Source organism: Sphingomonas sp. CD22, assembly GCF_034556155.1.
GTDB lineage: Bacteria > Pseudomonadota > Alphaproteobacteria > Sphingomonadales > Sphingomonadaceae > Sphingomonas.
In genome coordinates, this window is sequence record NZ_JAYDYX010000005.1 from 1 (window position 1) to 55,464 (window position 55,464).

Annotated in this window: 55 protein-coding genes, 1 tRNA gene and 1 other RNA gene (1 of these 57 only partly in view); 15 read left to right on the forward strand and 42 right to left on the reverse strand. The window is 69.4% G+C overall.

Annotated features, from left to right (window positions below):
• Positions 1-173: 173 nt before the first annotated feature.
• The 21 genes from SFC76_RS10755 to SFC76_RS10855 form a co-directional block, all read right to left on the reverse strand.
• A complete protein-coding gene (locus SFC76_RS10755) occupies positions 174-1,226 on the reverse strand; it encodes a Glu/Leu/Phe/Val dehydrogenase family protein (RefSeq protein WP_322849474.1) in 1,053 nt (350 codons plus the stop codon).
• A gap of 100 nt (positions 1,227-1,326) precedes the next feature.
• Positions 1,327-1,403 (reverse strand) — tRNA-His (locus SFC76_RS10760).
• Between the two features lie 49 nt (positions 1,404-1,452).
• Entirely contained in the window at positions 1,453-2,166 is a 714-nt protein-coding gene (gspN, locus tag SFC76_RS10765; RefSeq protein ID WP_322849475.1) for a type II secretion system protein N, read from the reverse strand.
• The gene (gene gspM / locus SFC76_RS10770; protein WP_322849476.1) at positions 2,163-2,633 is read right to left on the reverse strand and encodes a type II secretion system protein GspM; all 471 of its coding nucleotides are present in this window, start codon (positions 2,631-2,633) and stop codon (positions 2,163-2,165) included. Before gspM ends, gspN begins: the two co-directional genes overlap by 4 nt.
• On the reverse strand, positions 2,630-3,706 hold the full coding sequence (gene gspL, locus SFC76_RS10775) for a type II secretion system protein GspL (protein ID WP_322849477.1): 1,077 nt from the start codon (positions 3,704-3,706) through the stop codon (positions 2,630-2,632). Before gspL ends, gspM begins: the two co-directional genes overlap by 4 nt.
• Entirely contained in the window at positions 3,703-4,686 is a 984-nt protein-coding gene (gspK, locus tag SFC76_RS10780) for a type II secretion system minor pseudopilin GspK (RefSeq protein ID WP_322849478.1), read from the reverse strand. Before gspK ends, gspL begins: the two co-directional genes overlap by 4 nt.
• A complete protein-coding gene (gspJ, locus tag SFC76_RS10785) occupies positions 4,676-5,371 on the reverse strand; it encodes a type II secretion system minor pseudopilin GspJ (protein WP_322849479.1) in 696 nt (231 codons plus the stop codon). Before gspJ ends, gspK begins: the two co-directional genes overlap by 11 nt.
• The gene (gspI, locus tag SFC76_RS10790) at positions 5,368-5,733 is read right to left on the reverse strand and encodes a type II secretion system minor pseudopilin GspI (protein ID WP_322849480.1); all 366 of its coding nucleotides are present in this window, start codon (positions 5,731-5,733) and stop codon (positions 5,368-5,370) included. Before gspI ends, gspJ begins: the two co-directional genes overlap by 4 nt.
• A complete protein-coding gene (locus SFC76_RS10795; protein ID WP_322849481.1) occupies positions 5,733-6,215 on the reverse strand; it encodes a GspH/FimT family pseudopilin in 483 nt (160 codons plus the stop codon). The genes gspI and SFC76_RS10795 overlap by 1 nt, the downstream gene beginning before the upstream one ends.
• A gap of 2 nt (positions 6,216-6,217) precedes the next feature.
• Entirely contained in the window at positions 6,218-6,658 is a 441-nt protein-coding gene (gene gspG, locus SFC76_RS10800) for a type II secretion system major pseudopilin GspG (RefSeq protein ID WP_322849482.1), read from the reverse strand.
• A gap of 8 nt (positions 6,659-6,666) precedes the next feature.
• Complete coding sequence (gspF, locus tag SFC76_RS10805; RefSeq protein WP_322849483.1) at positions 6,667-7,890, reverse strand: type II secretion system inner membrane protein GspF; 1,224 nt, start codon at positions 7,888-7,890, stop codon at positions 6,667-6,669.
• Positions 7,891-8,033: 143 nt separating this feature from the next.
• Positions 8,034-9,617, reverse strand: coding sequence for a GspE/PulE family protein (locus tag SFC76_RS10810; protein ID WP_322849484.1), 1,584 nt, complete (start codon positions 9,615-9,617; stop codon positions 8,034-8,036).
• 352 nt (positions 9,618-9,969) lie between these two features.
• Positions 9,970-12,195 (reverse strand): type II secretion system secretin GspD, encoded by a 2,226-nt coding sequence (gene gspD, locus SFC76_RS10815; RefSeq protein WP_416222415.1) that lies wholly within the window; start codon positions 12,193-12,195, stop codon positions 9,970-9,972.
• A gap of 14 nt (positions 12,196-12,209) precedes the next feature.
• The gene (locus SFC76_RS10820; RefSeq protein WP_322849486.1) at positions 12,210-13,052 is read right to left on the reverse strand and encodes a type II secretion system protein N; all 843 of its coding nucleotides are present in this window, start codon (positions 13,050-13,052) and stop codon (positions 12,210-12,212) included.
• Positions 13,053-13,117: 65 nt separating this feature from the next.
• Positions 13,118-13,720: an ATP-binding cassette domain-containing protein gene (locus SFC76_RS10825; RefSeq protein WP_322849487.1), complete on the reverse strand. Its 603-nt coding sequence runs from the start codon at positions 13,718-13,720 to the stop codon at positions 13,118-13,120.
• Entirely contained in the window at positions 13,710-14,399 is a 690-nt protein-coding gene (modB, locus tag SFC76_RS10830; RefSeq protein ID WP_322849488.1) for a molybdate ABC transporter permease subunit, read from the reverse strand. The genes SFC76_RS10825 and modB overlap by 11 nt, the downstream gene beginning before the upstream one ends.
• Complete coding sequence (gene modA, locus SFC76_RS10835) at positions 14,399-15,148, reverse strand: molybdate ABC transporter substrate-binding protein (protein WP_322849489.1); 750 nt, start codon at positions 15,146-15,148, stop codon at positions 14,399-14,401. The genes modB and modA overlap by 1 nt, the downstream gene beginning before the upstream one ends.
• 68 nt (positions 15,149-15,216) lie before the next feature.
• Positions 15,217-15,531 carry a hypothetical protein gene (locus SFC76_RS10840; protein WP_322849490.1) on the reverse strand — a complete coding sequence of 105 codons (315 nt, stop codon included), beginning with the start codon at positions 15,529-15,531 and terminating at the stop codon, positions 15,217-15,219.
• Positions 15,532-15,797: 266 nt separating this feature from the next.
• Positions 15,798-19,166, reverse strand: a complete 3,369-nt coding sequence (locus SFC76_RS10845; RefSeq protein ID WP_322849491.1) for a glycosyltransferase — start codon at positions 19,164-19,166, stop codon at positions 15,798-15,800.
• A gap of 285 nt (positions 19,167-19,451) precedes the next feature.
• Positions 19,452-20,438 carry a quinone oxidoreductase gene (locus SFC76_RS10850; protein ID WP_322849492.1) on the reverse strand — a complete coding sequence of 329 codons (987 nt, stop codon included), beginning with the start codon at positions 20,436-20,438 and terminating at the stop codon, positions 19,452-19,454.
• A 56-nt stretch (positions 20,439-20,494) separates the two neighbouring features.
• Positions 20,495-21,166, reverse strand: a complete 672-nt coding sequence (locus tag SFC76_RS10855; RefSeq protein ID WP_322849493.1) for a spermidine synthase — start codon at positions 21,164-21,166, stop codon at positions 20,495-20,497.
• 165 nt (positions 21,167-21,331) lie between these two features.
• Here SFC76_RS10855 and SFC76_RS10860 point away from each other — a divergent pair, with 165 nt between their 5' ends.
• On the forward strand, positions 21,332-21,682 hold the full coding sequence (locus SFC76_RS10860) for a DUF6481 family protein (protein ID WP_322849494.1): 351 nt from the start codon (positions 21,332-21,334) through the stop codon (positions 21,680-21,682).
• 159 nt (positions 21,683-21,841) lie between these two features.
• On the opposite strand, the gene SFC76_RS10865 is transcribed toward SFC76_RS10860, so the two are convergent.
• Both SFC76_RS10865 and SFC76_RS10870 read right to left on the reverse strand, forming a co-directional pair.
• Positions 21,842-25,960 carry a translocation/assembly module TamB domain-containing protein gene (locus tag SFC76_RS10865; RefSeq protein ID WP_416222412.1) on the reverse strand — a complete coding sequence of 1,373 codons (4,119 nt, stop codon included), beginning with the start codon at positions 25,958-25,960 and terminating at the stop codon, positions 21,842-21,844.
• Positions 25,957-27,888 carry an autotransporter assembly complex protein TamA gene (locus SFC76_RS10870; RefSeq protein WP_322849495.1) on the reverse strand — a complete coding sequence of 644 codons (1,932 nt, stop codon included), beginning with the start codon at positions 27,886-27,888 and terminating at the stop codon, positions 25,957-25,959. The genes SFC76_RS10865 and SFC76_RS10870 overlap by 4 nt, the downstream gene beginning before the upstream one ends.
• Positions 27,889-28,076: 188 nt before the next feature.
• On the opposite strand from SFC76_RS10870, the gene SFC76_RS10875 reads away from it, so the two are divergent.
• Positions 28,077-28,838: a ThuA domain-containing protein gene (locus tag SFC76_RS10875; RefSeq protein WP_322849496.1), complete on the forward strand. Its 762-nt coding sequence runs from the start codon at positions 28,077-28,079 to the stop codon at positions 28,836-28,838.
• 22 nt (positions 28,839-28,860) lie between these two features.
• Here the strand turns inward: SFC76_RS10875 and SFC76_RS10880 are convergent, their stop codons facing one another.
• Positions 28,861-29,091, reverse strand: a complete 231-nt coding sequence (locus SFC76_RS10880; RefSeq protein WP_322849497.1) for a hypothetical protein — start codon at positions 29,089-29,091, stop codon at positions 28,861-28,863.
• 145 nt (positions 29,092-29,236) lie between these two features.
• Between SFC76_RS10880 and SFC76_RS10885 the strand changes: the two genes are divergently transcribed.
• Entirely contained in the window at positions 29,237-29,407 is a 171-nt protein-coding gene (locus SFC76_RS10885; RefSeq protein WP_171009451.1) for a hypothetical protein, read from the forward strand.
• On the opposite strand, the gene SFC76_RS10890 is transcribed toward SFC76_RS10885, so the two are convergent.
• Positions 29,408-30,025: a LexA family transcriptional regulator gene (locus SFC76_RS10890; protein WP_322849498.1), complete on the reverse strand. Its 618-nt coding sequence runs from the start codon at positions 30,023-30,025 to the stop codon at positions 29,408-29,410. It lies immediately after the preceding gene.
• A gap of 91 nt (positions 30,026-30,116) precedes the next feature.
• Between SFC76_RS10890 and SFC76_RS10895 the strand changes: the two genes are divergently transcribed.
• The 6 genes from SFC76_RS10895 to SFC76_RS10920 all read left to right on the forward strand — a co-directional run bounded on the left by SFC76_RS10895 (position 30,117) and on the right by SFC76_RS10920 (position 36,172).
• Positions 30,117-30,293: a hypothetical protein gene (locus SFC76_RS10895; protein ID WP_322849499.1), complete on the forward strand. Its 177-nt coding sequence runs from the start codon at positions 30,117-30,119 to the stop codon at positions 30,291-30,293.
• A complete protein-coding gene (locus tag SFC76_RS10900; RefSeq protein ID WP_322849500.1) occupies positions 30,290-30,601 on the forward strand; it encodes a hypothetical protein in 312 nt (103 codons plus the stop codon). The genes SFC76_RS10895 and SFC76_RS10900 overlap by 4 nt, the downstream gene beginning before the upstream one ends.
• Before the next feature lie 9 nt (positions 30,602-30,610).
• Positions 30,611-31,393 (forward strand): tryptophan 2,3-dioxygenase, encoded by a 783-nt coding sequence (locus tag SFC76_RS10905; protein ID WP_322849501.1) that lies wholly within the window; start codon positions 30,611-30,613, stop codon positions 31,391-31,393.
• A 126-nt stretch (positions 31,394-31,519) separates the two neighbouring features.
• Positions 31,520-33,637: a TonB-dependent receptor gene (locus tag SFC76_RS10910; RefSeq protein ID WP_322849502.1), complete on the forward strand. Its 2,118-nt coding sequence runs from the start codon at positions 31,520-31,522 to the stop codon at positions 33,635-33,637.
• 183 nt (positions 33,638-33,820) lie between these two features.
• Positions 33,821-35,005, forward strand: coding sequence for an acyl-CoA dehydrogenase (locus tag SFC76_RS10915; protein WP_322849503.1), 1,185 nt, complete (start codon positions 33,821-33,823; stop codon positions 35,003-35,005).
• A 27-nt stretch (positions 35,006-35,032) separates the two neighbouring features.
• Positions 35,033-36,172, forward strand: coding sequence for a CaiB/BaiF CoA-transferase family protein (locus tag SFC76_RS10920; RefSeq protein WP_322849504.1), 1,140 nt, complete (start codon positions 35,033-35,035; stop codon positions 36,170-36,172).
• Here the strand turns inward: SFC76_RS10920 and SFC76_RS10925 are convergent.
• The gene (locus SFC76_RS10925; RefSeq protein ID WP_322849505.1) at positions 36,157-36,957 is read right to left on the reverse strand and encodes a class III extradiol ring-cleavage dioxygenase; all 801 of its coding nucleotides are present in this window, start codon (positions 36,955-36,957) and stop codon (positions 36,157-36,159) included. The two genes, SFC76_RS10920 and SFC76_RS10925, sit on opposite strands and share 16 nt — an antisense overlap.
• A 75-nt stretch (positions 36,958-37,032) precedes the next feature.
• Here SFC76_RS10925 and SFC76_RS10930 point away from each other — a divergent pair, with 75 nt between their 5' ends.
• The 3 genes from SFC76_RS10930 to SFC76_RS10940 all read left to right on the forward strand — a co-directional run bounded on the left by SFC76_RS10930 (position 37,033) and on the right by SFC76_RS10940 (position 39,257).
• On the forward strand, positions 37,033-37,605 hold the full coding sequence (locus SFC76_RS10930) for a (2Fe-2S)-binding protein (RefSeq protein ID WP_322849506.1): 573 nt from the start codon (positions 37,033-37,035) through the stop codon (positions 37,603-37,605).
• A 91-nt stretch (positions 37,606-37,696) separates the two neighbouring features.
• The gene (locus SFC76_RS10935) at positions 37,697-38,509 is read left to right on the forward strand and encodes an RcnB family protein (RefSeq protein ID WP_322849507.1); all 813 of its coding nucleotides are present in this window, start codon (positions 37,697-37,699) and stop codon (positions 38,507-38,509) included.
• Between the two features lie 64 nt (positions 38,510-38,573).
• Positions 38,574-39,257: a 2OG-Fe(II) oxygenase gene (locus tag SFC76_RS10940; protein WP_322849508.1), complete on the forward strand. Its 684-nt coding sequence runs from the start codon at positions 38,574-38,576 to the stop codon at positions 39,255-39,257.
• A 10-nt stretch (positions 39,258-39,267) separates the two neighbouring features.
• Here SFC76_RS10940 and ffs read toward each other — a convergent pair.
• From ffs to pyrH, 12 genes are all read right to left on the reverse strand, one after another.
• Positions 39,268-39,365: signal recognition particle sRNA small type (ffs, locus tag SFC76_RS10945), an RNA gene on the reverse strand.
• A gap of 46 nt (positions 39,366-39,411) precedes the next feature.
• Complete coding sequence (locus tag SFC76_RS10950; protein WP_322849509.1) at positions 39,412-39,732, reverse strand: PilZ domain-containing protein; 321 nt, start codon at positions 39,730-39,732, stop codon at positions 39,412-39,414.
• Positions 39,733-39,779: 47 nt separating this feature from the next.
• Positions 39,780-40,013: a 50S ribosomal protein L31 gene (gene rpmE, locus SFC76_RS10955; RefSeq protein WP_037535430.1), complete on the reverse strand. Its 234-nt coding sequence runs from the start codon at positions 40,011-40,013 to the stop codon at positions 39,780-39,782.
• Between the two features lie 94 nt (positions 40,014-40,107).
• On the reverse strand, positions 40,108-40,557 hold the full coding sequence (fabZ, locus tag SFC76_RS10960) for a 3-hydroxyacyl-ACP dehydratase FabZ (protein WP_322849778.1): 450 nt from the start codon (positions 40,555-40,557) through the stop codon (positions 40,108-40,110).
• A 43-nt stretch (positions 40,558-40,600) separates the two neighbouring features.
• Entirely contained in the window at positions 40,601-41,338 is a 738-nt protein-coding gene (locus SFC76_RS10965) for an OmpH family outer membrane protein (RefSeq protein WP_322849510.1), read from the reverse strand.
• A complete protein-coding gene (bamA, locus tag SFC76_RS10970) occupies positions 41,338-44,196 on the reverse strand; it encodes an outer membrane protein assembly factor BamA (RefSeq protein WP_322849511.1) in 2,859 nt (952 codons plus the stop codon). The genes SFC76_RS10965 and bamA overlap by 1 nt, the downstream gene beginning before the upstream one ends.
• Positions 44,197-44,276: 80 nt before the next feature.
• The gene (gene rseP / locus SFC76_RS10975; RefSeq protein WP_322849512.1) at positions 44,277-45,410 is read right to left on the reverse strand and encodes an RIP metalloprotease RseP; all 1,134 of its coding nucleotides are present in this window, start codon (positions 45,408-45,410) and stop codon (positions 44,277-44,279) included.
• Between the two features lie 13 nt (positions 45,411-45,423).
• Positions 45,424-46,599, reverse strand: a complete 1,176-nt coding sequence (locus tag SFC76_RS10980; protein WP_322849513.1) for a 1-deoxy-D-xylulose-5-phosphate reductoisomerase — start codon at positions 46,597-46,599, stop codon at positions 45,424-45,426.
• A 1-nt stretch (position 46,600) separates the two neighbouring features.
• On the reverse strand, positions 46,601-47,392 hold the full coding sequence (locus tag SFC76_RS10985) for a phosphatidate cytidylyltransferase (RefSeq protein WP_322849514.1): 792 nt from the start codon (positions 47,390-47,392) through the stop codon (positions 46,601-46,603).
• Positions 47,389-48,138: an isoprenyl transferase gene (locus SFC76_RS10990; protein ID WP_322849515.1), complete on the reverse strand. Its 750-nt coding sequence runs from the start codon at positions 48,136-48,138 to the stop codon at positions 47,389-47,391. Before SFC76_RS10990 ends, SFC76_RS10985 begins: the two co-directional genes overlap by 4 nt.
• Positions 48,135-48,692 carry a ribosome recycling factor gene (gene frr, locus SFC76_RS10995; RefSeq protein ID WP_322849516.1) on the reverse strand — a complete coding sequence of 186 codons (558 nt, stop codon included), beginning with the start codon at positions 48,690-48,692 and terminating at the stop codon, positions 48,135-48,137. The genes SFC76_RS10990 and frr overlap by 4 nt, the downstream gene beginning before the upstream one ends.
• 3 nt (positions 48,693-48,695) lie before the next feature.
• Positions 48,696-49,427: a UMP kinase gene (gene pyrH / locus SFC76_RS11000; protein WP_322849517.1), complete on the reverse strand. Its 732-nt coding sequence runs from the start codon at positions 49,425-49,427 to the stop codon at positions 48,696-48,698.
• Between the two features lie 366 nt (positions 49,428-49,793).
• Between pyrH and SFC76_RS11005 the strand changes: the two genes are divergently transcribed.
• Positions 49,794-50,972: a carbohydrate porin gene (locus tag SFC76_RS11005; protein ID WP_322849518.1), complete on the forward strand. Its 1,179-nt coding sequence runs from the start codon at positions 49,794-49,796 to the stop codon at positions 50,970-50,972.
• A gap of 133 nt (positions 50,973-51,105) precedes the next feature.
• Here the strand turns inward: SFC76_RS11005 and tsf are convergent, their stop codons facing one another.
• On the reverse strand, positions 51,106-52,041 hold the full coding sequence (tsf, locus tag SFC76_RS11010) for a translation elongation factor Ts (protein ID WP_322849519.1): 936 nt from the start codon (positions 52,039-52,041) through the stop codon (positions 51,106-51,108).
• Between the two features lie 85 nt (positions 52,042-52,126).
• On the reverse strand, positions 52,127-52,960 hold the full coding sequence (gene rpsB, locus SFC76_RS11015) for a 30S ribosomal protein S2 (protein ID WP_322849520.1): 834 nt from the start codon (positions 52,958-52,960) through the stop codon (positions 52,127-52,129).
• A 332-nt stretch (positions 52,961-53,292) separates the two neighbouring features.
• On the opposite strand from rpsB, the gene SFC76_RS11020 reads away from it, so the two are divergent.
• Positions 53,293-53,529 carry a hypothetical protein gene (locus SFC76_RS11020; RefSeq protein WP_322849521.1) on the forward strand — a complete coding sequence of 79 codons (237 nt, stop codon included), beginning with the start codon at positions 53,293-53,295 and terminating at the stop codon, positions 53,527-53,529.
• Here the strand turns inward: SFC76_RS11020 and SFC76_RS11025 are convergent.
• Together SFC76_RS11025 and SFC76_RS11030 are read right to left on the reverse strand one after the other, a co-directional pair.
• Positions 53,468-54,304 (reverse strand): phosphatidylcholine/phosphatidylserine synthase, encoded by an 837-nt coding sequence (locus tag SFC76_RS11025; protein WP_322849522.1) that lies wholly within the window; start codon positions 54,302-54,304, stop codon positions 53,468-53,470. The genes SFC76_RS11020 and SFC76_RS11025 overlap by 62 nt on opposite strands.
• 11 nt (positions 54,305-54,315) lie before the next feature.
• Positions 54,316-55,047 carry a phosphatidylserine decarboxylase gene (locus SFC76_RS11030; protein ID WP_322849523.1) on the reverse strand — a complete coding sequence of 244 codons (732 nt, stop codon included), beginning with the start codon at positions 55,045-55,047 and terminating at the stop codon, positions 54,316-54,318.
• 147 nt (positions 55,048-55,194) lie between these two features.
• Here SFC76_RS11030 and SFC76_RS11035 point away from each other — a divergent pair, with 147 nt between their 5' ends.
• Positions 55,195-55,464 carry the start of an NADP-dependent isocitrate dehydrogenase gene (locus SFC76_RS11035; protein ID WP_322849524.1) on the forward strand. It continues 951 nt past the right edge of the window, so 270 of the gene's 1,221 nt are visible here — the first part of the coding sequence; its start codon is at positions 55,195-55,197; the stop codon falls past the right edge of the window.

Here is a 55,464-nt window from a genome sequence, read left to right on the forward strand (position 1 = left end):
CCCGCCAGGGGGAGGTGGCGCGGCGAAGCCGTGACGGAGGGGGAGGACACGGAACAGACGTGTCGCTTACCTCCCCCTCCGTCATGCCTGCGGCATGCCACCTCCCCCTGGCGGGGGAGGATTTCTCTACGATGATGAATGTCGATCCGGCCTCGAACCGGAGAGGAATCACCTCACCCGCGGCCGATCAGCCGCTGTGCGATAGTGTCGGCGACTTCCGCGGCGGGGCGCCCGGTGCGCTCGCTCTCGTCCCAGACCTCGTCGAGGCGGGCGGGGATCTTGGCGATGCGCGCCATCACCTCGGCTTCGTCGCCCTGGCCGAGATATTCGAGGCCGACGTTGATGATACCGCCGGCGTTGATGACGTAATCGGGCGCGTAGAGGATGCCGCGATCGTGGAGGCGGTCGTAATCCTCGCGCGTCGCGAGCTGGTTGTTGGCGCCGCCGGCGACGACCTTGGCGACCAGCGTCGGGATCGTCGCCTCGGTGAGGATCGCACCCAGAGCGTTGGGGCTGAAGATGTCCGCCTCGACGCCGAGGATCGCGCCGGCCGCCACCGTCTCGGCGCCGAGTTCGGCGCCAAGCGCCTTGGCGCGCTCGGCATCGACGTCGGCGAGCGTCAGGCGCGCACCGTCCTTGGCCAGCAAATTGGCGAGGCCACCGCCGACCGAGCCGACGCCCTGGATGGCGACGTGTACGCCCTTCATGTCGTCGGTGCCGAGGCCGCGCTTGGCCGCCGCCTTGACGCCGAGATAGACGCCGTGCGCGGTGTACGGGCCAGGGTCGCCGCCCGCCGCGCCGCTGGCCACGGGCAGACCGCTGACGAATTTGGTCTCGCCGGCGATGACCTTCATCCGCGCCTCGGACATACCGACGTCTTCCGCGGTGACGTATTTCCCACCGAGCGATTCGACCGCGCGGCCGAACGCCTTGAGCCGGTCCTCGCCGATCACCGCACCCGGCGCATCGGCGAGGATGACGCCCTTGCCGCCGCCGAGCGCGAGCCCGGCCATGGCGTTCTTGAAGCTCATGCCGCGCGACAGGCGCAGCGCGTCGGTCACCGCAAGGTCGCCCGAGGCGTAATGCCAGAAGCGGGCGCCGCCGGCGGCCGGCCCGAGATGCGTGGAGTGGACCGCGATGATGGCACGAAGACCGGACGCCCGATCAGTGAAGGCGTGCACGCCCTCATGAGAATCGAAATCGGGAAGATCCCATACCGAGGTCATAGCTCACTCCGCTGGCAGAAAATTGCGACAACTCGCAATATTGTTTCTCGACACCTTTGGCTAGTCCCGAACTGGACCCAAGCGGGGAGAAGGTGGAGAATGGGGCGACCGACGGGACTTGAACCCGCAACTTCCGGCATCACAAGCCGACGCTCTAACCAATTGAACTACGGTCGCCGCGAACGCATGCGCCCCTAGCGGGGCCGAACGCCCCGCGTCAAGGCCATCAGAAGCTTCCTTCCACCGAAAGTCGATATCCGCCCGCGCCGGCGACGAAGCCGGAGGCCGCCAGCCGCTGGGCCGCGGCGGGGTCGGTGGGATTGATGCGTAGCGCCGCGGTGTAGCGGCCCTGCCCCGTGATGCGCAGCTCGATCCCCTCGGTGCCGGCCTGGCTGACGAGCGGCAACAGCAAGGCACCGCCGTCGCAGCGTGCCGCACCGGAGAGTTCGGCGGGCAAGGCGATGCCGGCCGCCTCGCCGATCAGCCGGGCGCGCACGCGGCCCTCCGCCTTGTCGCAGACGCCGTCGGCGAAATGGACGGTGACGCCTTCCAGCGCCAGTTGGTTGACCGGCAGCGGCGCGAAGGCGGCGCCGGTCGGCAGCGTCGCGGTCATGTCGTCGATGCCCTGGCCGTGGCGGCTCATCGTGATCGCGCCGTGGATCAGGCCGGGATCGCCATCGACGACGACGCGGGCGCGACCGATCAGCAGCGCGAAGGGCGACAGGCTGGCATCGAGCGATCCAAGAGCGAGAGCGCCGAAGCGCGCCTCGTTGAGCCGCCCGTCCCAGACGCTGCCGGTGACGGTGCGCGCCGAAAAGCCCTGTTCGCCGAGGCCGATCGCGCCGAGCACGAGGCGTAACGGCAAAAAGACCAGCAGGGCGAGCAGCATCAGCGCGCCGAACAACGCGGCCGGGCCGGTGCGGAGCCGGATGCGCCTCATGCCGCGCGCGCCCGGACGACGAGGTCGGCGGCGACGCTGCCGTCCTGATTGTCGCGCCACGTCGCCGACTCGACGAGGATGCCGTTCGCTTCGAGGCCACCGAGCCAGCGGCCGAGCGCGGCGGGCTTGGCCGCCTGGATCGTCGCATGGACGCGGCCGCCGCCGGAATCATCGACGGTGGCGAGCGCGAGGCCGGCGGCGTCGGCGCGCAGCCGCAGCGTGTCGGCGAGCGAGCCGCTGAGCGGTACGCGCCGGCCGGCGGAGCGGAGCAGATCGACCTCGTCCTGCGTCCCGGCGAAGCGGACGACCGCGTCGGCATAGCGTTCGCGCGCGCTCGACAGGCCGTCGCGGACGGGCAGGATGATCCCGCCCCAGATGATCGTCACGACGAGCAAGGCGAGCATGGCGAGAATCATCCGCCGTTCGCGCAGCGATCGCCCGACGAACCAGTTGCGCAGGCCGCTCATCGCCGGGTCACCGTCATCTCGCCCGTCACCCTTCCGTTGGCGGATTGGAACGTCCCCGCGGTGACGGTGAAGCCCGCCGCCTCAAGTGTCCGCTTGAGATCGGTCGGCAGCGATTCGCGCGCCGCGCCGACGCCGATGCGGACGCTGCCGTTCGATTGGAAATCGAGCGATGTCAGTTCGGTACCCGGCGTCGCTCGCACCGCGTCGTAGATCGCGGCGACCGTTGTGGTGAAGCCGAGCCCCGGCCCGCGCACCGCCGACAGGCGTTCGGCGAGCTGGCGGTCGACATCGGTCACCGTCTCGCCGCGGGCAAGGCCGGTGCGGCCGAGCGCCTCGGCGCGGCTTTCCAGCGCGTCGGCACCGAAACTATATTTGGCGATGCGGACGAGATCGATGCCGAGCGTGACCAGCAGGATCGCGGCGCCGAGCAATGCGAGCCGGCGGACGAGCGCCCAGTCGATGCCGATACGGCGGCGACGGCGGGCGAAGGCGCCCTGCCGCAGATCGAGCGCGGGTGCCGCGGTGGCGGCGTCGAGCGCGATGTCGATCGCCTCGCGGTCGAGCGTCTGCTGCGGCGTGTCGCCGATGACGAGATCGGTAAGCGGCGCCTCGTCGGCGAAGCCGGTCGTGCGGCTGCGCACCAGCGCCGCGCCGGCGATCGTCGCGCGGACATAGCCCTCGTCGGGACGCGGCAGCAGCAAGGGCGCGGGGATCATCGCGAGCGGGTCGATCCCCTGCGCGGTGAGATCGGTGAGCCATTGCGCCATCTGCGCCATCGCGACGACGGCGATGGGGCGTTCGCCCTCGCCCTCGTCACCGACCGCGACGTGCAATTCGGCGAGCGGCGTCGCGCTCGCCTCCGCGACGAGCAGCCGGGCGGCGGCGATCGCCTGCGCGGGCGAACGGACGGGCAGCTCGGCCCAGTGGAGCGCGACCGCGTCGGCGGGAACGATCGCGATGACGGGGTCGTCGCCCGCCGGTGGCAGGCCCTCGCCGTCGCGGAGGATGCCGTCGGCGCGGCGGAGCCAGCGATAGCCGCGGTCACCGGAGGGGAGGAACAGGAGCGTCGTCATGATTCGTCGCCCCATTGCCGCGCAACGAGCCGCGCGGGAAGCCGGCTTGCGTCGATCAGCGCCCTTTCCTGCAATTGCGTGCCGCCGTTGCTGACGTCGATGGCGAGCGCGAACCACGTCGAGGTGACCGCGAGGCCGCCGTTGCCGCCGTCGGGCGAGGCGCCATTGCCGGCGAGATTGAGAAAGGTGCTGGCGTCCTTGAAGCCCTGCGGCGGGCGGCGGAGCAGCATGCCGCGGATCGCATCGGCCGACAGGTTGCCGGGAAACATCATCGCGATCAGCGGCGCCTGTTCGGGAAGGAGCGTGTTGATGTTGATCGGCGCCGGCTCAGCCTTCGGCAGGGTGCAGATCCACGGGCGGAGCTGCGCGTAGATTTCGGGCGTGACGCCGTCGACCGCGCGCAGCTCGCTGGGGTCGGCCATCAGCGTGCCGGCGGTGCGATACGGGGTGGCGCGGGCGAGATAGACGGGGTCCTCGGCGCCATTGCCCTGCTGGTCCTGATCGGTGTCGATCCAGTCGGCGGCGGCGGCGGCGATCCGCTCGGCGGACTGCGCGGGGACGTTGAGCGAACGCATCAGCCGAACGAACTGGATGCGCTGGGTTATCGCCTGTGTCGACGTGTAGACGCCGGGGCCGAGGCGGGTGACGAGGCCGTTGAGGTTGAAGCAATTGCCGCCGTCGCGCACCCGCGCCACCGCGAGGCCGCCGCCGGGCAGCGGCAGGCCGAACGGGCGGTTGCTCCAGCCGCCGGCCAGCGTGACGCGGTCGCGGCTGGTGCCGAGCATGTCGGTGACCTTGGTGGTGGCGAGCGCCTCGGCAGCGCGGGCATAGCCGCGCGCCTGTTCGCCGGCGAGCGCATTGCCGGCGAGCCGCGTCGTCAGCCGCAGCCGTTCGAGCGCGGTGCCGGCGAGCACCGCGATCATCGCGACGAGCAGGAGGACGGTGAGCAGCGCGGCGCCGCGCTCGCGGTCAGCGGCCATTGCGTTGTCCGGGGGGCGTACCGGTGGCAGCAGGGGTCGGCGAGCCACCCGGATTGGGGAAGCCGCCCGGTACCGGGCTCGCGCTGCTGCCCGCGCCGACGAGCAGCATCAGGCGGAAGGCGGTGCCGTCGGTGCGACGGACGGTGATCTCCGCGGCCTGCGGCAGCGCGGCACCTTGCGTGCCGTCCCAGCGGTCGCTCCACGCGCCCTTGTAGCGATAGCGCGCACCGACGCCGGCGACCTTGTCGAGCAGCGTCACCGCGGGCAGCGGCGCGGCACCGTCGAGCATCGGATAGGCGACGCGCAGCAGGGTATTGCCGTCGAGCTGATAGGCGACCTTCTGCGCGCTCGCCCGCGGCGCGGCGTCGACGTTGGCCCAGCCGGTGCGGACGAAGCGGATGCGGCCGTCACCCTCGCCGGTGAAGGCGGGGAGCAGCGTGCCGCCCTCGTCCCGCGCGGGGCGGTCGACCGCTTGGCCGAGATCGCCGGCGAGCAGCGACGCGGTGCGGTTGAGCGCGGCGATATCGTCGAAGCGCTTGCCGGTGGCGGTCTGCGCACGGACGCTGAAGGTGAGGATCGCGACGCCGGCGGCGGCGATGAGGCCGAAGATCATCAGCGCGATCATCACCTCGACGAGGGTGAAGCCCGCTTGCGCGGTCGGGCGGGACGGCAGCCTGGCGATCACGACGGCTGGTCCGGCGGGCGGATCGCGGTGGTGCGGCCGACGATCTGGCCGGTGCGGTTGGTCACCGTGACGTCGATGCGGACGATCGCGGCGTTGCCGGTGCCGCGCACCTGCCGCACCCAGGTCCAGCTGCGGCCGCCGTTGACCTCGCTGCCGGTGGTGCGGCCGGCGACGGGCGGCTGCGCCTCGGTCACCGCGTCGTTGGCGACGTTGCGCGCGACGAGGCCGGCGACGAGGCTCTCGTCGAGCGTATGCGCGCCGCGGATCGTCGCGGTCTCCAGCCGCAGCAGCGCGAGCACGGCGAGGCTGAACACCGCGAGCGCGACCATGATCTCGATGAGCGTGAAGCCGCGCGTCCGCATCAGCTCGCCACCCGGACCGAGCCGTCGGCGGCCATGTCGATCACCGCGCGCGCGCCGCTGCGGGTGAGCGTGATCTGCGCGGGGCGGTCGGCGAGGCCGGTGGGGTCGAAGATGATGCGAAGGCGGCCGCTCGCCTCGCCGGTGGCGGCGACGGTGCCCGGCGTCCAGCGTTCGACGCGCAGCGGCTTCTCCGCCATCGCCACCCACTGTCCGGCGCCGCGGCGGTCGAAGCCATAGCCGCCGGCGGTGACCCAGATGCTGACCGGCCGGGCATCGACGATCGCGGCGTCGTGCGCGGCGCGGGCGCGCAAGGCGAAGCGCGCCGCCTCGTCCGCCACCCGGCCGCGGGGATCGGGCATGTTCCACACCGCCACGGCCGCCGCGAGGCCGATGATGGTCACCACCACCATCAGCTCCACAAGCGTGAAGCCCTTTTGGGCGTAACGCCCACAAGGACACAGGCCGTTGCGGCGCGGGGCCATGGTTATTGCCAGCTGGTGATGTCGGCGTTGACGCCCTCGCCGCCGTCCTTGCCGTCGGCGCCGAGGCTCCAGACGTCGGCCTCGCCGTGCTGGCCGGGCGAGGCGTAGAGATAGGGGCGGCCCCAGGGATCGGGCGGCAGCTTCTTGATATAGCCGCCGCGCTGATATTCGGCGGCGTTGACGCCGGCGGGGGCGGTGACCAGCGCCTGCAGGCCCTGCGACGTGGTCGGGTAGCTGTTCATCTGGAGCCGGTACATCTCCAGCGCGCCTTCGATCGTGCTGATGTCCGATTTGGCCTTGGTGATCTTGCCCTTGTCGCCGGCGGGCAGGACGTTGAACGTCACGATCGCGGCGAGCAGGCCGATGATGACGATGACCACCATCAGCTCGACGAGCGTGAAGCCTTCGTCGTTGCGATGGCGCTTCTTGGGTTCGGTAGGCATGTGGGTCCTCATTGGCCGGCCAGCGTATTGAGCTGGAGGATGGGCAGCAGGATGGATAGCACGATCGTCGCGACGACGCCGCCCATCACGACGATGATCGCGGGTTCGAGCAGCGACAGAGCGGTGGCGGTGAAGCGGTCGAACTCGCGCTCGAGATAGTCGGCGGCGCGCTCCAGCATCTCGTCGAGCCGCCCCGCCGCCTCGCCCGACGCCGCCAGATAGGTGAGCAGCGGCGGGAAGACGTTGGCGCGGCGCATCGCCGCCGACAGGCTGCCGCCGCCGCGGATCGCGTCGACGATCTCGTCGGAGGCGGCGCGCAGGCGGCGGTTGTGGATCGTCGAGGCGGTGAGCGCGAGCCCTTCGAGCAGCGGCAGGCGGCTGGCGATCATCGTGCTCAGGGTGCGCGACATGCGCGCGGCGTGGAGGTCGCGGAACAGCCGGCCGAGCAGCGGCAGGCGCAGCAAGGCGGTGTCGAAGGCGAGGCGCAACGCGGGGTCGCGCAGCGCATACCACGTGCCCACCACCACCAACGCCACGCATAAAGCGATCAGCCACCAATAGCCGACGAGGAAGTCGGACAGGCCGATGACGATCCGGGTGAGCAGCGGCAATTGCTGTCCGACCGTATCGAATTGCTCGACGACCTGGGGCACGACGAACATCATCAGCGCGGTAACGACGCCCATCGCGACGACCGCGAGGATGGTCGGATAGGCGAGCGCGGTGATGAGCTTGCCGCGGATCTCCGCCTGCCGTTCGAGCAGCGCGGCGAGCCGGTCGAGGATCGTCGGCAGGCTGCCCGAGCTTTCGCCCGCCGACACCATCGCGCGATAGAGCGGCGGGAAGCTCTTGCCCTCGCGCGCCATCGAATCGGCGAGGCGGCGGCCTTCGACGACACCGGCGTGGACGTGCGCGACGATCGTGCGGACGCTGTCCTGTTCGGTCTGGCGGGTGATGGTGCGCAGCGATTCCTCGAGCGGCGAGACGCGGTTGAGCGTCGCGAGCTGGCGGGTGAAGAGCGTGAGCTGCTTGACGCTCATCTTCTTCGAACCGAATTTGATGCCGAACAGCGGGCGGCTGGTCGCGGCGGGCGGCGCGCCGGGGTCGAGGCGGACGACGTAGAGCTTGCGGCGATCGAGCTGCGCGCGGGCGGCGTCGAGCGACGGCGCGGCGACGTGGCCGCGCTGCTCCTGGCCGCGGGTGTCGATGGCGAGATAGTCGAAGTCAGCCATGCAATCCTCCCCGGCACGGGGAGGGGGACCAGCCGCAGGCTGGTGGAGGGGGGGCGCCACGCAGCGCAGCGGTCGGGGAAGCCCCCCTCCACCACCGCTGCGCGGCGGTCCCCCTCCCCGTGCCGGGGAGGATTTGCGGCGCGCTACGCATCGTCCACCACCACGTCGGTCGCATCCCTGCGCGACACGCGCACCGCCTCTTCCGGCGTCGTCAGCCCGCGGCGGACCAGCGTCTCCGCCGCCTGCGCGAGGCTGGGCGTGCGGGCGAAGGCGTGGGCGGCGATCGCGGTTTCGTCGGCGCCGTCGTTGATGAAGCGGCGGATCGTGTCGTCGACGCGCACCGCCTCGAACACGCCGATGCGACCCTTGAAGCCGGTGTGGTTGCAGGCGGGGCAGCCGACCGATTCGTAGACGATCGCCTCGGGCTCGATGCCGAGCAGCCCGGCGACGCCGCTGGCGCCGGATACCGGGCGGCGGCAGACCTGGCACAAGCGGCGCACCAGCCGCTGCGCGATCACCGCGCGCAGCGTCGAGGCGAGCAGGAACGGTTCGACCTTCATGTCGCGCATGCGGGTGATCGCGCCGATCGCGTCGTTGGTGTGGACGGTCGAGAGCACGAGATGGCCGGTCAGCGACGCCTGCACCGCGATCTCCGCGGTTTCGCGGTCGCGGATTTCGCCGACCATGACGACGTCGGGGTCCTGCCGCAGGATCGCGCGCAGGCCGGCGGCGAAGGTCAGCCCGACCTTGGGATTGACCTGCGTCTGGCCGACGCCCTCGACGGCATATTCGACCGGGTCCTCGACGGTGAGGATGTTGCGGCTGCCGTCGTTGAGCAGCCGCAGCGCGCCGTAGAGCGAGGTGGTCTTGCCCGAACCGGTCGGGCCGGTGACGAGGATGATGCCGTTGGGCTCGGCGAGCGCGCCGCGCAGCAGCGTGTACATCCGCTCGTCCATGCCGAGCGCGTCGAGGTCGATGCCGGCATTGTCCTTGTCGAGGATACGCAGCACGACGCGCTCGCCGGCGCGGCTGGGCAGGGTCGAGACGCGGACGTCGAGCAATTTGCCGCCGAGGGTGAGGCCCATGCGGCCGTCCTGCGGCACGCGCCGCTCGGCGATGTCGAGCCGCGCCATGACCTTGATGCGGCTGACCACGACGGGGGCGACGTGCGGCGGCATGCGCAGCGTCTCGCGCAGCACGCCGTCGATGCGCATGCGGACGATGAGGCCCGTCTCGTACGGCTCGATATGGATGTCGGAGACGCCGTTGCGCGCGGCGTCGGCGATGATGCCGTTGATCAGGCGGATCGCCGGCGCGTCGTCGGCGGTGTCGAGCAGGTCCTCGGCGGTGGGCAGCCCCTCGGCAAGGCTGTCGAGCTCGTCGCCCATGCCGACCGCGGCGAGCGCATTGGCCTGGCCGTCCATCGCATAATGGTCGGAGAGCAGACGGTCGAACTGCGGCGCCTCGACGATCGACACGTCGAACGGACGGGCGAGATAGCGGCGGATTTCGAGCAGGGTCTTGGGATTGGCGCCCGCGCGTAGCGCGACGGTGAGGTGCGTGTCGGCCTCGGTATGGGTGACGACGACGCCGTGCTTGCGCGCGAAGGCATAGGGGATGGCGAGCATCGGGAGCGGCTCGGCCGGCGCGGGGGGCTCGGGGAGGACGAGGGTTTCGGGGGCGGTGTCGAGCGGGGCGTCGAGGGCGTCGCCGGTGCGGATGATCATAAGCGGGCTCCCCATGGGTTCGTCATGCCCGCGGCGGCGGGGACGACGGCTTTGCGGGATGTGGGTTCGCCCTCGCGTTTCGTCATCCCGGCGGGGGCCGGGATGCGTGGGTGCGAAACGCCGAGGGTGTGCGCCGACGCCGGTTGCGCCGTGTCCGTGGGTCCCGGCGTTCGCCGGGTCGACGAAGGGGTGGGGATGACAGTGTTGGGGGATGGGGATTCGCCCTCCCCGCTCGTCATCCCGGCGGAGGCCGGGACCCATGGGCGCGGGACGCCGAGGGTGCGTGCCGACGCCGGTTGCGCCTTGTCCATGGGTCCCGGCCTCCGCCGGGATGACGCGCTGGCGGCGCGCCTCACCGGTCCCTCGGGCGAATGACCTTCGTCGTGTTGTGCTGGATGGGGACGGCGATGCGGGGGTCTTCGATGTTGCCGGGGATCGGGGCCGAGGGGATCGGCGGGGCGGCGCCCATGTAATCGCGGACGAGCTGGTCGATCGACGGTTCCTCGCCCGGCGATTGCAGGCCCTGTTGCAGGCGGATGTAGCCGTAGCGCTGCTCGGCGACCTTGCGGCTGTCGGCGGCGTTGCGCAGGATCGTCGGGCGGATGAAGATCATCAGATTGGTCTTGTTGCGCGACTTGGCCTTCGACTTGAAGAGGTTGCCGAGCAACGGAATGTCGCCGAGCAGCGGGATCTTCTCGATCGTGCGGCGCTCCTCGTCGCTGAGCAGGCCGCCCATGACCGCGATCTGACCCTCGTCGACGGTCAGCGTCGTCTCGATCTCGCGCTTGTTGAGGATGAGATCGCTGTTGTCGCTCGACACCGGGCCGGCGATCGAGCTGACCTCGAGGCGCAGGTTGAGCTTGACCGTGCCGCTCGAATTGACCTGCGGGCGCGCGGTCAGCTCGATGCCGACATTCTCGCGCTGCGTGGTGCGGAAGGTGTTGTCGAAATTGTTCGACAGCGCCTGTCCGGTGGTGATCGGGATCTCCTGGCCGACGAGGCTGTGCGCTTCCTGATTGTCGACGGTGACGAGATGCGGGACCTGGAGCAGGTTGGAGGTGGTGTCGCTCTTCACCGCGTTGATGATCGCGCCGAACAAGACGTCGCCGATCTTGCCGCCGAAACCGCCGAAGCCGCCGGTCGAGCTGAGGATCGAGTTGAGCGCCGATTGCGTCGCCGTGTCCGACGCGGTGTTGTTGGTCACGGTGGTGACGACGCCGTTGGCGATCGTCGTCGTGGTGTTGTTCGACAATTCACGCGCGCCGATCGCGCCGGCGATCTGGAGGATGTTGGGCGCGCTGTTCGAGAAGGTCGAAGCGGCGAAGGCGCCGCCCGAGGGGTTGGCGAGCACGAACTGCGCGCCGAGCCGGTTGACCGTCGCGTCGGACACTTCGGCGACGATGCCTTCGATCAGCACCTGTTCGCGGCGCGTGTCGAGCTGGCGGACGACATCGGCCAATTGGCGCTGGATGTCGGCGGGCGCGGCGATGACGATCGCATTGGCACCCTGGAAGCGGGTGACGACCGCGGCGGTGCGGCCGCCCTCGGTCGAGATCGCCGGCCGACCGTTGGCGGCGGTATTGGCGCCGCCACCGACGCTCGCCTGCTGGGCGGGGGCCTGGTTGAACTGGCGCTGTTGGCTCTGGCCGCCGCCGCCGCCGCCGGTGCTGCTGCCGAAGCCGGTCTGGGTGCGCGAGAGCTGCGTCTCCTGCACCGCATCGGGGGTTTGGCCGACGAGCTGCTGGAGCACGGGGAGAAGCTGCGCGGCATCGGCGTTCTCGAGGAAGACGACGCGGATCTCGGTGCCGTTCTTCGCCTTCTGGTCGAGGTCCTGCGCGACCTGGACGAGCCGCGCGACGCTGTTAGCGTCGCCGCGGATGATGACCGAATTGCTGCTGTCGACCGCGGTGACGCTGGTGCCGACGCCGCCCTGCGCACCGCCCTGCCCGCCCGGCGCACCGGTGGCGAGGCCCTGCAAGGCGGCGGCGATCTCCTTGGCGCTGGCGTTCTTCAAGGCGACGACGCGGGTCGCGGCATTGTCGGCGTCGACGCGGCGCAGCACCTCGCGGATGCGGCGGATATTGTCGCCGAAGTCGACGACGACGAGGCTGTTCGAGCCGCGATTGGCGCTCACCGAGCCCTGCGCGCTGACCAGCGGCCGCACCGTCTCGATCGCCTGCGTCGCGTCGATCGAGCGGAGGCGGACGATCTCGGTGACGAAGCTGTTGCGGTTGGCGCCGGCCGATCCGATGCGGCTCGGCTGCGAGGCGGCGTTGTCGATCGGCTGGATGCGGAAGGCGCCGTTGCCGGTCGGCACCGCGACGAGCCCGTTGGCGCGCAGCGTCGACAGGAAGGTCTCGAAATATTCGGAGCGGCTGAGCGGCCGGTCGGTGACCACGGTGACCTTGCCGTTGACGCGCGCGTCGATGATGAAGGTGCGCCCGGTCACCTTGGCCGCGTCGGCGATGAAGGCGCGGATGTCGGCGTCGCGGACGTTGAGCGTGGTCTGGGCCAGCGCGCCCGTGGGCAGCGCGAGCGCCGCGGTGGACAGCAGCAGGGCGGAGGCGAGCGTCTTCATGGGGGCCGTCTTCATCAATTGGGCGCGATCGTGATGGCGAGCGCAAGCGTCTGCGACCCACGTTCGACGGTGATGGGGATGTTGCCGCCGCCGGCGAAATCGGCGGTGACGCGGTCGAGGTCCTGCGGGCCGCTGACCGGCCGGCCGCCGATCGCGGTGACGACGTCGCCGTCGCGCAGGCCGGCGTTGCGGAACAGCGCGCCCGACCCCTGCGAGCGGACGACGAGGCCCGAGATGCGGCCCGAATCGATGCGCGGGATGAAACCGATCTCGTTGCGAATCTGGTTGGCGCGGATCGCGGCGGGGGCGCCGGTGCCGGGCGACGCCGGCGCGGGCGGCGTGCCGGGGGCGCCGAGCGCGGCGGGCTGGGCGCCGGCGGGCGCGTCGGACTGGACGAGGAACAGATCCTCGGCGGTGCCGCCGCGATCGATCGTGATATGGTCGAAGGCGACCGCCTTCAGCCGGACGCCGGGCTGGATCTCCTCGCCGACGACGACGGCCTTCTGCACATTGTCGGGACCGGCGAGGATCGCCGACCCGCGGCCCGAGGCCTCGTCGACGCGGATGCCGAACAGCGTGAGCTGGAGCGAGGTGACCGTGGCCGGCCCCTGTTGCGGCCCGCCGAGGCGGAAGAAGGGATCGAAACCGGCGAGCACGTCGTAGGGGCGGCCGGGCACGGTGATCGCCGCCGGGCGCCAGTCGCCGAGCGGCGACACCGGCGTGACGAGCGTCCACACCAGTCGCGCGCTCTGCGTCGCCAGCCCTGCGATCAGGATCAGCTCGGCCAGCGAATAGACGTTCACGACGGGCAAGCGGCGCAAAAGGCGCCGCGTGCGCGCGTCGAGTTTCAAGCGCATGAAGTCATCCCGTCCCGCAGCGTCCGCCTACGCATGGCATGTTACGCTTTTGCGGCAAAGAGGGATCATAACGCGACGATGCGGGTGCCGAGCCGTTCGGCCTCCTCGGGGTCGTGCGTGACCATCAGGATCGGCAGCCCGGCCTCGTCGCGGACGCGGCATAGCGCGTCCATGATCTCGCCGCGGCGCGCGCGGTCGAGCGACGACAGGGGCTCGTCGAGCAGCAGGAAGGCGGGGTCGCTGAGCAACGCGCGGCCGATCGCGACGCGGCGCGCCTCGCCGCCCGACAGGGTGCGCGGCCAGCGGTCGAGCAGATGGCCGATGCCGAGCATCGCGACGATGGCGGCGAGCCCGGTGTCGTCGGCGGCACCGTAGAGCAGGTTGGCGCGGACGCGACGGTGCGGGAACAGCCGCGGGTCCTGGAAGACGTAGCCGGCGCGGCGGTGTTCGGGGGCGACATCGATGCCGGCGGCCGCATCGAACAGCGTGCGGCCCGAGACGGCGATGCGGCCGGCATCGGGGCGGAGCAGGCCGGCGACCATGTTGAGCACGCTGGTCTTGCCGATCCCCGACGGGCCGAAGAGGACGGTGAGCCCCTCGCCCGCCTGCAGGTCGAGCGCGACCGATGCCTCGCCGAGCCGCTTCTCGACGCGGATGTCAAAGGACATGCAGCCCCCGGCGGACGCGGCGGGTGAGCAGTTCGGAGACGAGCAGCGCGGCGAGGCTGAGCGCGACCGACATGGCGGACAGGCGCCAGACGGTCGCCTCGGCGCCGGGCTGCTGGAGCGCGGAATAGATGGCGAGCGGCAGCGTCTGCGTCTCGCCCGGCACGTTGGAGACGAAGGTGATCGTCGCGCCGAACTCGCCGATCGAGCGCGCGAAGCCGAGCACCGCGCCGGCGAGGATGCCGGGCAGGCTGAGCGGCAGCGTCAGCGTCCAGAACACCCGCCACGGACCCGCGCCGAGCGTGCGTGCGGCGCTTTCGAGACGGCGGTCGACCGCCTCGATCGACAGCCGCATCGCGCGCACCATCAGCGGCAGCGCCATGATCGCCGCCGCGATCGCCGCGCCGGTCCAGCGGAACAGGACGGTCACGCCGAACCAGCGGTCGAGCAGGCTGCCCAAAGGGCCGTTCGGACCGAAGGCGAGCAGCAGCAGCCAGCCGGTCACCACCGGCGGCACCACAAGCGGCAGATGGACAAGCGCGTCGAGCAGCAGCTTGCCGGGAAAACGCCCGCGCGCGAGCAGCCACGCCAGCGCAAAGGCGAGCGGCAGCACCGCCGCCATCGCGACGCCGCCGACCTTGAGCGACAGCGCGACGATCGTCCATTCCGCCGGCGACAGCATCAGCGCGGGGTGAAGCCGTAGGACGCGAAGATCGCCTTGCCGGGGCGGCTGATCAGGAAGCGGCGAAAGCCCTCCCCTTCCGGATTGCGCGAGGCGGCGAGGCGCGCGACCGGATAGGTGATCGGCGGATGGCTGCGCGCCGGGAAGACCCCGGCGACGCGCACCGCGGACGAGGCCCTGGCGTCGGTGGCGTAGACGATGCCGAGCGGTGCGGCGCCGCGCTCGACCAGCGTCAAGGCGGCGCGGACGCTGTCGCCGCGCACCACCTTGGGCGCGACCGCGCTCCACACGCCGAGGCTGCGCAGCGCCGCCTCGGCATAGCGGCCGGCGGGGACCGGCGCGTCGGCCATCGCCAGCGGCCCGGCGGCGAGCACGCGCGCCAGCGCGGCGGACGGACGCACCGGGATGCGCACCGGATTGCCCTTCGCCGCGACGACGACGAGGCGGTTGCCAAGGAAGGTGACGCGGCTGCTCGCGACGATCAGCCGCTTGGCGGCGAGCGCGTCCATCCACTCCTGATCGGCGGAGACGAACAGATCGGCGGCACCCCCCGCCTCGACCTGCCGCGCCAGCGCCGACGACGCGGCGAAGGAGACGACGGGGCGGGGATGGCCTTGTTTGGCCCAGGCGTCGGCGGCGGCGTTCATCGATTCCTGCAGGCTGGCGGCGGCGAGCACCAGCGGAGGCTTGCGCTGCGCGGCCGCGGGCGCGGCGATCGCGAGCGACAGGAGCAGCAGGGAACGGATCATGACGGCACCTCGGACCAACGAATATATACCGCCGTATACAAGGCTTTCGTCCCGCGCGACCGACGTTTTCAGCGCACGGCCGCGTCGCGCGCCTCGCCGAAGCCCATCATCCCGTATCGATAGGCGGCGAGCCGCGTGCTGAGGCAGGCCACCATCGGCGCGACGTGGTCATCGGCCGAGGACGCGCCTGGCGGCAGGACGAATTGTGCCGACGGCAGTGCGGAATGATGGTCGTGACCGATCGTCCCGCTCACCGCATGGCACGAGCGGGCGATGGCTTTCGCCGCGGTTGCGGTCAGGACCGGTTTCTCGCCAGGCGTCGTCGCGCATCCAGCAAGCACGGCGACGCCCAATGCCGTGACCGTGATGCGCTTCGTGGTCATTCGCTGCCCTTCCCCATCGGCGTGAATCAGCCCACTGCCACATCGTTCGTCAACGGGATTTTTGCGCGAAACCTTCGCATGGCGGCCGCTGTACCCCGGCGGAGGCCGGGGTACAGCATTGGTATGTCACGCCTGACGTTCCCGAGGTCTCGATGCGTAGCGGGGTCTACGCCGCGGCGAAGCTAAGGAACGCCTCGACACCGTTCGCCAGTGGCCCGGAGCACCCCGAAACGGGTCCGGGGTGACGGGTGACGAATTAAACCGCCCTAAGTCGCGCTTACCCTGCCCGTGCGCTGGAGCTTGCCCCAGCCGACCATCGGGCCGCGCAGCGCCTGCGCTATGGCCTTGAGCACGACGTAATACATGATCTGGCGATAGCCGATCCGCTGCGGGATCAGCAGCCAGAGCAGGCGCCATTTCTCGCGGCGTTCGAGCGCGAAGGCGATCGTCGCGGCGAGCAGGTCGATCGCGGTGAACACCAGCCAGAAGCCGAGCATCGTATAGACGTCGTGGCTGGTCTGCGCCCAGCCGTGCGCCTGGATGTCGAGATAGGTGACGAAGAAGCTGACGAGCAGCGCCAGATCGATGATCGGGCTGATCGCGGCGAGCAGGATCTGGAAGACGATCGCCTGCGGCAACCCGACCCAGCCGAGCCCGCGCGGGGCACTGCGGCCGATCGCCGAGCGATGCTTCCACAGGCATTGCAGCGTGCCGAACGCCCAGCGGAACCGCTGTTTGGCGAGCGCGCGGAACGTCTCGGGCGCCTCGGTCCAGGCGATCGCATATTGATCGTATTGGACGCGCCAGCCGGCGCGCTGGATCGCGATGGTGAGGTCCTGATCCTCGGCCAGCGTATCGTGCGGATAGCCGCCGACGGCGCGGATCGCGGCCAGCCGCCACGCGCCGACCGCGCCAGGCACGACGGTGATCGCGTCGAGCCGGGCGAAGGCGCGGCGTTCGAGGTTCTGCGCGGTGATATATTCGAGCGCCTGCCATTTGGTGACGAGATTGACGCGGTTGCCGACCTTGGCGTTGCCCGCGACCGCGCCGAGCTGCGGATCGTCGAACCAGCGCGCGAGGCGCGCGATCGTCGTCGGCTCGAACTGCGTATCGGCATCGAGCGCGATGACGATCTCGCCCTTGGCCAGCTCCAGCCCGGTATTGAGCGCGCGCGCCTTGCCACCATTCTCCAGCGTCAGCAGGCGAACGCGGGGATCGTCGGCGAAGGCGGCGGCGACGATCGCGGAGGTCGCATCCTTCGAACCGTCGTCGATCACGATCACCTCGATCCGCACGTCGGTCGAGGCGAGCACCCCGCGCACTGCGCGTTCGATGACCCGCTCTTCGTTATAGGCGGGGATCAGCACGGTGACGAAGCGGTCGGGGTCGATGCGCGGGAAGACGGTGCGCCCCTCGCGCCGCGCCTGGATCAGCGCCAGCGCGGACAGGGCCAGCGCACGCAGGATGCCGATCGCGATCGCGATGCCGAACAGCCAGCGCAGGCCGACCGCCATCGCGCCCAGCATGCTGAACAAGGCGAGATCGACGTTGGCGGCGAGCTGGTCGCTGGCGCTGATCGGCGGCATCGCGGCGTGGCGCGACAGGCCCGCGAGCGTCGACACGGGCACGAACTGATAGCCGAGCGCGCGCAGCCGATCGATGATCACCGGCAGCGCCGCAACCGTCTCGGCGCGGTTGCCGCCGGCGTCGTGGAGCAGGATGACGTTGCGGCTGCAATCCGCGTCCGAATCCTCGTCGCAATGATCGGGGCCGCTGGTCACCCGCGCGATCGTCGCGTCGATGATCTGCTGGACGCCCGGCCGCTTCCAGTCGCCGGGATCGACGTGCAGGCCGACCGAGACATAGCCGCGTTCCTGCGCCTGCAGCGCGGGCTCGATCTCGTCGGCGGTGGAGGGCTCGGCGTCGCCGAAATAGGGCGCGCGGAAGAAGCGCAGCGAATGGCCGGTGAACGCCTGGAACAGGCGCTGCGTCGCGTTGAGCTCGAACCACACCTGCCCCGGCGAGACGGTGGCGAGGTTCGGGTGGGTATAGGTGTGGCTGCCGATCTCATGCCCCTCGGCGACCATCCGCTGGAGCAGCGAACGCTGGGTCAGCGCATTCTCGCCGACGATGAAGAAGGTGGCGGCGACGTGCTTCTGCTTGAGCACGTCGAGGATCTGCGGCGTCCAGGTGCGATCGGGACCGTCGTCGAAGGTCAGCGCGAGCTGACTCTTGCGATAGCCGGTGCGATCGACCTCATAGGCCTTGGGCAGGCGATCGAAGCGCACGTCGGCGATCGCGCCGCCCGGCCCCGCCACCGCGTGGCGCGCGCCGGGTACGGGGGTGGCGGCGATCTTGAGGATCTCGCCCGCGCCCTCGATGTCGACGTTGGTGCCGGCGGGGATGGCGTCGATCGCCGACGGCGGCGGCAAGCTGCGGTGATCGCGGCCGAACAGCGACCACAGGCCCGGGTCCTCGGACCCCAGGCGCCACAAAGCGACGCTGCCGACGCCGGCGCGGTGCAGCATCTCGATCTGGTTATAGGCGGAGGCGGCGTCGAGCAGCCAGACGACGTGGCGGGTACCGCCCTCGCTATAGGCGAAGCTGCTGTTGCCGCTGGCGCGATCGAAGGCGGGCATCGTCCCCGAATCGCGCGCCGCCTGCCACGCCTCCTCGACGCCGAGCGGGTCGCCGCTGCCGTCGTGCCAGTCATAGGCGTAGGAGCCGATCGCGACGACGAGCTTGGCGGCGGGGATGCCGCGCGCGGCGCTGGCGACGGTTTCGGCGAACCAATGCTGCGAGGCGATCGGGCCAGCGGGGCCGCTCGTCTCATGCTCGTCATAGGCCATCAGGAAGATCTTGTCGGTGACCGCCGCGTAGGCGGGCAGGTTCCAGTCGGGATTGGCGACCGGCGCGGCGATCGACACGCTCCACCCGCGCGGCGCGAAGCGGCGCCGCGCCTCGCCGAGGAACATGCGGTAATTCGCCTGCGCGCTCGGCGGCAGGTCCTCAAGGTCGAAGAAGGCGCCGCCGGCGCCGTTCGTCGCGAGCCAGGGGATCAGCCGGTCGAGGAAGGCCGCGCGCGCCTTGGGGTCCGCGAGCAGCGCGGCAGTGCCGGCGCCGTCCCACGTGCCGTTGCTGGCGTTCTGGATCATCGGGATCACCACCGGGCGATGCACCGCATGGTTGAGGATGGCGCGGCCGGCGGTGTCGCGGAACACGGTGAGGTGATGATCGGCGCCGGTGACCGACACCCAGCCGGGGATCACCCAGTCGAGCTGTTCGACGTGGCGTTCGAGGCTGGCGGCGCTCGACGGGTCCCAGGGGGTGTGGAAGGCGATGGCGAGGCTGGGATTGGCCGCCGCATCCTTGCCGCGGCCGGTGCCGAGCAATTCGCCCGCATAATAATTGAGGCCGCGCTTTGCGCGACGGATGACGCCGTGCGGGGGGGCGAGACGGCGCAGCACCGGACGCTCGACATCCACCGGCAGCAGCGGCGCCGCAGGCACCGCGCCGATCGACACCGCGAACACCGCGAGCGCGAGCACGACCAGCGCGACGAAGGCGACGACGCCGAGCGTGAAGCGCCGCTTGCGTCGGCCGCTGGCGTCATAGAACACGGGATGTTGAGACATGATACGGCACTCCCCCGCGCCTCACATGCGCCAGACCGGGTGCCGCTATCAAGACACGGCGATGACAAAGCCGTCACGCGCGGCGACCGCGCGCAGGCGATGGATCGATATGCAGTCAATTCCTCCCCCGCCAGGGGGAGGTGGCGCCTCGAAGCGGTGACGGAGGGGGAGGTAAGCGACGTCCCCTGTGCCGTTTCCTCCCCCTCCGTCATGCCTTTGGCATGCCACCTCCCCCTGGCGGGGGAGGAGTTTTTTGACCGAAGTCTTTATGTCGACTCCGCCCCCCTAACCCTGCGGCACGACCAGCACCGTGCTGCCCTGCGTCTCGCCCGCCTCGAGCGCGCGATGCGCGTCGGCGGCCTGTTCGAGGGCGAAGCGCTGGCCGATATGCGGACGGATCGCACCCCGGCGCAGCATCGCGAAGACGCGGTCGACGCCGGCGCGGCGTTCCTCCGCGGTGACGTAATAGTCGAACAGTGTCGGGCGGGTGACGAACAGCGAGCCCCTGGCGGCGAGCGTGCCGAGCGCCACGTCGGTGACCGGGCCGCCGGCATTGCCGTAACTGACGATCAGCCCGCGCCGCGCGGTCGCGGCGAGCGTCGCGTCCCACGTCGCCTTGCCGACCCCGTCGAAGACCACCGCGACGCCGTCGCCGTCGGTCAACGCGCGCACCCGCACGGCGACATCCTCGTCGCGGTGGAGGATGACGCGGTCGGCGCCGGCGGCGCGGGCATGGTCGGCCTTGTCGGCATTGCCCGCGGTGCCGATCACGGTCGCGCCGATCGCCTTCAGCCAGCCGACCAGCAACTGGCCGACGCCACCCGCCGCCGCCCAGACCAGCACCGTCTGCCCCGGCTGCACCTTGGCGCAGCGATCGACCAGCACTTCGGTGGTGCAGCCCTTGAGCAGCAGCGCCGCGGCGGTCGCGTCGTCGACGTCGTCGGGCAGGTGGAGGAGCTGCTGCGCGGCGACGTTGCGTGCGGTGGCATAGGCGCCGCGCGCCGGGCCGAAGGTGCCGACGCGGTCGCCGACCGCAAAGCCCTCGACGCCGTCGCCGACCGCCTCGACCACGCCCGCCGCCTCGCTGCCGAGGCCGGCGGGCAGGTCGATCGGATAGACGCCGCTGCGGTGATAGGTGTCGATATAGTTGAGGCCGACGGCATGGTGACGCATCCGCACCTCGCCGGGCGCGGGCGGCGGCAGGTCTGCGTCGACCCATTCGATCACCTCCGGCCCGCCGGTGCGGGTGATGCGGGCTATGCGTTCGCTCATCTCATCCTCCTTGGGTGCTCGGGTCCGAACCGTCCGCGGAACCGGCGGTTGCACGATCAGCGCGGCACCGCGAACCAGATCGTGTGCATCGCGCCCTTGCCGTTGCTGCGCGCGCGGACGGTGACCTCGTCGACGGTGAAGCCGCCCTCGCGCAGACGGCGGGCGAAGGCGGCGTCCTTGGCCGCAGACCACACCGCGAGTACGCCGCCCGGGGCCAGCGCCGCGCGCGCCGCGGCGAGGCCGCGTGCCGCATACAGCCGGTCGTTGGCGGCGCGGACCAGCCCGTCGGGGCCGTTGTCGACGTCGAGCAGGATCGCGTCATAGCCGCGCGGCGTCGCGGCGATCACCTCGGCGACATCGGCGAAGGTGACGGCGACGCGGGGATCGTCGAGGCAGCCGGCGGTCAGCGCCGCCATCGGCCCGCGCGCCCAGTCGACGATCTGCGGCACGAGCTCGGCGACGGTCACCCGCGCCTGCGGGCCGAGCCTGGCGAGCGCGGCGCGCAGCGTGAAGCCCATGCCATAGCCGCCGACGAGCAGATGCGGCGCGGTGCGCGCGCCCAGCCGCTCGATCGTCATCGTCGCCAGTGCCTCTTCGGAGCCGCTCATCCGGCTGTTCATCAGCTCGTTGCGGTCGAGCACGATCATGTAATCGCCGCCGCGGCGGAACAGGCGCAGCGGCTCGCCGCCGGGGACCGGGGCGGTGTCGATCAATTCGCGTGGCGTCATGCCGGCTCGCTCCTCCTGCGCACAAAGCGCGCCTCTACCGCGACGATCGCCGCGCAGCGATGGGCGTTTTTGCAGAATCGGGCGTTTTGCTTTAACGGGCGTCGCCGAGGCGCCGCGCCCGCTGCACGCCGTCCATATCGTATCGACAGGATCATCACGCCCCACATGTCAGCCTACAAGCCCCAGACGTTCCAAGAGCGCGCCGCGCTGTCCGCCCAAGCCAAGCAGGCGGCGTTGGAGAAACTGCGCGCCAAGCCGCCGCTCGACCCGGCCGTGGTGGCCGCCCGCGTCGCCGCCGCCGAAGCCAAGGAAGCCGCCCTCGCCAAGGCGCGCGCCGACAAGCAGGCCGCCCGCGAACAGGCGATCGCCGAGAAGAAGGCCGCCGCCGAAGCCGCCGCGCTTGCCGCCGCCGAGGCCGCCGCCAAGGCCAAGCCCAAGATGCCGACCGAGGCCGAAATGAAGGCCGCCCGCGACGCCCGCTACGCCGCCCGCAAATCGCGCGCGGGGAAGAAGTAGGATCGGCTAACCCAGCCGGTTGATGGGGGTCGGCTGGAGACAGCCGGCCCCTTTTCTTTAGATCGATCCACCCAACGCGTTGGTGCTGAGCTTGTCGAAGCGCCGTGAGACTCACCTGACGGTTGCGGATCGCTGCCCCCCGTTCGACCCCCCGCCCCCTCAATAATCCTTCGACATGCGCACGTTGGCGCTCTGGCGGCCGAGCGTCGAGATGCTCGACAGGAGCGAGAGCCAGCGGGTGACCTGGAATTCGACCTGCGTCGCGGAATAGCCCTGACCGTCGGTGACGATCTCCGCATAGAGGCGCCGCGTGACGTATTTGCCGGCGGCGATCGAGGTGCCCTGGCCGGTCTGCGGGTCGGCGGGGAGGATGCGCAGGCGGTCGAGCCCGGCGGCGCGGCGCACCGCGTTGATCGGGTTGAGGCCGTTGCCGCCGTTCTGCAACGCCGCCACCGCCGCGGCGAGCTGCAACGCCTCGGGTGCGGACAATTTGGTGATCGAGGTGCCGAACAGCAGGCGCGACAGCAATTCGTCCTCGGGCAAGGCGGGCGTGCTGGTGAAGCCGATCTCCGGCTTCAGCGCGGTGCCGGTGACGCGGATCGTCGCGTTGAGGCCGGTGCTGTCGGCGTTCGCCTCGATGTCGAGCACCGGATTGGCGGGCACTTCGCCGGCGAAGCGGATGACGCCGCGCGACAGCTGGAACTTGCGCCCGGCGAATTCATAATCGCCGCGGATCATGTTCGCCTGGCCGGTGATCGCGGGATTGCCGGGCTGGCCGGCGATGCCGAGGTCGGCGGACCATTCGCTCGACAGGCCGAGGCCGCTGACGATGACCTTGTCGGGCGCCTTCGCCTTGATCGCCAGCGTCCAGGGCGGCGGCGGTGCCTCGTCCTCCTCGCCGCCCTCGGGCAGGTTGATCTCGCGGATCTTGAGCTGCGGCAGCGCGCTCGCGGCGCTCGCCTGGCCGAGCCGGTAGCGGCTGCGGTCGAGCACGACGTCGCCCGCGATCGTCCCGCCGGCGCCGTCGGAGGTGAAGGTGAGCGGCCCGGTGACGGTCGCGCCGATGTCGTCGCGGTTGATCATCACCGCATGATCGGCGCGCAGCTTGAGGTCGAGGCCGATGCCGTGCGCCGCGGCGAAGTCGAAGCCGCCGCTGCCGGTGACGCGCCCGCCCTTGCCGGCGTCGGCGGCGAACCGGTCGATCTGGAGGCGCGAGCCCCCGAAGCGGCCGGTCGCCTGGACGTTGGTGAGGACGGTGCCGGTATTGGCGCTCTCGATGCGTGCGCCGTTTGCCTGCAGGACGCCGCGGATCACCGGCGCGCCGATCCGGCCGCTGACGTCGGCACCGATCGCGACCGGACCGGAGAGGTCGAACAATTCGATTCCCGTCAGCCGCCAGACGGTGTCCGCCGGCCCCTGATAGCGCAATTGCGCGAACAACGGCGCGGCGGCGATGCGGCTGGCGAGGTCGCCCTCCCCCAATGGCCGCAGCAGCGCCTGCGCGCGGCCGATCGTCCGGCCGCCCGACGCCATTACCGCGCGCACGCCGAGCCGGTCGGCGGAGAGCGCGGCGGCGAGGCCGAGGTCGATCGGCCGCGACGCCAGCACCAGCCCGGCGCGACTGAGCCCGCGCACGGTGAGGTCGGCCTTGCCGGTCGGCGCGGCACCGGCGGCGGTCGCGTAGCTGACGCTGCCCGAGGCGGTGCCGCTGAGGCCGAGGCGCGGATAGCCGATGTCGAGGATCGCCAGCGGCATGCGGGTGAGCGAGGCGTCGACCGACAAAGCGGCGTCGCTGAACCGGCCGCCGACCTGCGCCTCGCCGCCGGCGAAGCTGAGCCGGGTCGGCGCCAGTATCCAGCCGTCTCCGTCGCGGGTGATCTCGGCGGGCGAGAGCAGGCGCAGCGGGCGCCGGTCGAGCGTGCCCTGCGCGGCGACCAAGAAACGGTCGGGGGCGACCTGCGTCACGGTCTGGATGTCGAAGGCGCGGCCGCGCGAGCCGGCGATCGAGGCGCGCACTTCGCCGACGCCGCCGCGCAGCTTGGCATTGGCGGCGAAGCGCGCGAGGCTGAGCCGGCCCTGACGGACGCCGGCGCCGGTCGCGGTGAGATCGAGCGCGGTGCCGGCGGGGTCGAGCAGCAGCGCGGCATCGACGTGGCCGCGGCGCAGGGTGGCGGCGCCGAGGCGGGCATTGCCAGCGTCGAGATGCGTCTCGATACGCTGCACGGTGCCGACCGGGCGGAACAGCAATTCGCCCGTCAGTCCGCCGCCGGTGACGGCGAGCCGCCCGGTGAAGCCGCCATGGCCCATCGCCAGCCGGCCCGCGGCATCGGTGCCGCTGACCGACAGCCGATCGACGACGAGGATGTCGTCGACGCCGGGCGGCAGCAGCAGGATCGATCCCGCGGCGGTGAACGGCCCGAGCCGCGAGCCGCCCTCGCCGCGCCAGGTGAACCCGGTCGGGGTCGGATCGAGGTGCGCGCGCACCTGCGACAGGCCGAGCGCGGCATTGGGGCTGGCGAACTGGAGGTCGAGCGTCGGACGATCGATCTTGCCGTCGAGGCGCAGCGTCACCGGTCCATAGGTGGCGTGACGCCCGATCGCCTCGATATGGAAGGTGTCGTCGGTGCGGCGATAGCCGTTGCCACGCAGCGTGAGCAGCGGCGAGGTCAGCACCATGTCGGAGAAACGCAGCAGCCCGTCGGCGCCGCGTTCGAGGTTGGTGACGATGCGCGGCAGGCCGCCGGTCAGGCCGCGGAGGAAACCGTTGTCGAGCCGGACGACCTGCGCGGTGCCGCGACCGACGATGCGCGTGCCCTTGCCGCCCGCCCCCGGCACGACGCGCAGGTCGGAGCGGAGATCGACGACGCCGAGCCCCTTGACAAACAGGCGGTTGAGCGTGCCGTTCAGCCCGACCTCGTAGCGGCCGGTGGCGAGGTCGAGCGCGACCATCAGCCGCCCGGCGAGCTTGTCGGAGCGCAGCCGCAGCGCGTCGCCGGTGAGCAGCGAGCCGGTGAGCACGAGCGGCCCGTCGAGGCTGAAGTTGCGCAGGATGCCGCCGGCGACGGTGCCGATGCCGGTGACCTCAGCCGCGGTGAAGCGCGTCGGCAGCGTCCGCTTGCCCGGCCCCAGCCGGCCGCTGCCGGCGAGGCGGACGGTGTCCAGCCCGGTGCGGTCGATCGCGAGCCGGTCCGCCTTGAGGCGATAGTCGAACCGGGCGGTGCGGAAGCCGCCGTCGAGCACGGCGCGCAGCTCGACGCCGCTGCCGGTCATCGCCGGGATCACCGCCGCGGGGCGGAGCAGCCGCGCGCGCAGCCGCAGGTTGCGCCAGGCGTTGGCGCCGAGATCGACCAGCCCGACCGCATCCAGCGCGAGCGCCGGGCTGCGCAGGTCGAGACTGCCGTCGAGCCGGCGGTCGGCGAAGGTCGCGTCGCCGCGGACGCGCATCCGCGGGCCGGCGAGGCGCAGCGCCGCGCCGCTCACGATGCCGGCGGGGGCGATCTCGCCGGACAGCGTGTAGCGGCCGTCGGTCGCCGCCAGCGCGAGGTCGAGCGCGCGCGCGGCACCGACGCGGCCGGTCGCCCTGCCCCGCCAGCGCGACCAGCGGCCGTCGCCGTCGATGTCGAGCGCGACGCTGCGCCGCAACCCGAGGCTGCGCGCGAGCACGCCGCCGGCAGCCCCCGCGGCGCGGACGTCGACGTCGAACCGGTCGCGGTCGGGCTCGGCGTCGAGGCGCAAAGCGAGCCGGTCGGAGCCGGCGACGCGCGCGTCCAGCCGGACCAGCGCGCGGCCGTGACGGATGTCGGCCCGCCCGGCGACCCGGCCGATCCGCTCGCTGCCGAGCACGCGACGGGCGAGCACCAGCCGATCGACGCTCAATGCGCCGATGCGGATGTCGAAATCCGGCAGGATCGGCCCCGGGCGCGCGGATGCGCGGGTATGCGGCGCGTGGAACAGCGTCGCCTGCGGGATCGCCAGCTCCCTGATGATGAGCTGGTGACGCGCCCAGCGCCACGGCGCCCAGTCGAGCGCCACCGCGGGCGCCTGGACGAGCAGGCCGTCGAGATCGTAGACGCGCACGTCCTTGAGGCGAGTGCGGCCGTAGAGCGAGCCGTCGATCCGGCCGATGGTGAAGCGCAGCCCGTTGGCGGTGCGGATCGCGCCGATCCGTTGCGCCACCCAGCGATGGCCGACGTCGGTGTCGACGATCAGCAGCGCCAGCGCGGCGATCCCGGCGAGCGCGACCAGAATTGTCGCGATGCGCCGCAGCCAGCGCGTCAAAACGCCTGCCCCAGCGAGACGTAGACGGCGATACGGCTGTCGCCCGGCTGCGGGTTGAGCGGCGTGCCGACGTCGAAGCGGATCGGGCCGAAGTTGGAATAATAACGGACGCCGACACCGGCGCCATATTGGAAGTCGCCGAGTTTCGGGATCGCGCTGGTGTAGATCGTGCCGCCGTCGAGGAAGGGGACGATGCCGAAATTGCCGAAGGTCTTGACGCGTGCCTCGATCGAGAATTCGGCGAGGCTGCGGCCGCCGATCGGATCGTTGTTGACGTCGCGCGGGCCGATCGCCTGATAGCCATAGCCGCGCACCGATGCGCCGCCGCCGGCGTAGAAGCGCCGCGACGGCGCGATGCTGTCGCGCGACGCGCCGAGGATCGAGCCGAGCCGGATGCGCTCGGCGAGCACGACGCCGCGATGCGCGGGCTGGTAGGCGCTGGCGTCGATCTGCACCCGCGCATAGCCGAAGGCGTCGTTCTCCAGCGAGAATTCCGGGCTGAACCGGCCGCCGAGGCGGAAGCCGCGGGTCGGGTTGAGCAGGTCGTCGGAGCCGTCGTAATTGAGGCTGGTCGGCGCGGCGGCGATGTAGAAGGTGCGGCGGCGTGGCTCACCGGTCGCGGCTATGACGTCGCGCTCGTCGGAACTGAGCACCTCGCCGCCGATCGACCAGGTCCACGTCTTCTGGAAGAAGATCGTCGTCTGTCGTTCGATATTGGCGGCGACGGTATAGGTCTTGGCCTCATAGGCGTCGCGCTGGACGTGGCTGGCGGAGATCTGCGCGGTGAACACGCGATCGCGATCGCCGAAATTGTTGCGGCGGAAGACGACGCTGCCGAGCTGTTCGCGGGTGCCGAGCACGCTGCGCAGCGTGAGCGCGCCTTCCGGCGGGAACAGATTGCGATGCGTCCAGCTCAGTTCGGCGCGGGCGCCCTCGCCGGTGCCGTAGCCCAATTCGCCGGCGATGGTGTGCGGCGGCGCGGCGGCGAGCTTGACGCCGATGTCGACGGTGCCGGGCGCGTCGCCGGGGATCGGCTTGACCTCGACCGCGGCGACGAGCCCGGTCTGGATCAACGCGCGGCGCAGGTCGTCCAGCGTCGTCGCGTCGAACGTGTCGCCGGGGGACAGGCGGGCGATTTCCTGCACGTGTTCGGCGTCGAACACGCGATTGCCGGGCAGCGCGACGAACTTGCCGAAGCGGCTCTCCGCGCCGGGCGCGACCTGAAGGTCGAGCGTCGCGCTCTTGGTGGCGTGATCGACGACGACCTGCGGCTCGCCGACGTCGGCGAAGGGGAAACCGGACTTGCCGATCTCAGCGGTCAGCCGCGCGGTGCCCGCGACGATCGCATCGGCGTTGACCGGGTCCTGCGGCTTCACCCCGAACGCCCTGCGCAGCGGCTGCGCCTTGGCACCCGCCGCGGCGATACCGCCGAGCGTCACGTCCTTCAGCCGGTAGAGCGTGCCGGGCTCGGCGGCGAGCACGACGAGCGGCTTGGCACCGGGCTCGACCCGCGTCGTCACGCGCGCGTCGTAATAGCCCTCGCCGCGCAGCAACGTCTGGAGAAGGTCGGCGTCCTCGCGCGCGCGACGATCGAGCTGCGCGGCATTGGCGGCGGTGCCGTCATTGGCGTCGAGCGTCGACAATTCCTCGAAGCGCTTGCGCAGCAGCGGCGTCGCGCTGGTGTCGATACCGTCGATCCGCCAATCGTAGCGCCGTTCCGCGGCACCATCGGTCGCCGCCGCGGCCGCCGCGCCGGCGGGGTCGGCGCCGAGCTCGGGCCAGGCGACGCCGATGTCGGGCAGCGGCGCGAGCGGCGCATTGGGGTCGAGCGGCGTCGCGTCCGCCGGCATGGTCTGCGCCGCGGCCTGTCCGGGAAGAAGGAGCACGGCAGTCGCGCCAAGCCCGAACCACCCCAAACGCAACAGCATGGCGCCGTCCTAGCGCGCGGCGGTTGCTCGCAACAGTCCCATTTCCGACGCGTTTGCGCTCGATCGGGCGCGCATATCGCCCGACCGGGCGCGGCGCGGCCGCGGATGCGAGCCCGACCAAGGTTGCGGTTGCGCAGCAACGCTCCGCGCGGGCATGCGAGCACGTGTTCGCCGATGAAAGGAACGCCATGAAGGCCCTGCCCCTGCTCGCCGCGCTGGCCGCGTCGCTTGTCCCCGCCGCCGCGGTGGCCGACGACCAGTTCAAGCTGCTCGTGATCGCCGCGCCGAGCACCTATCATTACGAATACATCCCGGTCGCGCGGGAGAATCTGGAGCGGCTCGCAAGGCTGCACGGCTTTGCGATGACCTGGACGAGCAACGGCGCGGCGTTCGACGGCGATCTCGGTCAATATGCCGCGGTGATGTTCCTCAACACGCCCGCCGAGACGCTGAGCGAACCGCGGCGGCGGCGGTTCGAGGCCTATATGCGCGGCGGCGGCAATGCGATGGTGGTGCATCGCGCCGCGATCATCCCGCCCGCGGCGTGGCCGTGGTACGAACAGCTGGTCGGCCGCTCCTTCGTCAACCATCCGATGCTGCAGACCGGCGTGGTGACGGTGACCGACAGAAGCTTCCCGGCGACCTTCGGCCTGCCCGATCGCTGGATCTGGAGCGACGAATATTACGTCACCGCCAACCCCTATAAGGTGACCATCCACCCGGTGCTGAACGCCGACGAGACGAGCTACGATCCGACGCGGATCTGGCCGGGGCAGGTCGGCCGGCGGATGGGCAAGGATCATCCCGAGGCCTGGTATCGCTCGTACGAGAAGGGCCGCGTCTTCGTCACCCTGCTCGGCCACAACGTCGAAATGTATCGCGACGACCGGTACCTGCAACATCTGCTCGGCGGGATCTACTGGACCGCGACCGGCCGCGGGCAAGGGTAAGGCGCGGGACTTCCGACCGTCCTCAATGCACCGTGCCGACCGCCTCTTCGCGCGTGAGAAGGGCGATCAGGCGAGCGGTCTGGCGCCAGCGACAAAAGTGCACGACGTTGCCGATGTCGCGCATATGGCCGGCACGGATCGCGGCTTCGACCGGGGCGTGAGCGCCGAACAGCATGATCAGGTCGGTCGCCTCAACGACCTGCTCGGCATCGTCGAGATGGAACGGCGCGTTATCTAAGTCCTGATGGATCATCGCCGCATCCCTACACGCCGCGTGCCAGATCATGGAATGGGTGCCGAGGGGCGGGAGACGATGGTAAACCCTTGCGCCGCCGCCGTCCCGCGTGTCCCCGGCGGGGACGCTGGCGTCTCGCGGCGGGACGTGGCAGGACCGCGCAATGGCCGAAACTCCTCCTTCCGCTGCCGGCGGCATCCTCGTGGCGATCTGCTCGATCGGCGGTGCGGTCGTCGGTCTGATCCAGGGTCAGGTGACGATCGGCTTCCTCGCGGGGCTCGCGATCGGCGCGGCGGGCGCGGTCGCAGTGTGGCTGCGCGACAGCCGCCGCTGATCAGCGCGGTTCGCGCATCAGCCAGACGACGCGACCGATCACCTCCACGACGCCGTCCGGCACCGGCGGCGCAGCGGGATTGTCGCTGGCGATCGTCAGCCCCTCACGGCGACGCGCAATGCGCTTGACCATGACGGCGTCCTCGATCCGGATGACGAACACCCGCCCCTGCGCATCGGGCGTGCGACGCGCCTGGTCGACGACGATCAGGTCGCCGTCGATCAGCCCCGGCTCCATCGAATCGCCGCGCACCCGCACGATCGCCGCCATCCCCTCGCGCAGGCCGAGCCTGGTCGCCAGCGCCGGATCGATCGCCGCGGCACCGAGCATCACCTCGCCGTCGACGAACGCGCCCGGCCCCGCCGAAGCGGCGACGTCGAGCCGCGGCAGCGTGAACGGCCGGCGCCCGGGGTCCGCGCCGAGTTCGACCTCATCGACGCCGAAATAATCGGCGAGTCGGCGGCGATCGTCGGGCGCGAGCCGGCGCGGCGAGCCGCGTACGACGAACTGCTGGAGATAGGCGGCGTTGCGGCCGAGCATCGCCGACAGCGCGGCGAGGCTGTCGCCGCGCGCCGCCGCCAATGCCTTCAACCGCAGCCCTGCCTCGCCTTGCGCCATGGCCGCGACGATAGCGTAGGAAATTCTCCTAGACAAGTTGGATCGACCGGAACAGATCGTGAACATCACCCCAAGGACTCGGGAGGGAAAGATGTCATTGCTGGTCAAGATCGACCGCTATCTGCGGCGTACCAACATGTCGCGCACGCAATTCGGCCGGTTGGCGGTCAACGATCCGCGGCTGGTCACCGACATGATCCGCGGCCGCGTGATCGGTCCGGCGGTCGAGGCGCGGATCACGCGATTCATCGACGGGAGGGAGGTATGATCCACCGCCCCGATCCGCAGCGCCGGCTGCACCGCGCGCTGGCGGCGAGCGCCGCCTGTCACGGCCTGACGCTGCATCCCATCACGGTGCGCGAACGGCCGTGGTCGAGCGCGACCTTCACCGGCTGGCGGCTGACGCTCGACTTGGCGATCGGCGGCGGCGATCCCGGCGACTGGCTGGCGGCGCTGCCCGAAGAGGATCTGCCGGTGCCGGGCCGGTTGGTCGCCGATCTGGTGGTGACGCACGCCGTCGCGACGCGCGCGACGCTGGCGGTGCTGTTGCTGGAGAGTGGTGACGGCTTCGGCTAAGCTGTTGCTATGACGATCACCTATCGCAGCTACCTGCGCCTGCCCGAATTGCTCGACCTGCAATCGCCGCTGAGCGGGGTGCATGACGAACTGCTGTTCGTGACGATCCATCAGGCGTCGGAGCTGTGGATGAAGCTCTGCCTGCACGAACTCGGCGAGGCGCGGCGGCGGATCGCGGCGGACGATCTGCCGCCGGCGCTCAAGATGATGGCGCGGGTCAGCCGCATCCAGACGCAGCTCATCCAGTCGTGGGAGGTGCTGGCGACGATGACCCCGGCGGATTACGCCGCGATGCGCGGCAGCCTGGGGCAGAGTTCGGGCTTCCAGTCCGACCAATATCGCTGCCTCGAATTCATCATGGGCAATCGCAACGCGGCGATGGTGGCGCTGTTCGAGGAGCCGGCCGTGCGCGAGCGACTGGCGGCCGAGCTCGCGGTGCCCAGCCTGTACGACGAGGCGCTGCGGCTGCTCGCGCGTCGCGGACTGCCGGTGCCCGCCGCCCGGATCGAACGCGACTTCGCGCAGATCGCGCCGCCGTCGGCGGCGGTCGAGGTCTGTTGGGCGACCGTCTATGGTCGGCCGAACGACTATTGGGATTTGTACGAACTCGCCGAAAAGCTGGTCGATCTGGAATATCACGTCCAGCTCTGGCGGTTCGGGCATCTCAAGACGGTGGAGCGGGTGATCGGGTTCAAGGCCGGCACCGGCGGCACCGCCGGCGTGCCCTATCTCGCCAAGGTGGTCGAACAGCGTTTCTTTCCCGAATTGCTCGACGTCCGCACGAGTTTGTAGTGCGACGACACGAGGCTACGCCGCGACGAACCGCAGCCGAATGTATTTGGATATAATGTAACATCCCGCCTAGATGCTTCGCACCTGCACAATCGCGGGTTGTCTATCGTGCACCGCGGAGTTTCGATGCTGAAGTTTTCCCTGCTGGCGGGCGCTGCCCTGATCGCCGTCCCCTTCCCCGCCCTCGCCCAGACCGATCCGACCATTCCGGCGCCGCAGGGCCGAGACATCATCGTCACCGCCGCGCTGCCGCAGAGCGAACGCGACGTATTGCAGGGCACGTCGGTGATCTCGGGCGAGGAACTGACCCGCAACCTCCGCCCGACGATCGGCGAGACGCTGGCGCGCCAGCCCGGCGTGTCGGCGACCTCGTTCGGGCCGAGCGCATCGCGGCCGATCCTGCGCGGCTTCCAGGGCGATCGCATCCGCGTGCTGACCGACGGCATCGGTTCGATCGACGTATCGAACACCAGCGTCGACCATGCGGTGATCATCGATCCCCTGCTCGCCGAACGGATCGAGGTGCTGCGCGGGCCGTCGGCGCTGTTGTTCGGATCGTCGGCGGTCGGCGGCGTCGTCAACGTGATCGACACGCGCATCCCGCGGACGGTGCCGGAGAAGGGCTATCGGCTGAACGGCATCGCCAATTACGGATCGGCGGCGGACGAGCGCTCGGGCGGCGCGGCGGGGGATGTCGCGGTCGGCGAGCATCTGGTGCTGCACGCCGATGGATCGTATCTGAAGGCGGACGATCTGCGCACCGGCCACGGCTATCTGCTGTCGCCGAGCGCGCGCGCCGCGGCGCTGAGCCAGGTCGGCCTGCCGCAGGATACCGACGAGCCGATCGACTTCGCCGCCTCCGCCGGGCTGCGCAACCGCCTGCCCAATTCAGCGGCGACGACCTGGACCGCCGGCGCAGGCGCGGCGATCATCACCGATACCGGCAATCTCGGCGTGTCGTACAGCCATTACGACAGCCTCTACGGCGTGCCGATCCGCTACGCGACCGCGGTCGGCCAAGAGCAGGAGGCGCCCCGGCTGTCCGTGGTGCAGAACCGCGTCGACCTGCGCGGCGAGGTGAAGACCGGCGGTGACATCTTCGACCGCATCCGCATCCGGGCGGGTCAGGCGACCTATCGCCATTTCGAGCTGGAGGAGGACGGCAGCGTCGGCACCGCTTTCTACAACAAGGGGCTCGAGGGGCGATTGGAGATCGTTCAGGCGAACCGCGGCGGCTGGCAAGGCGCGAGCGGCGTCCAATATTTCAATCGCATCTTCAACGTCGTCGGCGACGAGGCCTTCCTGCCGAAGAACGAGACCGACCAGACCGGCTTCTTCACGCTGCAACAATATAGCGCGGGGCCGTTCCGCGCCGAAGGCGGCCTGCGCTACGAATTGACCGACGTCGCCGGGCGCGTGCCGAACGGCGAGGACCGGTTCTTCGGCGGCACGCGGCATTTCGAGGCATTGTCGGGCTCGGTCGGCGCCTCCTATGCGATCGGCGACGGCATCCGCATCGGCCTCAACGGCTCGCGTACCGAGCGTGCGCCGTCGGCGGAGGAATTGCTCGCCAACGGACCGCATGCCGGCACGCAGGCCTATGAATTGGGCGATCCCAACTTCCGGGTGGAGAAATCCTGGGGGCTGGAGGCGACGCTGCACGCGCATGGCGACGGCTACAGCTTCGATGCTTCGGCCTATTACAACTGGTTCTCCAACTATATCTCGGAGAACCGGGTCGATCCGGCGGTGTGCCTGACGCGGACCGACGAACTCGACGGCCTGCCCTGCTTCCAATATCAGCAGGGCGACGCGCGCTATTACGGGTTCGAGGCGGATGCCTCGGTGCGGCTGGCGCGGATCGGCGGTTATACGATCAACGCCGACCTGCTGGGCGATTACGTCCATGCCAATATCGTCGATCTCGGTCCGGTGCCGCGCATTCCGCCGGCGCGCGTGCTCGGCGGGATCGAGGCGCAGGGCGAGCGGCTCGGCGGCCGCGTCGAGGTGGAGCACGTCTTCGACCAGAACCGCATCGCCGCGTTCGAGACGCCGACCAGCGACTATACGATGGTCAACGCCTCGGCCTCGATCAGCCCGTTCGGCAAGGACAACAAGACCAGCCTGTTGCTGTCGGCGAACAATCTGTTCGACGTGGTCGCGCGCCGGCATTCGAGCTTCCTCAAGGACTTCGCGCCGCTCGCCGGGCGCGACATCCGGGTGACGCTTCGCTTCGGACTGTAAACATCGCATTCCCCCCGGCACGGGGAGGTGGCACGGCGAGGCCGTGACGGAGGGGGCTCCCACCAGGCGAACCGTCTGAGGAAGCCCCCCTCCACCAGCTTCGCTGGTCCCCCTCCCGTGCCGGGGAGGAGCTTGCGTCGCCTACCGTCCTCCCGTACCGCGCCTTCAAAAGGAGATGATGCGATGGCCGGTATGGGCAAGTTCGACTGGGCCGATCCCTTCCTGCTCGACGACCAGTTGAGCGAGGACGAGCGGATGATCCGCGATACCGCGCGGAGCTATGCGCAGGACAAGCTCGCGCCGCGGATCGTCGAGGCGTTCCGGACCGAGCACACCGATCCCGCGATCTTCCGCGAGATGGGCGAGCTGGGCCTGCTCGGGCCGACGCTGCCCGAGGAATATGGCGGCGTCGGTGCGGGTTACGTCGCCTACGGGCTCGTCGCGCGCGAAGTGGAGCGGATCGATTCGGGCTATCGCTCGATGATGAGCGTGCAGTCGAGCCTCGTGATGTATCCGATCTTCGCTTATGGATCGGAGGCGCAGAAGCGCGCCTTCCTGCCCAAGCTGGCGAGCGGCGAATACATCGGCTGCTTCGGGCTGACCGAGCCCGATGCCGGCTCCGACCCCGGCGGCATGACGACGCGGGCGCGCAAGGTCAACGGCGGCTACGTCCTGTCCGGCGCCAAGACCTGGATTTCGAACAGCCCGATCGCGGACGTCTTCGTCGTCTGGGCGAAGTCGGACGCGCATGGCGGCGCGATCCGCGGCTTCGTGCTGACCAAGGACATGAAGGGGCTGTCGGCGCCCAAGATCGAGGGCAAGCTGTCGCTGCGCGCCTCGATCACCGGCGGGATCGTCATGGAGGACGTCGCGGTCGGCGAGGATGCGCTATTGCCCAATGTCGAGGGGCTGAAGGGGCCGTTCGGCTGCCTCAACCGCGCGCGCTACGGGATCAGCTGGGGCGCGCTGGGCGCAGCGGAATTCTGCTTCCATGCCGCACGCCAATATGGCCTCGACCGCAAGCAGTTCGGCACGCCGCTCGCCGGGCGGCAGCTCTATCAGAAGAAGCTCGCCGATATGGAGACCGAGATCGCGCTCGGGCTGCAGGCGTCGCTGCGCGTCGGCCGGCTGATGGACGAAGGGCGGTTCGCGCCGGAGATGGTGAGCCTCGTCAAGCGCAACAACGTCGGCAAGGCGCTGGAGATCACGCGGATGAGCCGCGACATGCATGGCGGCAACGGCATCTCCGGCGAATATCAGGTGATGCGCCACATGATGAACCTCGAGACGGTCAATACCTATGAGGGGGCGCACGACGTGCATGCGCTGATCCTGGGGCGGGCGATTACCGGGATCGCGGCGTTTTGAGGCTGATGCGCCCACAGGAGCAGCGCGGTGGCTGACCACCCGCTGGCCGGGCTCAAGGTGCTCGAACTCGCGCGTATCCTCGCCGGTCCGTGGGCGGGACAGGTGCTCGCCGATCTCGGCGCCGAGGTGATCAAGGTCGAGAGCCCGGCGGGCGACGACACCCGCGCCTGGGGCCCGCCGTTCGTCGACTATGGCGACGGGACGCGGGATGCCGCCTATTTCCACGCCTGCAACCGCGGCAAGACCAGCCACGTCATCGACTTCACCACGGCTGAGGGCCAGCAGCGCGTCCGCGCGCTCGCGGCCGAGGCCGACGTGGTGATCGAGAATTTCAAGGTCGGCGGGCTGGTCAAATACGGGCTCGATTATGCCAGCCTGTCTGCCGACAACCCGCGCCTCGTCTATTGTTCGATCACCGGTTTCGGGCAGGATGGGCCCTACGCACCGCGCGCCGGCTATGATTTCATCGTGCAGGGCATGAGCGGGATGATGGACCTGACCGGCGACCCCGACGGTGCGCCGCAGAAGATCGGCGTCGCGATGGCCGACATCACCACCGGCCTCTACGCGGTGATCGCAATCCAGGCGGCGCTGGCGATGCGGGAGCGGACCGGACGCGGCCAGTGGATCGATATGGCGCTGCTCGACACGATGACCGGCGTGCTCGCCAACCAGGCGGCGAATTATTTTGCCAGCGGCGTCACGCCGGCGCGGGTCGGCAATGCGCATCTCAACGTCTGCCCCTATGCGGTGTTCGAAACGGCGGACGGCTGGTTCATCCTCGCGGTCGGCAACGATGGCCAGTTCCGCCGCTTCTGCGCGGTGGTCGGCATGGATGCGGACGATCCGCGCTACGCCAGCAACGCGCTGCGGCTGGCGCACCGCGACGAATTGTTCGCCGCGATCACCACGGCGACGCGCCGGTTCGCGCGCGACGCATTGCTCGCGCAGCTCGATGCGGCGGGCGTTCCGGCCGGGCCGATCAACACCGTGAAACAGGCGCTCACCGATCCGCAGGTGCTGGCGCGCGGGCTGGTGCTCGACCAGGCACCGATCCGCGGGCTGCGCACGCCGATCCGCTTCTCGGACGCGGCGCTGGCGACCGGCCGCCCGGCACCGCGGCTGGGCTCGGGCGATTCGGCCGAGCCGGTTCAGCCGAAGCGATAGGCCGACACCGCCCAGCCGAGCACGACGTCGCGATAGTCGCACACCGCCGTCCCCTCGCCGCCCGCGCCGAGCGCGACCATCAGCGGCAACAGATGTTCGGCGTCGGGATGCGCGAATCGGGCGTGGGGCAGCCCCTCCCAGTCGATCACCCGCGCCGCGCGGCGTTCCGGATCGGGATCGGTGACCGCGGCGGTGAGCGCCGCGTCCCATGCGCCAGCGACCGGCGTCACCTGCGGCCCGCGCGCCCGCAGATTGTGGAAGCTCATCCCCGATCCGACGATCAGCACACCCTCGTCGCGGAGCGGGGCGAGCGCCCGCCCGATCGCGACATGCGCTGCCGGGTCGAGGTCGGCGCGCAGCGACAGTTGCGCCAGCGGGATGTCGGCGGTGGGATCGGCGACCATCATCGGGATGAACACGCCATGGTCCCAGCCGCGCGTCGCCTCCTCGCCGACCGGATAGCCCGCACCGCGCAGTAGCGCCGCGGCACGTCGCGCGATATCGGGGGCGCCCGGCGCATCCCAGCGCAGGCGATAGGTATGTTCGGGGAAGTTGTGATAGTCGAACAGCAGCGACGGTCGCTCGCCGACATGGACAGTGAGATCCGGCGTCTCCCAATGGCCTGAGACCATCAGGATCGCGCGCGGCCGTTCGGGCAGCGTGGCGAGCAGGCCGGCGAGATAGGCCTGCATCGGCCGCCACATCGGATCGGGCGGGCCACCGGCCGGGTCCATGAAGAAGCAGGGGCCGCCGCCATGCGGCACGAACAGCGTCGGAAGCGTCATGCCGGCAAGGTCGCGCCTCGCAGCCCGTACCGCAATCATCTGGATCGAAACGCCGCGTTTCGCCTAAGAGGCGCCATGTCGCGCCTCACGGTCAACAACCAGCCGGTCGAATACCGGCTCGATCCCGCCACGCCCCTGCTGTGGGCGCTGCGCGACGCCTCGAACCTGACCGGCACCAAATATGGCTGCGGCACCGGTGACTGCGGCGCGTGCACGGTCGATGTCGACGGGCGCGCCATGCTGTCGTGCCGGGTCGCGATCGGATCGGTCGAGGGCAGCTACGTCACCACGGTCGAGGGCCTGTCGCGCGAACGCAACCACCCGCTGCAGCTTGCTTTCATCGCCGCCAACGTGCCGCAATGCGGCTTCTGCCTTCCCGGCATCCTGATGGCCGCCGCGGTGCTGCTCAAGCACAATCCCGATCCCGGCGAGGCCGATATCCGCGGCGCGATCCGCAACCTGTGCCGCTGCGGCGTCTACCCGCGGCTGGTCGAGGCGATCCAGCGCGCCGGCCGTGCGGCACGCGGCGAGGAGACGATCCCCGCCGGCGCGCGGCCCGGCATCGATCCCGCCGATGCGGCGCGGGTCGTGCCGGCGCTGGTTCCGCCGCCGGCCGCCGCCGCGCGCGACAAGCTGTCGGAACGCTGACGATCCAATTCAGCTTGGCCACATCGCGGCGTCGCTAGAAGGGGTCATCATCGGAGCCGGCTCGTGCGCCGGCGGGTTGAGGACGAACAGGATGAAGACCGTGATCAAGGCGTTGCTGGCGGCTTCGATGCTGATGCCGGCGGCCGCACAGGCGCAGGACGACCGCGGCGGCTGGGATCAGCGCGGGCCGGGGCCGGAGCGCGGACCGCGGCCGGACCGCGGGCCGCGCCCGGATGCCGGGCCGCGACCGCAGCCGTCGGGCGATCTCGGCTGGCAGGCGCAGGGGCGCGCCGAGCGGCCGCAGCCCGGCGACTTCGGTCCGGATCGCGGTCCCCCGCCGCCGCGTGACGGGCGCGACGGCGGGCCGGGCTTCCGCGACGACCGTCCCGATCCCGAGCGTGGACCGCGGCCGGATCGCGATGGCCCGCGCCCCGGCGATCGCGGCCCGAACGTCGGCTGGGGCAATGTCGGCCGCGGCAACGTCGGCCGCGCCAACGACGGTCGCGCCAACGATGGTCGCGGATGGGACGAGCGGCGCTTCGACGATCGCGGACCGGCGGCACGCGACTGGCGCGCAGGCCAGCGCGGCGGTGTCTGGGATCGCGGCTGGCGCGACGACGATCGTTATGACTGGAACCGCTATCGCGCGGTGAACCGCGGTGCGTATCGCCTGCCGCGTTATTACGCGCCGTCGGGCTGGGGCCGCGGCTATCGCCGGTTCGGGGTCGGCGTGCCGCTGTCGCCGGTGCTGTTCAGCCGCGCCTATTGGATCGGCGATCCCTATGCCTATCGCCTGCCCGAGGCCTATGGCCCGTATCGCTGGGTGCGCTATTACGACGATGCGCTGCTGGTCGACCTGCGTAGCGGGTTGGTGATCGATACGGTCTACGGCATCTTCTATTGATCGGGCGGGGCGTTACCCTGCTTTGAAGGTTGTCTTTGCGGCGCGGCGACGGCATTTTCCGGCCATGTTCGCCCGTCGCAAAGCGCCCGCCCCCTCCCCGCTGCGCCAGCAGGCCGGCGCCCGTGTCGCGCAGCGGCTCGACACCAATCCCGCGGTGACCCGCGCCGAGGTGCCGGCGATCCAGATCTATTATCAGCTCGACTTCCTCGATGCGGCGCAATGCGCGACGCTGATCGCGATGATCGACGCCAATCGCAGGCCGTCGTCGCTGCTGTCCGATCGCGCCGACCCGGGCTTCCGGACCAGCGAGAGCTGCGACATGAACCGCTATGCGCCCGAAGTGCAGCCGATCGACGAGGCGATCGCCGCGCTGCTCGGCCTGCCCGCCGATCACGGCGAGACGTTGCAGGGCCAGCGCTATGCCGCCGGGCAGCAATTCCGCGCGCATCACGATTATTTCCACGAGACCGAGAGCTATTGGGAGCAGATGCAGACGTCGGGCGGGCAGCGCACCTGGACGACGATGATCTACCTCAACGACGTCGCGGAAGGCGGCGCGACGTGGTTCCCGCAGGCCGGCTTCAAGATCGCGCCGCGGCAGGGACTGCTGCTCGCCTGGAACAACATGAATGCGGACGGCACGCCGAATACGGCGACGCTGCACGAGGGGACGGCGGTGGTGGAGGGGACGAAATATATCGTCACCAAGTGGTTCCGCGAGCGCTCCTGGCTCAAGCGGTCCAATTGACCCGATGTTATGGGGTGGGAGCCGGGACGACCCGCGGCGAAATCGTTGCGGCTGCTTCCTTCCGGACCTGACCGGGTTGGCGACGACCACGTCCGCCCGACTCCCGCGCAAGCCTATGGCGACGTACGGCCGCGGGATCAAGGGGTGAGTTGGCTCAGCGTTCCATGCGGTTGAGCGCGACCAGCATCTCGAACACGTCGAGATCGAGCGCCTCCTTGAAGCGGCAGCCGGCGGTGAAATCCTCCGCCCAGCGGATCTCGGCGGCGATGCAGCCGGCCCCCGGCAGCGTCAGCCAGATCATGCTGTGGCGGACGAGCGGGCAATAGGTCTGCAGCCGCGCGCCGTGCAGCGAGATATCGATGACCTTGCACAAGGTCCGATGCGCCTTGTCGATCTCCCCAACGAACGAAGCCGGCGCACGCGGAACGCGGCGCCGGCCGTAGGTCAATGCAGGTTCGAACTCTGCCGCGAACATGACCACGGTCTAGCGAGACCATGGTTATGTTTGCGTAAACGAGCCGATCAGCTCTTGCGGAGGGTGAGCCCGCCGCCGAAACGCTTGTTGAAGCGGGCGACCTGGCCGCCGGCATCGAGCATCGTGCCGCGACCACCGGTCCAGGCGGGGTGCGCCAGCGGATCGATGTCGAGCTGCATCGTATCGCCTTCCTTGCCCCAGGTGGAGCGGGTTTCGAACACGGTGCCGTCGGTCATCTGGACCTTGATCATGTGGTAGTCGGGATGGGTATCTTTCTTCACGCCGATGCGCTCCTGATGCGGCTGGTTCCGACCAGCCTGGAAGAGAAGCGGCGCCCGTAGATGAGCGCCGCGGGATTGTCAAAGATCGTCGGGCTCAGCGTTTGGGCGGATCAGCGATCATCGCGGTGAAATTGGCCTCTGCGACGACCTGTCCGTCGATCTTCGCGACGCCGGCGAACTTGCACACCGAACTGCGCTTCTGGACGAAGCTCGCCTCCAGGCGCAGCAGCACGCCCGGTTCGACCGGCTTGCGGAACTTGGCGCCGTCGATCGCCATGAAATAGACGAGCTTGCCCGAACCGGCGAGGCCGAGGCTCTCGACCGCAAGGATGCCGGCGGCCTGCGCCAGCGCCTCGACGATCAGCACGCCGGGCATGATCGGCCGGCCGGGGAAATGCCCCTGGAAGAAGCCTTCGTTGATCGTCACCGCCTTGATGGCCGCGATCGACCGGTCGAGGATGATCTCCTCGACCCGGTCGACCAGCAGCATCGGGTAGCGATGCGGCAGGGCCGCCATGACCCGCCCGATATCGAGCGGCCCCATGGTCGTGCCCTGCTGGGTTGCATCTTCGCTCACCCGTGCAGCCTTAGCGGCCCTGCGGCGTGGCGCGCGGCGCAGCGCCGGCGGCCGGTGCCGGGGTGCCGGCGGCGGGAGCGGGTGCGCCGGCCTGCTGACGACGGGCGGCGTTCGCATAGACGAGCTGGCGATATTGCTGGAGCAGCTCGACCGTCTGCTGCTGCGGCTGCCAATTGGCCGGCGGGGTGATCGAGACGGTCGGCGTGCTGCGATCGATCTCGGCGATGATGTCGCGGGTCACATCGGTCGCCGGCGGCGCGTACTGGATCGCGTTCGGCGCGAGCACGACGGTGATCTTCTTGGCGGCGACGACGGCGCGCAGCGCCGGGTCGTATTTGGCGGTGATCTGCTCGAGCGCATAGGCCTGCGCCTTGATCGCCGGACCCTGCAGCGTTTCGATGTTCGGCTGCGCCTTCTGCTGCGCGGCGCGGACCTGGTTGCCGATCGCGCTGTTCTGCGCCTCGGCGGCGGCGGCTTCGGCCTGGCTGACCTGGCCGTCCTTGTTGGTGTCGAGCAGCGCGCGCAGCTGCGTGTTCAGCGCGGTCTGCGCGGCCGCGGCCTGATCGAGCTGCGTCTTGTAGGTGGTCGAGATCTGCTGGTTGGCAGCGTCGAACGCCTTGGCGCTGAAGATCGCCGCATCGGCCTGCGCCGTGGCGATACCCGCCGTCTGCGCGGTCGCGGCACCGGCCGCCAGCGCGATCGAAGCGCCGGCGAGTGCCGCCAGCGAAGTCTTGGTGAACGTCTTCATTAGAACTGAGTCCCCACGTTGAAGGTAATAAGCTTGGGATCGTCACCCTTCTGCGTGACGAGCGCCTTGGCAAGGTCGATCCGCAACGGACCGAACGGCGAAGTCCAGTTGACGCCGATGCCGATGCTGACGCGCGGCGTCGCACTGCTGGCGTAATAGGTTTCCTTGAAGGGCGAAATCGCCGACTGATACGAGATCGCGTTGGTCGAGCTGCCGGCGCAGGCGCCGCCGAGCGTCTCCGAATAACCGATCGCGCAGGTCGTGAAGGCCCCCGCTCCCGCCGTCGCCCCGGTCGGCACCTGATAAAGCTGGCGACCCGACGAATCGAGCAGCAGGCGCTGGATCGGCAGCACGGTGACGTTGCCCGCGGCATCGGTGATCGTCGGGAAGCTCGCGGTCGGCAGCGGACGGGTCAGGCCGAACAGGCTGCCCGCCTGGACGTAGATCGACGGACGCAGGCCGAGTTCGCGCGCACCGGCACCCAACGGAATCTCCAGCTCGGCACGGGCGAGGTAATAAGCGCGGCCACCGAGCGCGTCGTCGACGAGCTGGTCGCGATCGGTGACGAGGATCTGCTTACCCGTCGTCGTATCGACCGTATATTGCTGACGCTGGACGCGCGGGCCGACGCCGCGGATGTCGAAGCCGCGGAACTGCGGTTCGCCGAGGTAGAAGCGATCGGTGATGCGGATGCGGTCGACGCCCTCGCCGCGGCTGCCCTCGAGCGACTTGATATAGCCCGCCTCGCCGACCAGCGAGCCGATGAAGCCCGAGCCGACGTTGACGAACTTCGAGCCTTCGAGCCGGGTACGGATATATTTCACGTCGCCGCCGAGGCCGGCGAAATCCTGGCTGAAGCTCAGCCGCTGGCCCGCGGTCGGGCGCAGGCGGCTGTTGAGGCTGTCGTAGATCAGCGAATAGCCGACCGACGAGGTCCAACGGTTGCCGATCGCCTCGCAGAGATAGCGGCCGGCCTTGAGCGGATCGCAGGCGCCGTCGGTGAAATAGGTCGACTGGTCGAGCCCGACCTCGTCGTAGGACAGGCCGTAGCGGCCGGCGAGCGACCAATATTCGGTCAGCGGCACGCCCATGCGGACCTGGAAGCCGGTCGACACCTGCGAATAGGTGGTCTGGCGCTGCGTGCCGATATAGTTGAACGAATTGTAATCGCGGCGGAACACGTCGACGCCGACCGCGACGTTCTTGTCGAACAGATAGGGTTCGGTGAAGCCCAGCTCGATCGACTTCGAATAGGTCGAATAATTGACGCCGGCGCGCAGCACCTGGCCCTTACCGCGGAAGTTGTTCTGCGTGATATTGGCCTGGATGATGAAGCGTTCGAGGCTGGAATAGCCGACCGAGAGCTGAAGCTCGCCGGTGCTCTTCTCTTCGAGCGTGGTATCGAGGATGATGCGATCGGGGGTCGACCCGGGGGTCTGCTTGATCTCCATCTTGTCCTGGAAGAAGCCCAGCGAGTTGATGCGATCCTGCGAACGCTTGACCTGGAAGCTGTTGAACGCGTCACCTTCGGCGAGACGGATCTCGCGGCGGATCACCTTGTCCTGTGTCTGCGTATTGCCGTTGATGTCGATCCGCTCGACATAAGTGCGCTGCGCCTGCGCGATGTGGAAGTTCAGCCCCATCGTCAGCGTGTCGGGGTCGCGCGCGTAATCGGGCTGCACGTCGGTGAAGGCGTAGCCGAACAGGCCGGCCGCCTCGCTCAGCTGGTCGATCGACGTTTCGACCAGCTTGGCGTTGTACCAATCGCCCTTCTTGACCGGCAGCGACGCCGCCAGCTTCTTGTTGTCGAAGTCGCGGATCTCGCTGTCGACGGTGACGTCGCCGAATTTGTAGCGCTTACCCTCTTCGACCACATAGGTGATGATGAAGTCGCGCTTGTCCGGGGTCAGCTCGGCGACCGCCGAGGTGACGCGGAAATCGGCATAGCCTTCGGTCAGATAGAATTGCCGCAGCTTCTGCTGATCGTAGTTCAGGCGATCCTGATCGTAGGAGGTGTTGGACGAGAGCAGACGGAACCAGCGTGATTCCTTGGTGACCATCTCCCCGCGCAATTTGCCGTCGTTGAAGATCTCGTTGCCGATGATGTTGATCTGGCGGACCTTGGACTTCGGCCCTTCGGTGATCTCGAACACCACGTCGACGCGATTCTGGTCGAGGCTGACCATCTTCGGGCTGATCACCGCGGCGAAGCGGCCCTGGCGGCGATACAATTCGATGATCCGCGAAACGTCCTGACGAACCGCGGTGCGGGTGAAGATCTGCCGCGGCGCGAGCTTGATCTCCTTGGTGATCTTGTCGCTCTTGAGCGCCTTGTTCCCCTCGAGGATCACGCGGTTGATGATCGGATTCTCGCGGATGCGCAGCACGATGTCGCCGGTCTCGACACCCGCGATAGAGAATTCGACGAACAGGTCCGACGCCTGCAGGTCCTTTAACGCCTGATCCAGCGTTTCGGCGGTATAGGGGATGCCGACGCGCAGCTTGGTATAGGACAGCACCGTCTCGGGCTCGATGCGCTGCGAACCCTCGACGCGCAGCGTCTTGATCGTGCGCACCACGGCCGGCGTCGCGGCCTGCGCCGCCGCCGGGGCGGCCGGCGTGGCTGGCGTGCGGGCGGCACGCGCCGGCGTGCGAGCGCCGGCCGGCGCGCGTGTGGGAGCCGGCGTCGGCGTCGGCGTCGGCGTTGCGGTCGGTGTCGCGGCGGGCGAATCGGCAGCCGGCGCGGCGGGCTGCTGCGCCGCCGGTTCGGGCGCGGTCTGCGCCATCGCCGGCATGCCCGACAGCATCGTGCCGGCCAGCAACGCGGCGCTCACCGGCGCGAACTTGGTACTCTTCATCGCTGTCACTCAACCCACCCCAAATACGTCAGGATACCAATATCCGCCGGGACGCAGGCGCCTGCCCTGCCCCAGACCGGTCAGCCGATCAAGCCGGCCAGCCGCTGCCACAGACCGACTGCACTCAAATCGTTGAAGGTCACGATCAGCATCAGCGCCAATACCGCGGCCAGACCACCGCGGAATGCCCATTCCTGCACCCTGGGTTCGAGGGGCCGGCGGCGGATGGCCTCGATCGCATAGAAGAAGAGGTGTCCGCCATCGAGCATGGGTACTGGCAGCAGATTGATGAACCCCAGATTGATCGACAGCATCGCTACCAGCCACACGAAGGCCGACACGCCAAGCGCCATCTGTTCGCCCGAGATCTTGGCGATCCGGATCGGCCCGCCGAGCTCGTCGATCGAGCGGCGGCCGCTGATGATCTGGCCGAGCGTCTCAAGCGTGCCCGAGATGATATCGACGGTCATCCGCACGCCCGCCGCCGGCGCCTCGATCAGGCCGACCGGCGCGAGCACCGGATCGCCGCTGCCAATGCCGATGCGACCGATGCGATATTCGTTGCCGAAGCGATCGCGCTGGTGGACGACGCCGATCGCCAGCGGCCGCTCGAACGCCTTGCCGTCGCGGGCGACGCGCAGCGTCACCTGCTCGCCCGGCCGGATCAGCGCGTAGCGTGCGACGTCGGTGAAGCTCTCGATCGCACGGCCGTCGATCGACAGGATGCGATCCCCCGGTTGCAGGCCCGCCTTCGCGCCGGGGGCACCGGCGATCACCGTGCCGACCACCGCCGGGGTACGATCGACGCCGTAATGGTGCGCGAAGCCGGCAAGGATCAGCACCGCGAGGATCAGGTTGATCGCCGGCCCGGCGGCGACGATGATCGCCCGCTGCCACAAGGGCTTGGCCTGAAAGGTCAGCGCGCGTTCGGCGGCGGGGAGCGCCAGCCACGCGGCATCGGGCTGGCTCGCCGGGTTCATGTCGCCGGCGAACCGCACATAGCCGCCGAGCGGCAGCCAGCCGAATTTCCAGCGGGTGCCGCGCGAATCGGTGATGCCGGCGATCTCGCGGCCGAAACCGATCGAGAACGCCTCCGCCTTCACGCAGAACAGCCGGCCAGCGAGATAATGGCCCATTTCGTGGATGAAGACGAGCGGGCCGATCGCGCAGAGGAACGCGAGCGCGGCCATCAGAACGCCGGGAGACTGGATCAAGCTAGGCAATCCTTCACGCGCGAACCTCTACACGCCCCTTAGCATGTTCCCGAATACGCTCGTCCGCCATTCGTCGCGCCTCGCCGTCGATGGCGAGGACCGCCTCCAGCGTCTCCGGAGCCGGCGGATCGTAACGATCCAGCGTATCGGCGACGATTGCGGCAATTTCGAGGAAGCCGATGCGCCGGTCGAGAAACGCGGCGACGGCGATCTCGTTGGCGGCGTTGAGGATGGCGGGACGCGCGCCGCCCGCCTCCAGCGCGTCGCGCGCCAGCTTGAGCGCCGGGAAGCGCACGGGATCGCACGCCTCGAAGTCGAGCCGGCCGATCGCGACGAGATCGAGCGGCGCCATCGGCGTCGCCATCCGCTCAGGCCAGGCGAGCGTATGCGCGATCGGCACGCGCATGTCGGAGGGACCGAGCTGCGCGAGCATCGAGCCGTCGACATAATCGACCATCGAGTGGATCACCGACTGGCGGTGCATCACCACCTCGATCCGCTCGTGCGGGACCGGGAAGAGGCGCGCCGCCTCGATCAATTCCAGCCCCTTGTTCATCATCGTCGCGCTGTCGATGCTGATCTTGGCGCCCATCGACCAATTGGGATGCGCGACCGCCTGTTCGACGGTGACGTCGGCCATCTGCTCGCGCGACCAGTCGCGGAACGGGCCGCCGCTGGCGGTGAGGATGATGCGCCGCACCCCCTCGGGCCGGGCGAAGTCGAAACATTGGTAGATGGCATTGTGTTCGCTGTCCGCGGGCAGCAGCGTCGCGCCCGAGCGCGCGGCGGCGGCGAGGATCACCTCGCCCGCCGACACCAACGGCTCCTTGTTGGCGAGCACCACAGTACCACCGTGGCGGATCGCCGCCATGACGGGTTCCAGCCCGGCGCAGCCGACGATCGCGCCCATCGTCCAGTCGGCCCCCGCCGCGGCGTCGCAGATCGCCTGCCGCCCCGCGGCGACCTGCGTGACCGTACCGGCGAGTGCGTCGCGCAGCGCGGGCAGGCAGGATTCGTCGGCGACCACCGCAAGCTCCGCTCTGGTGCGGCGCGCCGCGGCGGCGAGCTTGCCGACGTCGCCGTTCGCGGTGAGCGCGCGGACCTTGAAGCGGTCGGGTTCGCGCTCGACGAGATCGAGCGTGGAGGTGCCGACCGAGCCGGTCGCACCGAGGATTGAGACGCTTTTCATGTCAGAAGGCGAGCGGCACGACGACGAGCAGCGCCGCGACCGGCATCACCGGAACGACGCCGTCGAGACGGTCGAGGAAGCCGCCATGGCCGGGAATGACGCTGCCCGAATCCTTGACGCCGGCGCGGCGCTTGAGGTGGCTTTCGTAGAGGTCGCCGGCCTGCGCGAGGATCGCGAGCAGCGGCGTCGCGAGCACGAAGCGCAACGGGAGGAGGTAAAACTGGTGCATCGCCGCGGCGACGATCGTCGCGAGCACGATACCGCCGATCAGGCCGGCCCAGGTCTTGTTGGGGCTGATCGACGGCGCCAATTTGGGGCCACCGATGCTGCGACCCGCGAAATAGGCGCCGATATCGGTCGACCAGACGAGGCTCAGCGCCCAGAGCGCGTTGCGCAGGCCGTCGGGCTCGTGCCGGATCAGCAGCAGCGCATAGATCGGCAGGCCGCAATAGAGCACCCCCGCGCCCAATTGCGGGCGGCGGCTGATGATCGTCAGGAAGAAGAAGGCGCCGACCAGCAGCCCGAGCGCGAAGAAATCCGGGCCGGCGGCGAGCGGGCACATGATCGCCAGCGGCACCGACAGGACATATTGGCCGAGCCGCTTGGTCTTCGGATCGGCGCCGTGGAGATCGCTCCACTCCGCCATCATGAACACGCCCGCGGTGACGACGAGCAGCCAGAAGACGAAGCCGCCGAGCGCCAGCGCGACCAGCGCGAGCGCGATCAGGCCCAGCCCGGTGAGCGTACGGGTCGCAAGCTCCGAGGGGCGCTTGCCGGCGGGCGCGTCGCTCACAGGCCGCCGTAGCGCCGCTGGCGCTGCCCGAAGGCGGCGATGGCGTCGGCGAGCGTGTCGGCGCTGAAATCGGGCCAGAGCGTGTCGATGAACAGCAGCTCGGCATAGGCCGCCTGCCACAATAGGAAGTTCGACAGCCGCTGCTCGCCCGACGAGCGGATGACGAGGTCGAGCGGCGGCAGATCGGCGGTGTCGAGCTCCGCCTCGATATGCTCGGCGGTGATCGCGCTCGCCTCGATCTCGCCCGCGGCGGCGCGTGCGGCGAGCCGGCGGGTGGCGGCGACCAGCTCTGCCTGCGACCCGTAATTGAGTGCGATCACTAGGATCGGGCCGGTATTGGCGGCGGTCTTGGCCATCGCATCGTCGACCAGCGCGACCAGGTCGGGCGCGAAGCGGCGATAGTCGCCGATGATGCGCAGCCGCACGTTCTCCGCGACCAGCTCGGCGAGATCGCTGCGGATGAACAGCCGCAGCAGCCCCATCAGCGCGCCGACCTCATCCTCGGGACGGCGCCAATTCTCGCTGGAGAAGGCGTAGAGCGTCAGCGCCTCGACGCCCATCGCGCGCGCCGCGCGGGTGACGCGGCGCACCGCCTCGACCCCGGCCTTGTGACCGGCGACGCGCGGCAGGTGCCGCGCCTTCGCCCAGCGGCCGTTGCCGTCCATGATGATCGCGACGTGACGCGGCACCGGCCCCGTGTCCGGGACCGCCGCCAGCGACGCAACCGAGGCCGCCGTCGGACTCACTTTCCGAGGATTTCCTTTTCCTTCGCCGCGGCGGCCGCATCCAGCTCGGCGACCGTCGCGTCGGTGAGCTTCTGCACCTCGGTCTCGTGGCGCTTGCGCTCGTCCTCGCTGATGACGCCCTTCTTCTCGTCGGTCTTCAGATTGTCCATGCCGTCGCGCCGCACGTTGCGGACGGCGATGCGCGCGCCCTCGGCATATTTGCCGGCGAGCTTGGCGAGTTCCTTGCGGCGATCCTCGGTGAGATCGGGGATCGGCAGGCGCAGCGTCTGGCCGTCGTTGATCGGGTTGAGGCCGAGGCCCGCGGAGCGGATCGCCTTTTCGACCGGGCCGACGTTCGACTTGTCCCACACCTGCACCGACAGCATGCGCGGCTCGGGTACCGAGACGGTGGCGACCTGCACCAACGGCATGTGGCTGCCGTACACCTCGACCGTCACCGGATCGAGCAAGGCGGTGGAGGCGCGGCCGGTGCGCAGGCCGTTGAGGTCGTGCTTGAGCGCCTCGACGGCGCCGGCCATCCGGCGCTCGAGATCGGCCTTGTCATAGGCTGCCATGGTCTACTCCTGTTCGTTCTGGACGACCGTCGAGATGCCATCACCGTTGAGAACCGCGGCGAAATTGCCGTGCTCACGAATGTTGAAGACGACGATCGGAATGTTGTTGTCGCGGCACAGCGCGATCGCGCTCGCGTCCATGACCTTGAGGTCGTCGGACAGCACCTTGGAATAGCTGACCGTGGCATAGCGCGTCGCGGTCGGCACCTTCTTGGGATCGGCATCGTAGACGCCGTCGACCGAGGTGCCCTTGAACAGCGCATCGCACTTCATCTCGGCGGCGCGCAGCGCGGCACCGGAATCGGTGGTGAAGAACGGGCTGCCGACGCCGGCGGCGAAGATCACGATCCGCCCCTTTTCGAGGTGGCGTTCGGCGCGGCGGCGGATGAACGGCTCGCACACCGACGCCATCGGGATCGCCGACTGGACGCGCGTTTCGACGCCGATCTGCTCGAGCGCATTCTGCACCGCGAGCGCATTCATCACCGTGGCGAGCATGCCCATATAATCACCCGTCGCCCGCTCCATGCCACGCGCGGCACCGGAGATGCCGCGGAAGATGTTGCCGCCACCGACGACGATGCAGAGCTCATAGCCCTGCGCCTTGACGTCGGCGATCTCCTCCGCGACGCGCGCGGTCACGGCGGGGTCGATGGACAGGCCACCGCCCTCGCCCATCAGCACTTCGCCGGACAGTTTCAACAAGATGCGTTTGAAGCGCGGCGCGAACGTCATAAGTTCCTATCGCTGGTGGGAGAAAGCGGGTCGGACCTTAGGCGTACGCGCGCGCCGGGGCAACCTTCGGCTGCGCGGATGTGGACGGTCGTCGATATCCCGGACCGGACGCGCGGCGGTGAGAACCCGGAGCCTTCGCCGGGCACCAGCGCGGGTGCGGTACCGACGGCGCCACGCGCTCGCCTCGTCGACTGTCGCGGCATGTAGCTGATTTCGCCGGATTTTCGGGCAAACTGGGATCTTCCGATCCGTTGACCTCCAATGAAAGACTCCGATTAAACGTGCATTATCCAGCAAATTCAACGTGATTGAATAGGCTAGCCGCCACAGGTCTCCGCTGGGGCATACGGGGGCAAGTTTTCGATCATGTGGCAGACGGCACGCACCGTCGTCGGACGGGCAGCGGCGGTGACGGCGCTCGCCATCGGCGGATCGGCGCAGGCACAGGACATAGCCGCCCCGGCCTGGACGCTCGCGGCGACCTACAAGGCCGATGTCGCCGGGGTCGCGTCCGGCGGGCTCGACACCGGGATACGAATGCTCGACGACCTCTATATCGCCGGCAAGGTCGACCTGGACGCCGCCTTTGGCTGGAAGCGGGCACAGGCGCACGCCTCGTTGCTCAACAACCTGGGTGGCCAACCCAATGGGCTCGCGGGGTCGATCCAGGGCATCGACAATATCGAGGTCGCGGATCGCCGGCTCAAGCTCTACGAGGCCTGGCTGGAACAGGGGATCGGCGGCGATGCGACGCCGCGCACCGGGCTGTACGACGTCAACAGCGAATTCTACCAGAACGAAGCTGCGGGGCTGTTGGTGTCGCCGATGTTCGGCGTCGGATCGGAACTGGCGGCGACGGGCGTCAACGGACCGGCGATCTTTCCGTCGACCGCGCTCGCCGCACGCTTCCGCGTGACGAGCGCGCGAAGCTATGGCGCGTTCGCCGTCGTCAATGCGCATGCCGGCACGATCGGCGACGACGACGGCATCGATCTGTCCGGTCGCGACGGCGCATTGCTGATCGGCGAGGCGGGCTGGACCGGCAGCGGCCAGTTCGCGATCGGCGCGTGGCGCTACACCTGCAAACAGCCCGCGATCCTTTCGCCGGGCCTCACCGTCGGGCCCGGCACGCACGTATCGCGGGGCGTCTATCTGCTCGGCGAGCACGATCTGCTCGGCACCGTCGCAGGGCCGCGTCATCTGATCGGCTTTTTGCGCTTGGGATTGTCGGAGGGGCGGACCACGCCGTTTCGCGGCGGCTGGCAGGGCGGATTGCTGCTCCAGCGCCTTTTCGCCGCACGACCGGCGAGTGCGCTGTCGGTCGGCGCGGGTAGCGGCATGTTGTCACGCAGCTACCGCCGCAGCCAGCCGGCCGGGCTCGGGCAGATCGAGACGATCTACGAGGCAACCTACAGCGACGAACCGGTTCACGGCGTGTCGCTGCAGCCCGACATCCAATATGTCGTCCACCCGTCAGCGGATCCGACGATCCGCAATGCGCTGGTGCTCGCGCTCCGGGTTACGATCGGATGGACGAGCAACTGAGCGAGGACGGTGGCGGGCCCAGCGGCTTAGCGCCGCACCCGCATCGCCACCTCCCGCAACGAAAAAGGGCGCCGCGCTGGATGCGCGACGCCCTTCGTTCGATTGCGTGGCGCGCCGCAGCGTGCCGGCCGGATCAGACCTTCTGCGCGACGCCCGAGGCGGCGGCGACTTCGGCGGCGAAGTCGGACGTTTCCTTCTCGATGCCTTCGCCGAGCTGGAAGCGGACATAGTCCTTCAGCACGATCGACGCGCCGGCATCCTTGGCCGCCTTGGCGACGACGTCGCTGATCTTGGTCTTGCCGTCCATGACGAACAGCTGGCTGACCAGCGCATGCTCCTTGCGGAACTTGGCGATGCCGCCTTCGACCATCTTGGCGATGATGTCGGCGGGCTTGCCCGAATCGGCGGCCTTCTCGGTCGCGATCGCGCGCTCGCGCTCGATCTCGGCCTCGTCGAGGTCTTCCTCATTCAGCGCCTTCGGGAACGCAGCGGCGATATGCATCGCGATCTGCTTGCCGAGACCCTGGAGTACCTCGTCCGACGCGTCCGATTCGAGCGCGACGAGCACGCCGATCTTGCCGAGACCCGGCGACGCCTGGTTGTGGACGTAGGACACGACCGCACCCTGCGACACTTCGAGACGACGCGCGCGGCGCAGCGACTGGTTCTCGCCGATCGTGGCGATGTTGTTGGTCAGCACTTCGGCAACGGTGGTGCCCGACGGCATCGCCTCGGCCTTGAGCGCCTCGATATCGCCGCCGGTGGCGAGCGCGATCTGCGTCACTTCGCGGACGAAATCCTGGAACTGGTCGTTCTTGGCGACGAAGTCGGTTTCCGAATTGACTTCGACCGCGGCGCCCTTGGTGCCGGCGGTGGCGACGCCGACGAGACCCTCGGCGGCGGTGCGGCTCGACTTCTTCTGCGCGGCCGCGAGGCCCTTGGTACGCAGCCAGTCCAGCGCGGCGTCCATGTCGCCGCTCGTCTCGTTGAGCGCCTTCTTGCAATCCATCATGCCCGCGCCGCTCTTCTCGCGCAGGTCCTTGACCATCGCTGCGGTGATATCAGCCATGTTGCATATTCCTTGTTCTGAATGTGTTTACGGGCGAGGCAGGGCGCCGCCCTACCCCGCCCGCATGACGGTTCGACGACGGCGGTTACGCGTCGATCTGGCGCTCGGCCTCGGCGCCCGCACCCTCGACCGTGCCGGCAGCCTGCTGCTCCGGCTCGGGGGTCGGGACGGTCAGCGCTTCCTCGACCGGGGCGACATCCTGCGCACCGAGGTCGACGCCGCGGCGCGACTGCTGCTCCTGGTTGCCGCGGGTCGCCGCGATGGCGATCGCTTCGCAATACAGGCGGATGGCGCGGCTCGCGTCGTCGTTCGCCGGCACCGGGAAAGCGATGCCGTCGGGCGAGACGTTCGAATCAAGGATCGCGACGACGGGGATGCCGAGCGTGTTGGCTTCCTTGATCGCCAGCTCTTCCTTGTTCGCGTCGATCACGAACATGACGTCGGGCACGCCGCCCATGTCGCGGATGCCGCCAAGCGACATTTCGAGCTTGTCCTTCTCACGGGTGAGCTGGAGCACTTCCTTCTTGGTGAGGCCGTGCGTGTCGCCCGAGAGCTGTTCTTCGAGCGTCTTGAGGCGCTTGATCGAGTTGCTGATCGTTTTCCAGTTGGTGAGCATGCCGCCCAGCCAGCGGTGGTTGACGAAATGCTGGCCCGAACGGCGCGCCGCATCGGCGACGGCGTCCTGCGCCTGGCGCTTGGTGCCGACGAACAGCACCTTGCCGCCACCGGCGACCGACGACGAGACGAACTCAAGCGCGCGGGCGAAGAGGGGAACGGTCTGCGACAGGTCGAGGATGTGGACGCCGTTGCGGTCGCCGAAGATGTAAGGCTTCATCTTCGGGTTCCAGCGGTGGGTCTGGTGGCCGAAGTGCGCACCGGTCTCGATGAGCTGCTGCATGGTGACGACGGGTGCCGCCATAGGATAATTCCTTCCGGTTAAGCCTCTGGGAAGCGGATGACGCGGACCTTGCGGTCGCACGCACCGGGCTATGTTGCTTCCCATGCGGGGTTTGAGGGCTGCGCCACTAGCCGCAGCGGCGGCAAAAGGCAAGCGTTCCGTTCCGCTTGACAGTGGAACGTAGGTGGAACATAAAGCGTCCAGACAGTGGACACGGTGAGTCTATCCCAGTTTAGCGGCGCTGCGGCATCGCTAAATCGGCGAATATGGACACAGCGGGGAACTCACTGATTAAACAATGGTTAAGCGAGTTATCCACAGGTTGCTCGCGCGCCTGCCAGGGAGTCGTTTCGATGGTTGCAGTCGTCAGTGTTCTCGTATTTTCCGGTGCGTTCCTCGTTGCCGTCGGCGTGATCGCCGCGACGGTCGCGCCGCAATGGCAGCGCATCGTCCGCCTCGCCGCCGGCCATATCGAACCCGCATTCGCGCCATTGTCGCAGCTCGCCTCGGCCGAGCGCCGCATCGCCGTCAGGCGCTGGGCGTCGGCTCCGGTTCCGGCAGGCGTTCGCCGCCTGCGCGCTGCCGCCTGATCTTGGCGTAACTGGCGACGCTGAACGGGATCGTGATCAGGTAACCGACACAGATCGCGCTCAGCGTATGCCACGGCGCCGAAACGAGCGCCGCGCCGAGCAGGACGACGCCGGCAATCGCCTCGAACCGGATCGTCCGGCGCAGGCGGAGCGAGCCCCAGGAGAAGGTGGCGACGCTCGACACCATCAGCATCGCGATGAACGCGACCCAGATCGCGACGATATACGGGTTGGCGAAGATCGGCTGGTCGGTCCAGAACCAGAAATAGAGCGGCAGCATCGCAAGGCCCGCCCCGGCGGGTGCGGGAACGCCGGTCAGGAAGCCCGCGGATTTGTGCGGCTGGTCGTCAGCGTCGATCGCCGCGTTGAAGCGGGCGAGACGCAAGGCGCAGAACACCGCTAGGATCAGCGCACTGATCCAGCCGAGACGCGGCAGCGCGGCAAGCGACCAGAGATACATGATCAGCGCCGGCGCCACGCCGAACGAGATCGCGTCGGACAGCGAATCGAGTTCGGCACCGAAGCGGCTTTCGCCGTGGAGCATGCGGGCGATGCGGCCATCGAGACCGTCGAGCACGCCGGCGATCATGATCATCGTCACCGCGCTCTGCCATTCGCCGCCGATCGCGAAGCGCACGCCGCTGAGGCCCGAGCAGAGCGCGAGCGCGGTGACGGCATTGGGGGCGACTGCGCGCAGCGGCAGCCCGCGCGGACGGCGGGGCAGCCGACGCGGCAGGCGGCGGGCGGCATCGGGGGTGGAGTCGCGCGGTTCCATTTACTTGCCGATCATTGTGCGATGCCGGTGACGGGCACGCCGCCGGCGCGACCGATGACGGTCTCGCCGGCGATCGAGCGCTGGCCGAGCGTCACTTGCGGGATGATGTCGTCGGGCAGGAAGACGTCGACGCGGCTGCCGAAGCGGATCAGGCCGATCCGCTGGCCGGTCGCGACCATGTCGCCCGGCTTGACGAAGGGGACGATACGGCGTGCGACGAGTCCGGCGATCTGCGTGAAGCCGATGCGCCGCCCGTCCCGCCCCTCGACGACGATATGCTGGCGTTCGTTCTCGTCGGACGCCTTGTCGAGATCGGCGTTGAGGAATTTGCCGCTGATATAGACGACCTGGCGGATCGTACCGGCGATCGGCGTGCGATTGATATGCACATCGAACACCGACATGAAGATCGAAACCCGCGTCAGCGGCGCCTCGCCGAGTTCGCCGACCAGTTCGCGCGGCACCGCCACCCGCTGGATCATCGTGACGAGCCCGTCGGCGGGCGCGACGACGAGACCGTCGCCGACCGGCGTGGTGCGGATCGGATCGCGGAAGAAGGTCAGCACCCAGACGACGACGGCGAGCAACGGCCAGAACAGCACCTTGGTGATCACCGTCGCGAGCAAAGTGATGCCGAGCGCGATGGTGGCGTATTTGTGACCCTCGGGATGGACGGAGGGGAAGCGCCACTTCACCGTGGTCGTCGGCAGCGGGGTGGTCGGTGGCTTTTCGAGCGATGGCATAACCACACGGTGTAACCGTGTCGTTCATGCAACACAACGTTTTGCCGGCAACCATGCCTCCCGCCCCGCCAAACCGCCCGAGATGGTTGATCCCCTGCCCGCTTGTGCCTAGACGACGGCGCAAATCCCCTCTCGCAGGAAGCGCATATGGCCAAGATTCAGGTGAAGAACCCGATCGTCGAGATCGACGGCGACGAGATGACGCGGATCATCTGGGAATGGATCCGCGAGCGCCTGATCAAGCCGTATCTCGACATCGAGCTCGATTATTACGATCTCGGCATCGAGAATCGCGACGCGACCGAGGACCGGGTGACGGTCGACGCCGCCAAGGCGACGCAGAAGCACGGCGTCGCGGTCAAGTGCGCGACGATCACCCCCGACGAGCAACGCGTCGAGGAATTCGGCCTCAAGAAG

Excerpts from the sequence above, each read along its gene's own strand:
- modB (WP_322849488.1), bottom strand. The coding sequence starts at position 14,399 with ATGCTGTCGCCGGCGGAATGGACGATCGTCGCGCTGTCGCTCAAGGTC.
- modA (WP_322849489.1), bottom strand. The coding sequence starts at position 15,148 with ATGATCCGTTCCCTGCTGCTCCTGTCGCTCGCGATCGCCGCGCCCGCG.
- SFC76_RS10880 (WP_322849497.1), bottom strand. The coding sequence starts at position 29,091 with ATGATCCATCAGGACTTAGATAACGCGCCGTTCCATCTCGACGATGCC.
- SFC76_RS10925 (WP_322849505.1), bottom strand. The coding sequence starts at position 36,957 with ATGACGCTTCCGACGCTGTTCGTGCCGCATGGCGGCGGCCCCTGCTTC.
- SFC76_RS10795 (WP_322849481.1), bottom strand. The coding sequence starts at position 6,215 with ATGGCCCCGCGCCGCAACGGCCTGTGTCCTTGTGGGCGTTACGCCCAA.
- SFC76_RS10755 (WP_322849474.1), bottom strand. The coding sequence starts at position 1,226 with ATGACCTCGGTATGGGATCTTCCCGATTTCGATTCTCATGAGGGCGTG.
- gspD (WP_416222415.1), bottom strand. The coding sequence starts at position 12,195 with ATGAAGACGCTCGCCTCCGCCCTGCTGCTGTCCACCGCGGCGCTCGCG.
- gspM (WP_322849476.1), bottom strand. The coding sequence starts at position 2,633 with ATGAGCGGCCTGCGCAACTGGTTCGTCGGGCGATCGCTGCGCGAACGG.
- gspF (WP_322849483.1), bottom strand. The coding sequence starts at position 7,890 with ATGGCTGACTTCGACTATCTCGCCATCGACACCCGCGGCCAGGAGCAG.
- SFC76_RS11020 (WP_322849521.1), top strand. The coding sequence starts at position 53,293 with ATGGTTGCAGTCGTCAGTGTTCTCGTATTTTCCGGTGCGTTCCTCGTT.
- gspN (WP_322849475.1), bottom strand. The coding sequence starts at position 2,166 with ATGAGGCGCATCCGGCTCCGCACCGGCCCGGCCGCGTTGTTCGGCGCG.
- SFC76_RS10885 (WP_171009451.1), top strand. The coding sequence starts at position 29,237 with ATGGCCGAAACTCCTCCTTCCGCTGCCGGCGGCATCCTCGTGGCGATC.
- SFC76_RS10965 (WP_322849510.1), bottom strand. The coding sequence starts at position 41,338 with ATGAAGACGTTCACCAAGACTTCGCTGGCGGCACTCGCCGGCGCTTCG.
- SFC76_RS10950 (WP_322849509.1), bottom strand. The coding sequence starts at position 39,732 with ATGTTCGCGGCAGAGTTCGAACCTGCATTGACCTACGGCCGGCGCCGC.
- SFC76_RS10810 (WP_322849484.1), bottom strand. The coding sequence starts at position 9,617 with ATGATCATCCGCACCGGCGACGCCCTCGACGCCCCGCTCGACACCGCC.
- SFC76_RS10890 (WP_322849498.1), bottom strand. The coding sequence starts at position 30,025 with ATGGCGCAAGGCGAGGCAGGGCTGCGGTTGAAGGCATTGGCGGCGGCG.
- gspI (WP_322849480.1), bottom strand. The coding sequence starts at position 5,733 with ATGCGGACGCGCGGCTTCACGCTCATCGAGATCATGGTCGCGCTCGCG.
- gspK (WP_322849478.1), bottom strand. The coding sequence starts at position 4,686 with ATGGCCGCTGACCGCGAGCGCGGCGCCGCGCTGCTCACCGTCCTCCTG.
- SFC76_RS11030 (WP_322849523.1), bottom strand. The coding sequence starts at position 55,047 with ATGCCATCGCTCGAAAAGCCACCGACCACCCCGCTGCCGACGACCACG.
- SFC76_RS10855 (WP_322849493.1), bottom strand. The coding sequence starts at position 21,166 with ATGACGCCACGCGAATTGATCGACACCGCCCCGGTCCCCGGCGGCGAG.
- pyrH (WP_322849517.1), bottom strand. The coding sequence starts at position 49,427 with ATGACGTTCGCGCCGCGCTTCAAACGCATCTTGTTGAAACTGTCCGGC.
- SFC76_RS10930 (WP_322849506.1), top strand. The coding sequence starts at position 37,033 with ATGTCGCGCCTCACGGTCAACAACCAGCCGGTCGAATACCGGCTCGAT.
- gspL (WP_322849477.1), bottom strand. The coding sequence starts at position 3,706 with ATGACGACGCTCCTGTTCCTCCCCTCCGGTGACCGCGGCTATCGCTGG.
- SFC76_RS10850 (WP_322849492.1), bottom strand. The coding sequence starts at position 20,438 with ATGAGCGAACGCATAGCCCGCATCACCCGCACCGGCGGGCCGGAGGTG.
- SFC76_RS10840 (WP_322849490.1), bottom strand. The coding sequence starts at position 15,531 with ATGACCACGAAGCGCATCACGGTCACGGCATTGGGCGTCGCCGTGCTT.
- gspG (WP_322849482.1), bottom strand. The coding sequence starts at position 6,658 with ATGCCTACCGAACCCAAGAAGCGCCATCGCAACGACGAAGGCTTCACG.
- rpsB (WP_322849520.1), bottom strand. The coding sequence starts at position 52,960 with ATGGCGGCACCCGTCGTCACCATGCAGCAGCTCATCGAGACCGGTGCG.
- SFC76_RS10825 (WP_322849487.1), bottom strand. The coding sequence starts at position 13,720 with ATGTCCTTTGACATCCGCGTCGAGAAGCGGCTCGGCGAGGCATCGGTC.
- SFC76_RS10980 (WP_322849513.1), bottom strand. The coding sequence starts at position 46,599 with ATGAAAAGCGTCTCAATCCTCGGTGCGACCGGCTCGGTCGGCACCTCC.
- SFC76_RS10910 (WP_322849502.1), top strand. The coding sequence starts at position 31,520 with ATGCTGAAGTTTTCCCTGCTGGCGGGCGCTGCCCTGATCGCCGTCCCC.
- SFC76_RS10935 (WP_322849507.1), top strand. The coding sequence starts at position 37,697 with ATGAAGACCGTGATCAAGGCGTTGCTGGCGGCTTCGATGCTGATGCCG.
- SFC76_RS10845 (WP_322849491.1), bottom strand. The coding sequence starts at position 19,166 with ATGTCTCAACATCCCGTGTTCTATGACGCCAGCGGCCGACGCAAGCGG.
- SFC76_RS10875 (WP_322849496.1), top strand. The coding sequence starts at position 28,077 with ATGAAGGCCCTGCCCCTGCTCGCCGCGCTGGCCGCGTCGCTTGTCCCC.
- SFC76_RS10940 (WP_322849508.1), top strand. The coding sequence starts at position 38,574 with ATGTTCGCCCGTCGCAAAGCGCCCGCCCCCTCCCCGCTGCGCCAGCAG.
- SFC76_RS10905 (WP_322849501.1), top strand. The coding sequence starts at position 30,611 with ATGACGATCACCTATCGCAGCTACCTGCGCCTGCCCGAATTGCTCGAC.
- SFC76_RS11025 (WP_322849522.1), bottom strand. The coding sequence starts at position 54,304 with ATGGAACCGCGCGACTCCACCCCCGATGCCGCCCGCCGCCTGCCGCGT.
- tsf (WP_322849519.1), bottom strand. The coding sequence starts at position 52,041 with ATGGCTGATATCACCGCAGCGATGGTCAAGGACCTGCGCGAGAAGAGC.
- bamA (WP_322849511.1), bottom strand. The coding sequence starts at position 44,196 with ATGAAGAGTACCAAGTTCGCGCCGGTGAGCGCCGCGTTGCTGGCCGGC.
- frr (WP_322849516.1), bottom strand. The coding sequence starts at position 48,692 with ATGGCAGCCTATGACAAGGCCGATCTCGAGCGCCGGATGGCCGGCGCC.
- SFC76_RS11005 (WP_322849518.1), top strand. The coding sequence starts at position 49,794 with ATGTGGCAGACGGCACGCACCGTCGTCGGACGGGCAGCGGCGGTGACG.
- fabZ (WP_322849778.1), bottom strand. The coding sequence starts at position 40,557 with ATGGGGCCGCTCGATATCGGGCGGGTCATGGCGGCCCTGCCGCATCGC.
- SFC76_RS10860 (WP_322849494.1), top strand. The coding sequence starts at position 21,332 with ATGTCAGCCTACAAGCCCCAGACGTTCCAAGAGCGCGCCGCGCTGTCC.
- SFC76_RS10870 (WP_322849495.1), bottom strand. The coding sequence starts at position 27,888 with ATGCTGTTGCGTTTGGGGTGGTTCGGGCTTGGCGCGACTGCCGTGCTC.
- SFC76_RS10820 (WP_322849486.1), bottom strand. The coding sequence starts at position 13,052 with ATGCGCTTGAAACTCGACGCGCGCACGCGGCGCCTTTTGCGCCGCTTG.
- SFC76_RS10895 (WP_322849499.1), top strand. The coding sequence starts at position 30,117 with ATGTCATTGCTGGTCAAGATCGACCGCTATCTGCGGCGTACCAACATG.
- SFC76_RS10900 (WP_322849500.1), top strand. The coding sequence starts at position 30,290 with ATGATCCACCGCCCCGATCCGCAGCGCCGGCTGCACCGCGCGCTGGCG.
- SFC76_RS10915 (WP_322849503.1), top strand. The coding sequence starts at position 33,821 with ATGGCCGGTATGGGCAAGTTCGACTGGGCCGATCCCTTCCTGCTCGAC.